Origin of the sequence: Clostridium beijerinckii, assembly GCF_018223745.1 — a bacterium.
GTDB classification, from domain to species: Bacteria; Bacillota; Clostridia; order Clostridiales; family Clostridiaceae; genus Clostridium; species Clostridium beijerinckii.
The window spans coordinates 1117058-1174728 of the sequence record NZ_CP073653.1 but is presented as its reverse complement, the minus strand read 5'-3'; the positions used below and the strand labels follow the sequence as shown (position 1 = coordinate 1174728).

Below are 57671 nucleotides of genomic sequence, written 5' to 3'. Positions count from 1 at the left end.
CTTCTCCTTTGGTTATTATAATTCAACATAGTATCCATCAAATATTGGACCATCTTTACACGTTCTCTTATGTCCATCTTTTGTTTTACAAGTACATACTAAACATGCACCCACTCCACATGCCATATGCTTTTCCATAGATACATATACAGCAACATTCTTTTCTTTACACATATCTACAACTTTTTTCATCATAATTTCTGGTCCGCAGCATAACACTGTATCGTAATCTTCTGGTTTTAAAATTTCAGTAACAAATCCTTTATGACCATTCTTTCCAGTGTTTGTAGATATATAAACTTCATTTACATATTCTTTTAACTCATCTATTAAGTAAACATCATGTCTGAATCCTGCATAGAGATCTATCTTTTGATCTGGATTTTTCTTTCTTAATTTCTTTGCTAGTTCAAGCATTGGTGCTGTTCCAATTCCCCCTGAAACTAGTGCTACCTTGTTATATTCTTTCTCTAAATCAAACCCATTTCCAAGAGGCCCTGTTAAGCTTATTTCATCATCTTCTTTAAGCTTAGTAAATTCTTTAGTTCCGTTTCCTACTACAGCATATAAAAATGTTAGTTTATTCTTAGATTTTTCGCATATACTTATTGGCCTTGGCAGAAATGTTGCACCATTTAGCTTTAACATATAAAATTGTCCTGCCTTTATTTCTGCATCATCTTCAACTACTAATTTATATATATCTTTTGAGATCTCTTTATTTGAAACTACTTTTGCATTTCTGTAAGTTATAGCCATAACCCTGCCTCCTTAAGTTATCTTTAATGTAAAATTTATATGTTCTTCACTGCTTCTCTTATTGCATCTCTCATCTTTATGGCTTCTTCTCTAGCACATAAAGCAAACTCTTTTTCTCTATTTTCTTTTTTGTAAGCAAGGAGTATTCCTCTTGAAGAATTTACAACCCCACCATTTCCATTGTTTAAATATAGTGCAACATCTTCAGCTTTCCCGCCTTGTGCACCATATCCAGGTATTAAGAAAAACATATTGCTATAGTTTGATCTTATTTTCTTTCCTTCTTCAACATGAGTACATCCTATAACACCGCCAATTGCTGTATATCCACAACTTCCAGTATAATTTTTTCCCATTTCAGTAATTTTATCTGCTACAACTTCGTAAACTTTCTTATCTCCAGTAGTATCTAGATACTCAATATCTTCTGCACCTGGATTTGAAGTTCTAACTAAGCTAAACACACCTTTACTTCCCTTTTCTAAATAAGGTAGATATGGTTCAATACTATCCATTCCCATATATGGACTAAGTGTTATAAAATCAGCTTCAAAATCCCCATCAAAATGAGCCTTTGCATACATGGTTGCTGTAGCTGCTATATCTCCTCTTTTAATATCCGCTATGATAATTTCACCTTTATCTCTTAAATAGTCTAGAGTTTTCTTGTAAGCAATTAATCCTTCAAGTCCTAAAGCTTCATAGTAAGCAATCTGCACCTTAAAGCATGCTGATACATCCCAAGTCGCATCTATTATTTGTTTATTGAATTCAAAGATAGCTTCACTGTCAGTTCTACCTTCTTTTATATGATCTGGAATATAGCTTAATGCAGTATCCAACCCTACACAAACTACTCCTCTTTCTTCAACCCTATTGTATAATTTATCAATTATGTAATTTGTCATTTCAGATCTCCCTCCAACCCTATTTAGTCCACAGTCAGAATTCACAATTAATTCCTTTAGGAACTCATATCTTATAATTTTCTTAATTATGTTCTCCATTTTCTACTTATGATATTATTTAAGCCACTCTTATTTTACACTTGTCCGCTTCCTAATTTATAATCATAGTTGCGCCTAAAAATTCTCTATCTAGCTATACGCTTTTTTGATATGAAATGTTCTTAATTCACCCAAAAATTCTTTATTACGATTCTCTCATATTTCATATGTGTGTGCTTTTTTAATACGAAATGTTCTCTTTTGTGCTGCACTCTTTTTCTAATGTGAACTGTTCTTAATTGCGCTTCGCGCTTTTTCTAACGTGAAATGTTTTTTGTCGCGCTTCGCGCCTTTTTCTAATGTGAAATGTTCCCTATTGCGCTTCGCGCACATTTCATATGTGTATACTTAATTTCTCCACCCTTTATTGTCATAAGAATTTCACCGTAGAATTCCATACCTGTAAATGGCGTATTCCGTCCCTTTGATGCAAATTCTTCTGGATTCACTTTTAGGCATTTATTAATATCAACTAAAACTAAATCCCCTTCGACTCCGATGCTAATTTTTCCTTTATTCATTCCTAGGAGCTTTGCAGGATTATATGACATAAGCTCACTTAATTTATTTAGTGAAACATTGTTCTCTTTCACTAATTTCGTATAACATATTGAAAATGCGGTCTCTATTCCAACCATTCCAGGCGAACCTTTCATCTTCTCATCCGCTGTATGTGGAGCATGATCCGTTCCTATTGTATCAACCATACCCAATTTTATGGCATTTATTATTGCCTCTACATCCTCTTTTTCTCTAATTGGAGGATTTACTCTATAATCATTTATATCTCTTGTTAGACCAATATGATGAGGAGTAACCTCTAGTGTTATATTTGCGCCACTCACTTTTCCATCAATTATACATTTTATAGCTTCCTTTGTGCTGACATGGCACATGTGTAATCTAGCTTTACTTAGTTTAGCTAATTCTACATCTCTTATTGTCATCATATTCTCAGCTATCCTCATATCTACTTTGGAGAATTCAGGACTTTCAGCATGAGACATTATAACCCAGTTATTCTTCTTCGCAATTTCCATGGCTTCAAGCATTGTATTGGAGTTTGATATCCCAACTCCATCATCTGAAATTGCTTTAATTTCCTTATCACCTAAAAGCTCTTCTAAATGAGTTAATGTCACTCCATCAAAATCCTTTGTTACTGATAAACATTGATGAATATCTATTAAATTAATTTCTTTAGATTTATTTCTTACGTATTCTAGAACCTTTTTTGATGAACATATAGGGTTTGTATTTGCCATAAGACAAACTCCTGTGTAACCACCTTTTAGCGCTGCTCTAGATCCTGTTTCAATATCTTCTTTCCATGTAAGACCTGGATCTCTAAAATGTGCATGTGTATCTATAAATGATGGCATTAAAATCTTTCCTTCACACTCAATAGTTTCTACATCTATCTTAAAGATCTTTTGCCCTATTTCTTCAATTATTCCGTCCTTAATATAGATGTCGCCTATAAAATCTTGGGTTACATCTACTATCCTCGCGTTTTTAATTAACAGTTCCATATAACACCTCTTAATTCTTCTAAATTTCTGAAAGCTTTGTTATCTCATCGCAATATTCACATCTATATCTTCCATTCTCTTTATCTACTAAAATAAAAGAATGAGGTACATATTCTTCCTGGCTAGTTATGCAGCTTGGATTCTTACACTTAATTATATTTTCCACTTTATCAGGTAGCGTTGGCGTAACTTTATTTATTATCATTTCATCTTTCACTTCACAAATTGTTATTGTAGGTGAGAGTAATCCTAAAACAGTATAGTCAAGTTCAAAGCAGTTTTCTATCTTAATTATATCTTTCTTTCCAAGCTTCTTACTATCCGCATTAATTATCAAAGCAACACTGCAATCATTAGTGTCTAGTTTTAAGTACTTAAATATCTTAACTCCCACTCCTGCTTGGATATGGTCAATTACTATTCCATTCTTAATACTTGTTATTTCAAGCATCTTACATCACCCCCAAAAGCTTAATCATTAACGCCATTCTTACATACATTCCGTATTCAGCTTGCTTAAAGTATGAAGCTCTTCTATCTTCATCTACCTCATAAGCAATTTCATTTACTCTTGGCAGCGGGTGCATTACTATCATATCGTCTTTAGCCAGATCCATTTTCGCTCTGTCTAATATATAACTATCTCTTAATCTTAAATACTCTTCTTCATTAAAGAATCTTTCCTTTTGAACTCTTGTCATATATAAGATATCAAGACTTTCAATTACATCTTCTAATTTTTCTACCTCTATATATTCAATGTGATTTTTCGCTAAAACTTCTTCTCTTATATATTGTGGTATAGCAAGTTCTTTTGGAGATATTAATACAAACTTATTATTTTGGTATCTGGACATTGCTTTTATTAACGAATGTACAGTTCTTCCAAATTTTAAATCACCACAAATTCCGATTCTATGATTGTTTAACCCATTTTTTAAGCTTGTAATCGTAAGTAAATCTGCTAGGGTTTGAGTTGGATGTTGATGTCCACCATCACCAGCATTAATTATTGGAACGTTAGAATAGATACTTGCAACTTTTGCTGCACCTTCTTTTGGATGTCTCATTGTTATTATATCTGAATATATTGATACCATTTTAATTGTATCAGCTAAAGTTTCTCCTTTAGAAATTGATGTTGAATTCGGCTCTGAAAATCCGAGAATTTTACCACCAAGTCTCATCATTGCAGCTTCAAAGCTCAATCTTGTTCTCGTACTTGGTTCATAAAATAATGTAGCTAAAATTTTCCCGTCACAAATATGAGAAAATTCCTTTGGATGTGCGATTATTTGATGTGCTAAATTGAATATTTCATCTAATTCCTCTACCGTAAAATCCATAGGCTCTATTAGATGTTTAATATCTTTTATCATTTTATTATCACTCCTTCTTAACCTCTCTGTGTTAATTTAAAGGGAAAAATTATATAATACTATATAATAAAAAACCTTCCTTAAAATAAAGGAAGGCATAATAATCCTAGATCATTGGTATTATATAACTTCCTTATTGATCTCTCTGAATCAAATTAAAGGTTATTCTTTGTGTAAGAATACCATTTCTTTGAGGTTGTGTCAATAAAAATTATTTTATATAAATTTCAGATAAATTAGTTTAAATTTTAATTAGGTTATAAAAATAACTCCTAGTTTTCTAGGAGTTATTAATTATGTCTCTAAAAGTTGTTCATTATGTTATCCCACATCATTTTTCCACATTTAGCAAGGGTAACTGTTCCGTAAACACTATTAGGAATTCCCATTGAAAGAACAGTAAATGTAAAAGATCCTTTTGGTGAGTGGATCAAAGCTGTATCGTTTTCAACGCTAGCCTTATCGCCTGTCTTGCTTGATATTTCATATTTTAAATCATCAGGTATATAAAGTGCTAATTTGTTTTTCATTTGTTGTCTTTGTAATATATCCATAAGCATTTTGCTATTTTTCTCATCTAAAAAGCTTGAATTATATAAGTGTTTCCATATCTTTGATAGATCTAAAGCGCTTGTTATATTTTCAATTCCATTACTTACAGCTCTTTCATCTGAAGTTTTTCTATTTAATTTAGTATTTTTCAATCCTTGTGCTTCTATATCGTCATTTATCTTATCTATACCAACTATATCTATGAGCTTATTTGCTGCCGTATTATCACTTTGTATAAGCATTGCAACTAACAATTCAAATATAGTATATTCTCTATTATCAAATTCATGGAGTATTCCTGTTCCATAAACTTTATCTTCTTCTTCAATTTTTATTTTATCTAAAAATGTACTGTTCCCTTCTTGAACATGCTTTATTATAGATACTGCTATCGGCAATTTCATACACCCTGCACTTGTCATTTGAACATTTTCATTGTATCCATAACTAAAACCACTTTCTAAATCCTCAAAGAAAAATGAATATGTTCCTATTCTAGACTCTAAATATCTTTTTATTTCTTTCATAATACCCACCGCTTTCTAAAAATACTACTAAATGTCATTAGGTATCTTATGAGTACTAAATCACTAGTATAATTTGGTACTCATATTAAGTTAACTAATCGGCAAATGATATCCCTATTCTCTTAGCTACAGCTACTAACTCTCCATCTTGATCTACTTTCTTGTTATTACCAATGACATTTTCTAAACTATCATAAGTAATTTCATTACCTTTTAAGCATACCATGCTTCCGAACTTACCTTTATTGATAAGCTCTATTGCTTCAACACCATATCTTGTTGATAATATTCTATCATATGTTGATGTAGTTCCACCTCTTTGAATATGACCAAGAACTGTACATCTAACTTCTCTATCCTTAACTAACTTTTCCAAATCTTCAGCTATCTTATTTCCAATACCACCAAGTCTAATTGGATCTGGACTATCTTCAACTATCTTAGATACTATAACATCGCCGTTCTTAGGTTTTGCACCTTCTGCTACAACAATTATAGTGAATAACTTTCCATGTTTTTTTCTATCTTCAATTTTTTCTACAACTTTATTTATATCATATGGAATTTCAGGTAGTAGTATAACATCTGCTGAACCAGCTATTCCTGATTCCAATGCTATAAAACCTGCATTCCTTCCCATAACTTCTAGAATCATAATTCTATGATGAGATTCTGCAGTTGTATGCAGTCTATCTAATGCTTCCGTTGCTATACCTATAGCTGTATTAAAGCCAAACGTTACATCAGTTGACCCTAAATCATTATCTATAGTCTTTGGAACGCCAATAACATTTACTCCTTTTCTTGAAAAATCTCTAGCTGATGTTAATGTTCCATCTCCACCAATTACAACTAAAACGTCTACACCCTCTTTTTTTAAATTCTCAACTGCTACATCGGATACATCTTTTTTTACTATTTGACCATTTTCTTCTACTGAGTAATCAAACAAATTATCTTTATTTGAACTATAAAGAATTGTTCCTCCTCTTGATATAAGGCCTGATACAGCTCCTAAATCTAATGAAATAAAATCATTGTTATATAATCCTCTGTAACCGAATTTATATCCAATAACTTCATATCCATAATTTAAAATTGCTGATTTCGTTACTGCACTTATTACTGCATTTAAGCCTGGGCAATCTCCTCCTCCAGTTAATAGAGCTATCTTTTTAATATCTTTGGACATCTTCTAATCCCCCTATACCATAATCTTCATTGGAAATTATTGTTCCGATTAAATTATCATTATTTTCTGACTATTTACTTAATAATATCACAAACTTTAATTTATGAAAAGTATTAATTTACAATATATTCATTCTTTAAATAAGAATTGAAATTTTTAATTTTAATATTTAGTCGTTTCTCTTAAATTTTCATTATTATTCCTAGGAATTTTGATCCTAAATTATTATAAAGAAAGACTATTTTGAATTTTACCTACATTAATTACTATACCCAAACTTACATTAAGTATTATATTTTATAAATTAATATTTAGAAGTGTTATTTCTATTTTTATTAATAAATTCCGTAGATTATTAACTATTAGGTTATAATTAACTTCTTATAATAATTAATCTTAAGTGCTATCATTATTTAAGTTTCTTTTTAACATATATGCTTAATTGCGTTTCTGAATTTTATTCCCCATCAAACTCTTAACGTATTCAAATAATAAATATAAATTTACTATTTGAATACACTTATTTGTTTTAATTCTTTTTTATAAAAAAATCGCAGACTACTGTGGATACAGAGATTCTTTTCACGCATCTGCCTTTTCGAATGCATGTGAGAAAAATTTAGCGGTCGAATAAAAAAAGTTGAATTAGCGTGTAGCTAATCCAACTCTTTCTTTTTATAATGTGAAATTTAAAAAACCAAAGAACATAAGTATTCCAAATACTATACCTGCACCTATTCTATAAACTGCAAATACACGCATTGGTCTTTTCTTCAAATAAGAAACAAATTTATCCATAACAACGACTGATACTACAAATGCCACAATAAAACCTACTACTAATGAAATCCATGAAGTCAAATTCATTCCTGAATAGTCAAATTCCATAAGATCTTTTGCAGATGCTCCTATCATAGCTGGAATAGCTAAAAAGAATGAAAATTCAGCAGCTATTGGTGTTGAAAGGCCTGCAATCCATCCTCCCATAATAGTCGATGCACTCCTTGACATTCCTGGCCATACTGAAAGTACTTGGAATACTCCTACCTTTAGAGCTTGCATTGGAGTTATACTGTCTAAACTCTTTGTTGCATGTTTGTTACTTTTTCTAAACATGTTTTCAATTATTATTAATAGAATACCTCCAACTATAAATCCTATAACAACAGCTTCAGGATTAAATAAACTTTTTATCTTTTTATAAAATAATAATCCTATTATCAGCATTGGTATGCATCCTACTATTACATTTATACCAAAGTTAAAACCTGTTTTACCTTCTTTTCCTTTTGTAAATATATATCTGAAAAATTCAATTACGCTGTTTTTTATCTTCTTCCAATATAAAACAACAACGGCCAATATTGCACCTAATTGAATTACAACCTCATACATTTTAACAAAGTCACCCTTAAAATTAATGATGCTTGACGCCAGTATCATATGTCCAGTTGATGACACCGGAATAAATTCTGTTAATCCTTCAACTATTGCTATTATTATAGCTTTGATTATAAATAAAATATCCAATCCCACTTAATTTTCACTCTCTTTCTTTTTTGTTTACTTATTTACTTTTTTAACCATATTAATATATTTTAAACCTATTAGGTCTTATTTCATATTAAAAAATTATTAATTTTTTAATAAATTCACTATATTTCTCTTTACTCTCACCAAAATTCACTTTGCTCTGTATTTCTAAGATAAATAATACTTTGTCCAATTTTAATGCTTATAAGATTCTAAACATAATTTATTATTTCAATATATAAATATAATGACTATTCCTTAATCAAATTCTTATTTTACAAGTTAGTCAAACAATTAAGGAGCAACTTAATAGTTCCCCCTTAATCTTTATTATTATTTCTCTATTACACTCATTATGCTTTTTTCTTCATTTTCTATGTTTGGTACATAGCTCTTTAATACTGTAAAATTACCAACTAATTCGTAATCTCCAAGAGTTGCTGGGATGAAGATACTATCTCCCATAAGCATTTTTTCTTCTCCACCACTATATTTAATTACACCATTACCTTCAACACATGTAAATAAATAAAATCTTCCCTCATCACTCGTTTCTTTTACAGATGTAGTAATTTTATATTTTTGTATTGTAAAATATTCATCTAAACAAAGATATGATTTATCATATCCATCTCTTTCAATTAGAATCCCTTTTGAATTCTCCCCTTTAAGAGAAAAATCTATTACATCTAATGCCTTTTCTACATGAATTTCACGACCTCTATTATAATCGTAAACTCTATATGTAGTATCACTATTTTGTTGAATTTCAGCAATTAATACCCCTTCACATATAGCATGAACTAATCCACTTTGCACAAAGAAAAAGTCGCCCTTTTTAACTGGAATCTTATTTAAGTACTTATCTAATTCCCCTTCTTCTATTGCTTTCTTAAATTTTTCCTTATCGCAATCTTTTGTTCCCACTATTAATGAAGCATTCTCTTCTGCATCAACTACATACCAAGCTTCTGTTTTTCCAGAATCTTTTTCAACCTTATTTGCATACTCATCATCAGGATGGACTTGGACCGAAAGTTTATCTTCTGCTGTTATTAGTTTAATTAAAAGTGGAAATTCTTTAGTACTTATTTCAGTACCTAAAAGTTTTTCTCCATATAGATTTATTATTTCATCAAACGTTTTACCTTTTAATTCTCCATTTTCTACTTTACCAGTCCCATTTTTATGACAAGCTATATCCCAACTTTCTCCTATTACACCTTCTGGAACATTATTTCTAAATTTCTCTAGGTGCTTTCCACCCCATATTCTCTCGTAATATAGGTTTTCAAACTTAATTGGATACATACTACTCTCCCCCTATCAAATGACTATTTTATACTTGTTTCCAAGTTTATATTATATAAATAATTATCTTAATAAAATAATTTTAAATCTGGTATTTTTAATGTTGCCCCGTTTCTTTTATTATATGCATCAGATAAATTCCTTACTCTATTATAATTTTCGCTTATTGTATCTTTATCCTCTTCACTTGTTTTATCATTTATGCCATCATATGCTGCCTTAAAATTAACTAGCCCTCTGCTTAAATCTCCTTCTATAGCTACATAATAACATCCAGCATTATTTAGCGTTAGTATATCATTTTTATCAATAGCATATGCCGCTCTTATTTCCTTAAGAGCATCCTCACCTTTTTCTTTATTTAAATACACAGTTCCTAGCGCTCTATGATATTTAATTTCTTTTGAATTTATTGCTATACTCTTTTTCAATAAATCTATAGCTTCGTCTTGTCTTTGATTTGCTACTTTAATTAATGCCATATTATAATATACTTCTGCATCATTAGGATTCATTTTAGATGCTAAGGTATAATAATATAATCCTCTAGAACTATCCTTAACTGTATTTCCATAATACTCTGCTAATTTAATTAATATATTATAATTAAAAGGTTCCTTATATAAAGCAGTTCTAAAATACGGCTCTGCATTTTCACTCTTATCTTGTTTTTCCATTATCTCTGGCATCAAGAATCCATAGTTATCTGCATAGTCTTTGTTTAGAGATATACTCTTTTCGCAATTCTTAAGTGCATCATCATAATTTTCATCACTATAATCTTCCAATGACATTGCGTGATATCCTATAAATGAGTTTGGATCACTCTTTATCATTTCATTTATAACATCTCTTGCTTTTTCTGATTCACCCAAATTCTGATATGTGTTAGATTTAATAAGTGCCAAATTTATACTTCCAACATCTTTACCTTCTAACTCACTAATTAAATTATTAGCCTTTTCAGCAGAATCTTTATCTTTAGAGTAAATCTCTGCCTGCCACATCTTATATGCAAGTTCACCTGAATCTTTTTTCTCAAGTGCTGAAATCTTATTTAAAATGTCAGTCTTATTATATTCTGCAATTTGCGTTATTACATCAAAAACTTTGACTTCATTTTTATCTTTATGCCATGCATCTTTTAATAATAACAGCCCTTGATCTAAATTATTCATCATCATATTCATTCTAGCTAAATCTGCCAGATCCGATGCATTTCCATCATCTCTTGGATAATTATCAATTATTTCTTTCATTTTATCTTTCTTGTCATTTGCCATATAAATAGTAAACATTGTTTTTAACAAATTCTTATCTGTTGGATAATCCATCAAAAACAATTCACCATATTGCAAAGCCTTATCATAATCTCCGTTCATAAAAGACGTAAACACTATATAATTTGTAAGTTCTCTATCTTTAGACTCAAAATTATCTATATTTTTTTGCTTCTTACCATCAACTATTTTATTTCTAGCTAAATAAACTTTTGTAAGAAGTTCATTCGAATCTGCAAAATCTCCTTTTACAGAATAAATTTCTGCAATTTTTAAATTCCATATTGGCCATTCATCTTTTTCTTGTTCTTGATACTTATTATATTCTTCAATTGCAGCATCATACTTATCATTATAAAAATCCTCTTCAGCACTATTAGCTGCAATAGTAAGCTTATCTTTTGATGACTCAATTCTAGATTTAGAGATTACATTCGTTATCATAACCGCGCTCAGGCAAATTACTATAATTACAGGCGGAGTAAAATATCTGTCTTTCTTGAAGTCGCTTATGTATTTAAAATACTTACTTTTTTTCAAATCATTTATGTACGTAAAATATTTGCTATTTTTAAAATCGCTTATATACTCTATAACTGATTTCTTCACGAATAAATCACACCTTACTTTTATAATCAATTCATACTTGTCCTCTATTTTAACAAACTTTGATATAAAAATCTACTTTTTGACTAACATTCATTAAATTGTAACTATATATTCATAAATATATTAAAACTTTTACATTTTAAATCAGTAAATTTCTAGATTAAACTTCTCAATATAAATAGAATTAAATTTTCTGCCTTTAAATATTCCCATATCCTTATTTTGAATATTAAACAATTTTAATTCAAATTCTATCTAGTTTAAGCCCTTCGTACCTTAAAATCCTTCTTATAAAAAAGCACATTAGTGGCATTTAGATGCACTCATACTACTTAAAGCACTGAAACAATTGTATTTGCAGCCCAAATCTTTTTATACTTTCCTTATTGCTAAAAAAGAGCAAGATCTTAATCCTGCTCTTTTTTAGCACTGTAAACATTATTTTTTAGATAATTATACATTAAATCTAAAATTAACAACATCTCCATCTTGCATTATATAGTCTTTTCCTTCTAGTCTAAACTTACCTTTTTCCTTAGCTGCAGCTTCTGAACCACATTCAACTAAATCATTATAAGAAACCACTTCTGCTCTTATGAATCCTCTTTCGATATCAGAGTGAATCTTACCTGCCGCTGCTGGTGCTTTAGTTCCTCTTTTGATTGTCCAAGCTCTTACTTCTTGTACTCCGGCTGTTAAGAAACTCATAAGGCCAAGTAATTTGTAGCTAGCTTCAATTAATTTATCTAATCCTGATTCATCCAAACCATATTCACCTAACATTTCAGCTTTTTCTTCATCATCAAGACCTGATAATTCTTCTTCAATTTTAGCACTTACAACCATAACTTCCGAATTTTCACTAACTGCATATTCCTTAACTCTTTTAACATAATCATTATCAAAATTACCTTCCATAACATCATCCTCAGAGATGTTACAAGCATATAGAACTGGCTTTGAAGTAATTAAGAATAAGCTCTTTATAAAAGCTTCTTCTTCATCAGTAACTTCTAAAGTTCTAACTGGTTTGTTTGCTTCTAAATGTTCTTTAATTCTTTCCATTACTCCATATTCAAATTTAGCAGTCTTATCACCAGATCTTGCAAGCTTTATAGATTTTTCCATTCTTCTCTCTAAAACTTCTAAGTCTGAAAAAATTAATTCTAAATTTATAGTTTCTATATCTCTTATAGGATCAACAGAACCTTCAACATGAACAACATTTCCATCATCAAAACATCTTACAACATGAACAATTGCTGCAACTTCTCTGATATGAGATAAAAACTTATTTCCTAAACCTTCACCCTTTGAAGCTCCTTTAACTAATCCTGCTATATCATAAAATTCTATTGCTGTATATACCTTTTTCTTTGTATTATACATTTTTTCTAAAACATCTAATCTTTTATCCGGAACACTTACTACACCAACATTTGGCTCAATTGTACAGAATGGATAATTAGCTGATTCAGCTCCAGCTTTTGTTATCGCATTAAACAACGTACTTTTACCTACGTTCGGTAAACCTACCATACCTAATTTCATCTATGTACATTCCTTTCTTATATCGAACTTTTACTTAAAGATATTCAAAATATACCTTAACTTTTAATATACCTTTAAAAATTATACTCTAGAACCTTTTTTATTTCAACTTTATATTATCACAAAAGGCATATTCAGGCATCTGTAATAATCAATTACTATTGAAAAATTATATACTAAGATACTGCACTTAATAGTAATTCAAAAAAACTAATTAGATCTATATTATAAATGTTTAATCCCTCATAAACTTAAGTTTAAATAATTATATGATTTACCTAATAAGCGACATATGTGCAAGTATTCCTTTGGGACTAAAATTATATATAATTTACCACGGTTATTCCTACCCAATATTCAAATACTATACTTGGTTAAGCATTTATTCAATGTCTTCAATTGAATTTTATCTTATCTATAGCTACTGTAATATCACCATTTCTTCAAGTGGAAGATAACGATAGCATGACTCTAGATAAAGTTCAACTAATATTCACTTTATATTTTTCTTGGATAAATCTGAATTAAATATGTAAATTTTTAAGATTGAAGGTGAGAAAATGAATAAGTCTATAAAATCTTTAATTGCTCTTTCTTTAGCAATGAATCTAATTACTCTTGTTCCTCAAAAACCTGCACTTGCTGCAAGTGATAATGATACCGATTCAAATGAATGTTTTCAAGAAGATGGTGTCTTTGGAGATATTTTAGATGTTGATAACATAAGAGATATTTTTTCTTCTTTTAGTGATGAAGATGAACTTAACTGGTATTACGTTGGTAAAGGAAAAGATCAAATTGCAGAAGGTCCAAAGGAATCCGTTAGCTTCTTAAAAGAAAATTCTGCTTATTACCTAGGTGATACATCAAAAAAAGTTCTATATCTTACTTTTGATGAAGGATATGAAAATGGTAATACCGGAAAGATTTTAGATATATTAAAAGAATGCCAAGTACCTGCAGCCTTTTTTGTTGTCAAACCATACATAGACACTCAGCCAGAACTAATAAAACGTATGGTTGATGAAGGACATGTAGTTGGTAATCACACAGTTCATCATCCTTCTATAGCTCAAATACGTGATAAAGAAAAATTTGAAGCAGAATTTACTGGAGTAGAGAATGCTTTTAAAGAACTTACTGGTCAGGATATGCCTAAGTTTTTTAGACCACCTATGGGTAAGTATTCAAAAAAATCATTAGCAATGACAAAGGATTTAGGGTATAAAACTATATTCTGGAGTTTCGCTTATAAAGATTGGTTAGTAAATAATCAGCCTTCAGAAAGTTATGCTGTAGAGAAGATATGCAAGGGTGCCCATCCAGGTTCCATAATGCTTCTGCATGCTGTCTCAAACACAAATACAAAGGTATTATCATCAGTTATTAAAACACTTCAAAAGGAAGGTTACGAATTCAAATCACTTAATGATTTACCTACGGAATAGTAAATCCAGCCATAGAGTATATTAACAATTCCAGTACTATATACAATGGTTAGATTCACTTAAATACTTTCAAAACAAGAATAACTATAGATATTCAATTATAAAAGTTATATCATTTTAGTGTGTTTTAAATTTATCTTAGTTACATACTAAAATGTTTTAACTTTTATTTTTTTAATCTATAGTCATCTACTTATCATTACTAGTTAGAGAACTTTTAAAAAGTATCTCCTAAACCAGTATTTTATATAATTATTATTTTATAAATTTACTTACATCTTCGCTTACTTTAACAGAAGAATTTTTTGATACAATAATATTTTTTATTATTTTAAAATCCTCTGCACTATACGACATAGGATTAATTAAGTACGTGTCCTCTGCAGAATTTTTATTCTTCTTCTTATCATTTTTATAAAAGCTAATTATAAAAAAATCTTTTCTCTTATTTTTAGGCTCATTTCCTTTACCTATAAGAATAGCTTTTATATTACTATACTTAATCGATTTTATTAAATCATTATTTCTATAGAACTCTATTGCATCCTCTTTAATTAATATGTCTTGACTATACTCCACAAAAACTGAAAGTGCGGTAACTATTCCTGCAAAAAAAAGCACCCACATAGGAGCACTTTTTAATCCTCCTTGTAAAGCTCCAAAGATTATTCCTATAATTATCTCTATTATTGCAACTCCTATCATTACACCATTTTTTTTCTTTAAAACAATAGGAAATTTTGCGTTTTCCAATGCTAATTCCTCCTTAAAATTACTATAATATATAGACAGACTAAGTGAAACCTGAACTTATGCATATTTTTTATATTCAAAATATATATCTTATGTTAATAAATATTATACAGTACATATGCAATCTTTTTCAATACTTGTTAATATTATTCCTTAGTCATTTATTAATCCATTAATCACCAAAAAATTAAACGTATCAAAACCTCATATGAGCACAAAATATAAAAAAGGAGGTGTATCATATGCCACGTAAAGATGGACCACACAAACCAGGATCAAGCAATCCAATGCAAAAAGGTGTAAGAAGAAGAAGACTTCATGCTAACCAAGATAATGTGGGCGATCCAAAAAATAGGCCCGAATACGAAAATTTTGATGGAGAACCAGTAGAATAAAAGTACATAAGAGATACTTACTTTAATTGAATTCTTAGTAAGTATCTCTTATTATAATTAATCATTTTTGCATTGCTACATCTTGGGATAAATTATTTTATTTACTGTTTCTGTAATCAATTCTTTTTCTTTAGCTGATTTTTCTATGATACTATCTAATTCACTATCAAGTTTCTCAAAAAATTCTTCATTTCTAAGCCCATTTAAATTTACTTTAACATTTATTATGGAACTTTCTATAGCACAATGTAGTAAAATTGCTGAAATTGCTAAATCTGATAGCAACATCTTATTTCCATACTTCGCCATAACATTAAGGTTCTTATAAAATTCCAAGCTTTCTCTAGCTAAAATTAAAGGCGCTTCCATAGACTTTATAGTATTCTCTTTTATAGCCAATTTTCTCTTTTCTTTTTCTTTTTCAGTATCTTTAGGCAACTTATAAGAATCCATTAACTTCAAAAAGTTCTCTCTATCTTCTTCCATAAGTTCTAAACTCCTTACAGTGAACTCTTTAGATTCCTTTTGAAATTTTATTATACTTTCTTTTTCATCCTCTTGAAGACTCATATATGCTTTTTTGTCTACTGTCAGAGAATAAACCATAGAATTCAATGCACCAGATAATGCTGCAATAAGACCCGCCACACTTCCGCCACCTGGAGCTGGCAAATCTGATTCTAATTCACCTAAAAATTGTTTTATAGTTTCGTCACAAAATTTCATATAATATTATTCCCCTATCTATAGTCGTATTTTTTTATATTACTTATTGCTGATACCTAATCTATATTTTTATTATCTAGAATCGATACTAGATACCCTAAGTATATCCAAAATATCATTGAAATAAAACTTATTGTATATACTAATACACTTTCAAATAAGTTTACTGCAAGAATACCCGCTATAATTGATGTTATTACTGTCATCTGGTTTTTTTCTCTTCTGTTTAACTTATCTAGATGTTGTATTATAAACACCAAGATCATTGCTATGAACATAAGAAATAGTAGTAACGAAATAAGTCCATTTACCGCGGCTATTTGCACATATATATTATGCATCCCTCCAAGTTCAATTCCAGGTAAATAACTTCCTATTCTTGCATTTCTAACCGCTTCTATAAGATTACTATTTCCTACACCAGTCAAAGGATTTTTTTCTATTACTACAGATGCTGAAGTCCAAATAATATTCCTCTCTGTTGTAAAAGCCTCCAAATGACTTTTAACCATTTCAAAAAATACTCCGCAAAAAAGTATTGGTACTAAAACAAGTGCCACTCTAATATATTTATTTTTACTGTATATAAATATAGATAGATATATTACAGCTATTATCACCAAATATGCACTTCTTCCATGTGAACCAATCATAGTTACTGCCTGTAATATTATATTTCCCATCCACAACATCTTAAGCTTGTGACTTCTTGATATATAATTGAGATATACACACATAACTATAGATAATGAAGTTGCTATAGAAAGAGCATTTTCATTTTCAAAGACTCCCTTTGTGCTTCCAAATACCACTTGTCCGATTTCTATATTTATTCCCGAATATCTCATTGCCAGTGATATAATAGAAGCAACCATCATAAAGATTACATAAGAATAGGTAATTATGTTCATCTCTTTAATAAGCTTCTTTTTTGCTCTAAATACATCAACTGTAAATATTACCACAAATATAATCAAATTAACAATCCAATCTTTAATGTTATTAACACTTCTATAGATAAAAATGTTAAATATTAAAGTCACTATCATAAATAATGCCAATGGAATATCAAATTTATAAATTTTTCTTCTCTTATATCCTTCGATAACCATGAATAAAATTAAAAGCATCCCCCAAGCTATTGTTATATTGCTTAGAATTTTTATTCCTGGCACATCTTTGAGCATAGTTACAAATGTTAGGCTTACAAATAAGTACAATAACTTAAAATAAAATTTATTATCTAAGAAATCATATATATTTTTAATTGCTTCTCTCATATACTTTTTTATACACTCCTTTTAGCTTTTCAACTAATACTTTTTCTGAATAGCTAAAAATTGTTTGTTCTCTAATTTTATATTTATCATACATTTTATGATTTTCTTTTATTTTTCTTAACGCTTCGGCTAAATCCTCCACATCATTCTTTTTAGCTATTATTCCATTATCTTCTTTTATAATATCTTCTGCGCCACCATTATCAGCTCCAATTACCGGCTTCCCACATGCAAGCGCTTCAATGTATACAACTCCAAATGTCTCATGTTCAGATGGTAATGCAAATGCATCACATTCCTTCATTTCCTTCGAAACTTCTTCCCTCGATAAAGCTCCTAGAAGTATTACCTGCTTTTCAATATTCAATTCTTTAATAAGTGATTCCAATGATGGTTTAAGGGTTCCGTCTCCACCAATTCTTAATCCTACATTTTCATTTTTGAAAACTCTAGAAAAAGCTTTAATTAAACATTCAATTCCCTTTCCTTCTTCAAGAAAAGCACATGAAAAAAATTTAAAATCTTCATCCATATTGGTACTCTTTTTAATATTTTCATCCACAGAAAATAGATTCAAATCTACCATGTTGTGAATAACTTCGATAGGTTTATTTACATATTCTTGAATTTCTCTTTTTAATCCAGACCCAACTGCAATCAAATAATCCGAATTTTCATAAGCATTGTAAATATATTTTTTATAACTTTCTCTAGTATACTTTGCATACTTAAGAGATGAATGTTCTGTTAATACTAATGGAACATTATATTTCTTACTTATATATGAAGCAGCTATTCCCCCCCAAAAAGCTGAATGAGCATGGATAATATCAACCTTTCCTTCATTTTTAACAATTTCTTGATACATCTTATCCATTCTTTTATTGAAACTCTTAAACATTAATGGACTTTTAGGTAAATAATTATAATCTTTATATCTATAAGTTCTAAGGTTATCTTCTACATTAAAGTTTATGCCTCTCTTTTCATGAATTTTTCCAAACATAGTAATAGGCCAAATTTCATTGTATGCGACAGTAATCTTCTCTCCACTATTTGAAAGAGCTTTAAATTGTTCCTTAAAAAAACTTCCATGAACTTTGTTTCTTGGAGATGAATACCAAGATGGAATAACCATTATGTGCATTTATTCACTTCCTTCTAATATATTGTTCAACCTTTCCACAATTGAATTCCATTCGTAATTGATATCTGGCTCACAATATATCTTATTATTTTTATGCATTTCTATTAATTTATAGATATGATTTTTTATTTCTTTACTATTATTCTCAGTTACAACACATTTTCTATGATTTTCTACCACTCTTTTAATTGGATCATCTTTATCCCCATAAATAACAAATATCCTACCTTGTGCCCCAAAATAGTCATAAATTTTAGCTGGTATTTGCTTTGAATTTTTATTACCAAATAAAAGCAAAACCTCTCCATTTAACATGTATTTAAGCGCCTCATCGAATGGTATTCTAGGGGATACATTCGCTATTTCTAAATTTTGCAGTTTCTTCCTAGCCTCTATATCATCTATATTTCCAAAAAACAACACATTTAACTGATTATATATTTCTAAGTTCTCTGTTTTTATTTCTTCAAGCGCTTTTACAAAAGGTCCTATATCTCTAAGCTTAGAAAATATTTCTCCTGTATATATTATGTTAAGTTTATCTTTCTTTATAAGCTTAGGCGCTTTCTCATGTAATAATTTATCGTATAATTTCGCATCAAAACCTCTATTTAATATAAAAGTCTTACTATTATCTAAAATATTATAATCTTTTAAATATTCATCTCTATTGGCATCAGTCACAAATATAAATTTATCTGCCAGATTAACAATATCTCTTTCCATATTCTTTTCTAAAACCTTTTTTACAATAAAAGATTTTTCTCTTGTTGAATCTTTAAGCCATGGATCACTCCAGTAAGTAATCCATGGTACGCTTGGATACTGCTTTTTTATATAATAAGCACATAAATGTGAAGATGGCGGCTCATGCATAGAAAATATAACATCAAATTTTTCTTTCTCCATTAACTCTATTCCATATTTTCCTGCTTTTCTTGCCCATGAATAATACATATCTGGTATTGCTAATGCATTTTTTATTTTCCGTAATACTTTTCTTCTATTAGTATTTCCTATTTTTGAAGGCGAATTATTGTAGCTTTCACTATTTCTTGGCATAAACTTTTTAAAGATAAGTCCACCATCAATAATATGCGTTTTGATTTTATCATTCATCATAGAGCGTAATACTTCATCATAATATATTGAATCTTTAGGAAAATTAACAGTTAGAAGATGCACTTCATTATCATTAATCTCACTTAACTTATTTAGATATTGTAAAGTTTCAATAGCTGCTGAATTATTTATCAATGGTGAATAGCAGGCAATAAATAATATCTTCATATACCATCCTCCTATCTTTTTATCTTTTTTAAAATTAATTCTTTTATTTCCACTAGTTCTTCAACCTTGAATAAATAACATAAACCAAGATATATAGCTGCTCCAATACTCACTCCAAGTAATAGGATTGTAATTGAATTAAATTTATTTTCGAAGTAAATTAATAACGTTAAAAGTACCGCTCCCATGATTATTGAATTCATTATTATTATACTTACTTTTTTTAATATCTCTGTTATGTTAAAGTTTTTTTCTAATTTAATTATATTTATAAATAAGAGTACCGATGTTACTATCATAGCTATAACTGAAGCTAATGCTATTCCCATAATACCTATATACTTAGATAAAGTTATGCTAAATATTATGTTAATCACAACACCAATTATACCATTTATTGCTGTCACTTTTGTCTTTCCACTGGAGAATAAAGTTGAATTCAAAATATCTCTTACTCCTGTAAAAAATATTCCCGCTCCGTATCCTAACAATGCAAGTGTTGTAATATTTATCGCATAACCAGTAAACTCGCCCCTAGCATATACAATTGTTATTATGTCTCTACTAAATATCATAACTCCAACACTAATTGGAATTAATAATATAGATAAATATATAATTGATTTTTTTAAAATCTCTAAAAACCCAGACACATCTCCTCTATTTCTCATATTAGCCATAAGAGGATATGCTACGCTGGTAACTGATGTTGTTATAATTGCATTTATAAAAACAATTAACTTCTGCGCATAATTTAAAGCTGAGACTGAACCATCTGGCAGCTTCAACGCAATATACTGATCAACAGCCATATTTAACGAGTTCGCTCCTGCTCCTATAATTACTGGAAGAATCAATACCATAATTGCCTTTAATCTATCATCTTTAAAGTTTATAAAAAGTTTATATTTATACTCATGTGTAATCAACGATGGTACCTGAACTGCTACTCTAAAAAAATTCCCTATTACATTGGCAATGGTCAATCCTAAAATATCATAATTCCTAAACAACAATAAATATAATATCATAGGCAAATTAAAAAACAATCCTAAAATTGACGGAATTACAAAATCTTCATTTACTTGTAATAATGCGGTAAAACATGCATTAACCGATAAAAATAATATATTCACAAGTGTAATCCTTAATAACTTTATTGCAATTAGTCCTGTTTCCTCAGCTGGCCCCAGTATATGGACTATTTCTTTCGAAAAAAGGCTTGTTATAACAAAAAGAAAGAATGATATAATAAAAAGTATGTTTATTATATTGTTTGCAAAATCATTCATCTCTTTTTGTCCCTTTTCAGCTCGAACTTTGCTGAGCATTGGCAAAAATGCAGTTGAAATTGCAAGTCCAACTAAAGTAAATATTGTTTCTGGTATAGACACTGCAATATTATAAGCATCAGTATATATTCCAGCACCAAAATTTTTAGCAATAAGCATGTCTCTGGCAAAACCTAAAAATCTACTAATCAATGATACTATCATTATTACAAATGTAGATTTTATTAAGCTACTTTTTTGTTTCATTTAATCACCTATTTATTTCTGTGTTATAATGTTCAGCTTTTCTATTAAACACTAATCTGCTTATTCCTATATTTTAATACTAACAATAAAAACTTAGGAATAGCCATTAATCTCTTTATTCTAAAAGGTTCTTTCGCAACTCTGTATAACCATTCTAAGCCTAGAGATATCATCCATTTGGGTGCCCTTTTGAGCTCACCTGCAAATATATCAAAAACACCACCAACCCCCATAAAGATATGCACATTTGAATTTCCAATAATTTTTTCAATAAATATCTCTTGCCTTGGGGAACCCATTGCAACAAAAACAGCCCATGGATTCCCACTTTTTACATCTTCAATTATATCACTACAATTATTTAAATCAAAAAAACCATTATGAAAACCAGATATCTTTAGTTTAGGAAACTCATTCTTTATATTTTCAACACATTTTTTAATAGTTTCCTCTTTCGAGCCCAATAAATATATAGATCTTTCTTCTAAATTTGCTTTAATTAATATCTCTCTAAATATATCAATTCCTGCTATCTTTTCTTTAACAGGTTTTCTTAATATCTTTGAGGCAATAACAGTTCCAACTCCATCTGGTATAATAATTGAACTCTCGCTTTTAAAATTCTTTTTAAGCTCAAGATTATTTAATCCATTAAAGAGAACTTCTGGATTTCCAGATATTATATTTACCTTTTCAAAATTTTCAATATAGTTCATTAACGCATTTTTATCCCTATTAAAAATATTAAAATCAAGTATTTTTGTAAACATATTTATCTCCTAAATCTTAGGCAATATATCGTATAGAATTTACAATTATTAATTAAAGTCTGATAACAAATAAAAAACTATGTTAACCAAAATTCAAAATTGAAAAATATACATTGCCATGTTTATTTTATAGTTCTATTTAACATTTGATCTATCTCTATTACGATATCATCTTCCGGAGCTATTTTTTTTGCAAGTTCCAAATGAATTTTTGCTTGCTCTTTGTCTCCTAAGTTTATATAGCACATTACTATATTAGTACAGATTTCAACTTCCTTAGAAGCTTCAAAGGCTTTTCTAAAATATTTTATAGCTTCTTCATATTCACCAATACATGCATAATTCATTCCAAGTTCATTAACTGTTTCAAGACTTCCTGATTCTATAGTAAGACTTTTATTCAAGTAATGAATAGCTTTATTATAGTTTTCAATTCTTCTATACCCAACACCTAGATAGTAATAAACTAAAGGATTTTCATTAAATTCTTCACTTAGTGGTAATAACAATTCTATTGCTTTCTTAGGTTCATCTTTTAAATATTCAACCGCTTTCTCAAAGTGACTTATATTAGTAATATCCCCTATTATCTTATCAATTTCATCCGTTTTTTTACCACCCTTATTTATATACTCATTTATTTCCACTTCTGCACCTTTATAATCACCATCATCTTTAAGTATTAATGCATTATACAGATGTGGTTCTGGCGATTTTTCAAACTTTTCCTTAAATTCTTCAATATCTTCTAATAAAATTTCCGAAAATCCAGAATCTTTTTCTCTTATTGTCTCTCCTATCGCTAGAAGTTTAGTTAAAATTTCTTCTTCTCTTGTATACCTATAAAGACCTTTTAGCAGAAGATAAGCATCTTCTAATCTATCTTTTTTTATTCTATCTGCAATAAGACTCTTCACACATTCTTCTGCATCTGGTATATAAGATAGAATTGTTCCATAATCATCATTATATTTAACATTTTTATCTGCTCCAAAAGTAATAAATATACCCTCCACAAAGTAATATATAGGCAGGTTACTTAACTTAACTTCATCATTTACATTTGATACAACATAATCCGAGCTTATAGGCAAATACAGATCATCATTCTTAAAGTTAACGCCTTCTGGTATATTAAGACTTCTTTTGAACCCTTCTTTATTCATTTCTAAAAATAATAATTTACTTAATTTATCTTTATACATTGTCTTGTAATTACTCATTTTACACCTCTTGTTTAAATCTCACTTTATAGATATCCAACTCTAGAACTAAATTTATATGGTAACTTACCGAAATCATAAATATTTTGATTCCGAAAAGCTATGAAAATATTGCTGAAGATCTAGTAAATATGTTTATCTAATAAGTCAAATATTTAATTATCATTATCAATACTTAACCAATTTATAATTCTAAAATTTAGAATGCACAATTATTGAGCAGATTTCCCAGGAAATTTGTAATAATACAATTCTATAAATTTCTTAAAAGAATTTATTTCTTAATTGTGCAGTGTACATTAAATTTATCAATTGTTTAAGTATTCATTAATAATAATTGGTGGACATTCACTTTTTGATTTCATAATTAAAGAAATTGCTATCACCAAAAGATGATAGCAATTTATAAGGAAACTCGACTCACATTCGTTCGCTGAGTACTCACAGAGTAAGCGACCATCATCAAATCACAGATTTGGCTGTCTGCTTAACTGATTCACACAAAATCTCAGATTTTAGCTCTCTACTTATGGAAACTTAGCTTAATTGTGAATTAATTATTTCCATTACTTTTTCTTTAAATGTAGCAATATCTTTCTCAGCATTGTCTAAGCTGTTGCTCTTAACTGCTAAATAAACTTTCATCTTTGGCTCTGTTCCTGATGGTCTTACTACAAAATATGAACCATCCTCTAAAATGTACTTTAATACATTTGACTTAGGTAAGTCAATAGGAGCCTTAGTGTTATTTACAGTGTTTTCCTCAACACTTAATTTGTAATCTAATCTTGTAACGATTTTCACACCATTAACTTCACTTGCTGGATTATTTCTTAGTGCTTCAATGCAGTTTGCTATCTTCTCTTGACCTTCTTTTCCTTTTAGTTCTAATGATACAAGAGTTTCTTTAAAATATCCATACTTTTCATATAAATCTATTAATGCATCATAAAGACTCTTGCCTTGTTCTTTATAATATAAGCACATTTCACATACTAACATTGCTGCAATAACAGCATCTTTATCTCGTACAAAGTTTCCAGCAAGATATCCATAGCTTTCTTCAAATCCGAAAATATAATTTCTATCTCCTGCATCTTCAAATTCTCTTATTTTTTCTCCAATGTATTTAAATCCTGTTAATACATCCATAAGCTCAATATCAAAATCTTCAGCAATACTTCTAGCACCTTCTGTTGTTACTATTGTTTTAATTACAACACCATTTTGTGGCAATTTATTAGTTTCTTTCATTGAACTTAATATATAATTAGTTAATAATAATCCTGTTTGGTTACCAGTTAATACCTTGTATTCTCCAGTGCTATCTTTAACTACAAGACCTATTCTATCGCAATCTGGATCAGTTCCAAAAATTATATCTGGATTTTCTGTTTTAGCCATCTTTAATGCTAATTCAAATACATCCGGATTTTCTGGATTAGGATACGATGCTGTTGGGAAATTTCCATCTGGAGCTTCTTGTTCCTTAACAACTTTAACATTACTATAGCCTAATTCTTTTAATACGGTTCTTACTGGAACATTACCAGAACCATGAATTGGAGTATATATTACATTTAAATTACTAGCTTTTTCCTTAACTAAATCTGTCCTTATAGTTAATCCCTTAACTTTTTCATAGTAGACCTTATCTACATCTTCTCCAATATATTTTAATAGCCCTTTCTCTAAGGCAACATTTTCATCTATGCTTTCAATCTTTGAGAAATCATCTACCGCTTTAACAGAGTTAATTATCATTTTTGCTTTTTCATCTGTTACTTGGCCGCCAAATTCATCATAAACTTTATATCCATTATAAATTTTCGGATTATGTGATGCAGTAATTACTATACCACCATTACATTTTAATTCTCTAACTGTAAAAGACAATACAGGAGTTGGTCTTAAACTTTCATATAAATATACTTTTATATTATTTGCACATAAGTTAAGTGCAGCTGCTTTTGCAAATTCCTTAGACATATTTCTTGAATCATATGCAATTGCAACTGAAGGATCTTTAAAATTATCATTTAAGTAATTAGCAAATCCCTGAGTAGATTGAGCAACAGTATATATATTCATTCTATTGCTTCCTGCACCTATTACCCCTCTTAATCCACCAGTCCCAAAATCTAAATCTTGGTAAAATCTATCTTCAATCTCCTTTTCGTCAGATATGCTCTTTAATTCATTCTTAGTTTCCTCATTAATAAAGTCAGAGTTAATCCACACGTTATACTTTTCCTTATAATTCATTTTCTGATCCCCTCTCTGTGTTTTTTCTCCTATACATTATACAATATTTATCCATAATATAAAAACACTTTTATATATTTTGCATCATATATAAAAACTTGGATGCATTGCCAAGCATTTTACCCTTCTAATCTATAATATTAACTCTAATAATTAAAATTATCCTAAAATATATCTTTGAAACACTGTCATTTTTCATAACAATCATAAATTCACTATACATACTCTAAAAAACAAAAAATCAACCATCTAATGCTCAATTAAAATGGTTGATTATAATATTTAAAATTTAACTCTGTTTATCTGTAATTCTATTCTGTTTCTTCTTCCTTAGCCTTTTCTTCTTCACTTATTGATCCTATAACCGTTGATAAATCATCTAAAACTTCAATTCCTTCAGCAAATTTTAGATTTTTAAAAGTATAAACTGTCCCAGCTTGTCCATTAGAAACATCTAATTCAACATCCTTTGGTAAATCTTTTGCTTTACAAGATACCTTTACTAAATCTCTTTGAGTTTGTAATATTAATCCTTTGCTTTCTAAAATGCCTTTACCAACAATCTTAATTAAGACTTCAGTATGCATTGTATCATTTGCTGCTACTTCTTCAAAATCAACATGAATTGCTTTATTTCCCAAAGCATTTCTTTGAATTTCCTTAATTACAGCGTTTCCTTTCCTTCCATCAAGATTAAATTTTACTATTCCATGCTCTCCACTAGCTGAGGTTTCTTTTAGTAATGCTGATTCATCTACAGTAAATATTTCATTTCCTATTTCTTTTCCATAAATTACACCTGGAATCTTGCCTTCTCTTCTTACCTTTCTAGCACCATGACTAGCTGTTTTTATTCTTTTAGTTAAATTTAATTCCTCCATTATAAGTACCTCCTAAAAATTTATTTTTCATTTTCTTGCAATGTATTTAATTCACATTTTAGGAATGTACATTCACGTTGGAATAAAATAAATAGGCCTATTACATTTACAAGGTCTAATAGTTTTTCTAATATTAATTTTATCTGAAGAATTATGAAAAGATAAAATCAAGTTAGACTTACAATTAAACATTTAAAATCGCCTCTAATATCTATTAAATTTTTATTTTCGTAATTTAATTACAATGTATATTATAGCACTTAATTACCAGTTTACACAAAAAATAACAAGTAATATATTAATATAAAACTTGTTATTTTTATAAATTTAGTTTCTTTCAATTCTAACTTTGCTTCCACCCATACCTGATTCTGCTGGAGTAATCATAAGTTTTACTGGTACTCTATTCTTTATTGCTTCAACATGGCTTATTATACCAACCTTCAATTTTTCATTATGAATCCTTTCTAATGAATTCATAACAACTTCAAGTAGATCATCATCTAAAGTACCAAATCCTTCATCAAGGAAAAATAATTCTAATGGTGCAGTTCCTTTAAGCTGAATCTGTGCTGATAATGCCAAAGCTAATGATAAAGATGCTAAAAATGTTTCTCCTCCTGATAAAGTAGTAGAATCTCTTTTGGCTCCACCATTTTTATAATCTCTAATTATAAATCTGCTATTGTCATCAACCTCTAGTCCATAATTTCCATGAGTTATTTCTTTCAATCTCTTAGATGCTTCAACTGAAACATACTTAAGCTTACTTACTGCTACAAACTCAACAAATTTCTTTCCCTTAAATAACTTTTCCAAATCACCAAGAAGAGCCAATTTATGTTCTAGTTTCATCTTCTTATCTAAGAGATCTTTCTGCTCTTCCAACTTATTTTTTATGTTTTTTAATTCTTCATCTACCTTAATTTTGTCTTCATTAATTTCATTAAACTCTTTTTCTTTAATATCTTTTAAGAGTTTTATTTCTGTATATTCTTTTTCACTTAACTCTTTACCATCTATTTTATTAAGTAAACTTTCAATTGCTCCATTTACTTTTGATACTTCACTTTTATAACTTTCTACTTTTAATTTATAATCATTAATTTCTTCTTTTCCAATTATATTTTTTTTGACATCGTCAAGGGAATTAAAACCTTCACTGTCTATTGCAACTTCTAACTGAGCTTCTTCATCTTTTTTTCGTTTACTTAATTCTTTATATTTACTGATTGCAGAAATTAATCGCTCATTGTTTTCATTAAATTCTTTCTCTATTTTATTTTTATTGTTTTCACTTTCCTTAAACTCACTATTAATATTTTCAATATTTTCCTGAATTTTATGTAGTAGTGAAACCAGATCATCTGTATTATCGACTTTGTTCTTTATCGCTTGTATTTTTTCTTCTTTACTTTTTTCATAATTACTTAATTCTGTATTATACCTAGTTAAATTTTCTTTTGCTAAAATAACTTCACTAGTTAAATTTTCTTTATTCTTTTCTAACTTTTCTATTAGCTCCCTGTTAACTTTAATAACCTCTGATAATCTTTCTCTCTCTTTTTCAACAGCTTTAATTTCTTCGCTTTTTTTATTAAAATCAGTTACTAATGTCTTTGCCCTTAGCGAATCCAATCTATTTTTTAAAATATTCAATTCTTCTGTATTTTCTGTAATACTCTTTTCCAAATCTTCAAGCTGTCTTTGGTTAGTTCTAACTACTGCTCGTAATTCATTTATTTCTCCGGTTTTAATATTAATTTCATTCCTCAGCTTATTAACACTTTTTTCAAGTTCTTCTTTAGCTTTAGAATAACTTTCTAAAGCTTTTTCTAAATTTATAAATTCCTGTTTTAACTCTTCCAAAGGTTTTTCATTAAACGCAGTTCCGAGCTTTTCAATTTCTTCAAGATTAACTTTAATTTTTTCGTTAAAACTATTTACCTTAGTTTCACCTTGAGTTATTTTGCTACTAATAATCTTTATTGAATTTTCTTTTAGTTTTATTTTTTCCTCTACATTCTTCACATCTTGAACTTCAAAAATCCTGATATTTTCTTTCATATGATGAGTTGATCCACATACAGGACATGTATCTCCATCTTTAAGTTCCTGTCTAAGAGTATGTGCTAAATTTTCTCTCATAATCTCCCTTTGAGTATTTTTTATTTCCTCTAGTTCTTTTTCAAGTTGCTTTTCTTCTTCTCTTCTACTTAATATATCTATTTGTAAGTTTTTTATCTCTTCTCTAGAGAAATCTATTTCTTTGTTCAGCTTTACATAACTGCTCCATTTTTGCTCATTTTCCACTATCAACTGTTTTAAATTAACTAAATCTTTTTGTTCACCTGGCGAATTTTTAAGTAAAAACTCATATTGTTTATCTTTATCTTCCAAACTCTTTTTTTCTTTATCTAAAACTTCCCTTAAAGCTTTTCCTTTAAGTATAGTTTCACTATTTTCTTTTTCAATAACTGCTTTCTTTTGCTTATCCTTAACTAGAATTCCATTTATTTTTTCTAACTTTTCTTCTACAATTATTCCTTCTTGAACTGCTTCCTTTAAACTTTCTTCAATTTTCAAATTATCATATGTTTTTTCGTCTTCTTTTATTAATTTATTTTTATTACTTATTTCTTCTTCTATTTTAATGAGCTCACTCTGTATATTATTATTTTTAGCATCACATTCTTTAATTTGTGCCTTTAATAAATCTATTTTATTTTCTATCTCACGTATCAAATTCTTTTCTTCAATAGCATCTTTAACTTTTTGTTCCTGCATCATTAATTGAGGAAGTTTATTCTCTTTTTTATCTTTTGCCATGCACCAAAGTTGTTCTATCTTTTCTTTTTCTTCTTTTATCTTACCTATCTTTGATTTTAATTCTTCTAACTCAATCTCATTTTTATCAAAGGCTTTTCTAGTGCTTTCAAATGCATTTAAATAAGGTAGTACCTTTGCTCCTGCCTCGCCTAGCTTTATCTTTTCTATATATGAATTTATGTTTTCCTCTTTTTCCTTTAATGTTTGCTCTTTATTTTTATAATATAGTAAATCAAGCTGTAGCTTCCATATTTCTTCATTTTCTTTATGCTTCTTTTCTATTATATCTAATTCCTTTTTCAAAGCTTCCAGATTATTTTTTAATTCCTCAAGAGCGTTTTCCTTTTCTTTTAATTTTTCTTGACTAACATCGCTGTATCCACTTAATTGTCCCGCTAAAATATTGCTATCAGTTCGCTCTTTGCTTATCTTTGCACTAAGTTTTCTGGATAAATTGTCTCCAAATTGTTGAAGGTTAAACAACCTTTCAAGCATATCACGTCTGTCCTTACCTTCAAGCTTTAAGAATTCACTAAACTTCCCTTGAGGTAAAACAACAGTTCTTGAGAAATCTTCTAAATTAAGACCTACTATCTCCTCAACTTTCTTATTTATAGTTTTAACTCCATCTGCTAAAATTTCTTCTTCTGAACTTGTTACTTCAACGATTTTACACTTTCCAGAGCTTATTCCACCATCTTTTTTTCTTTTAAACTCCCTGTCAATGATATATTTTCTTATTTCACTACCTGATATTTGAAACTCAAAATTTACATTTAATCTGTCACAATTAGTATTTATAAAATTGGAGCTTTTTCTTGATACATTTCCATATAATGCTAGAGTTATTCCATCTAATATGGTTGATTTCCCACTTCCAGTTGGTCCAAAGATTCCAAAAAATCCTCTATCTGTTAATTTATCAAAATCTATAATTTGTTCATCCATGAAGCTATTTAAGCCCTTAATCCTCAATTTGATTGGTCTCATCTGTTCCACCCTCTTCGTTTATAATTGATAAAAGCAATTCCATAACTTCACCTTCTGGAGGAGTGCCCCTTTCTTTAAGATAAAACTCCTTAAATATTTCCTCAAACGATTTTTCACTTAAGTTTAATTCACTCTCTTCTTCCAATCCTTTAACCTTAGGCATTATTTCTAATATATCTGCTTTTAATTCTTTCATTTGTTTTATTTCATCTTCTCTTATGTATCTATCTGTACTTATTTCTAAATACACCCAGCAATCTTTATCTTTATTTTCAGCACATCGTAATATTGCATCTTCAATACTTGAGCATTTCCAAATTTCTATTGGTTTATATACCCTTAAGTTTATTTCTTGTATGTCACATTCTTCATTAGCTTTTGCCTCAACTATATAACATTTCTTTTCAAAGCTAACCTCTTTTTTGTTATAGTGAATTGGTGACCCACAATACCTTGCTCTTTTATCCGTTCCCGGAACTATTTGTGGTTTATGCACATGCCCTAATGCTATATACTGTGCTTCCTTAGGAAAACAACTTCCATCTACTATATAAGCACCTCCTAATTGAATGCTTCTTTCAGAGCCACCTTCCTCACTTCCCATTGCAAATAGATGCGATATTATAAGATTAATTGTATCTTCTCTAAAATGATTTTTTAATGAATTGAATAAAGAAAATATCTTATCACTATAGGATTTAGCTTTTTCATCTTCAGCTTCCATATAGTTATAGATAACTTCATTCAGTCTTTTCTCGCTCGGATAAGGCACAGTTAAGATAACTGCTTTTTCACTATTAATTTCAACTTCCACATACCCTTCTCCTGATGACAAAACTTTATGTTTCCCATACTCACCACAAGGAACTATAGTTTTTGGTGTCCCAACCATAATGATTCCATGATCACGAGCAAGTGGACCTGCCGCAACCAATCTCTCTGGATTATCATGATTTCCTGATATAACCAAAGTAAGTCTCTCCCCATTTTTCGATAGTCTCTTTAAAGTATCATAAAACATTTTTTCTGCCCTTGCCGGAGGGTTTGGATTATCATAAACGTCTCCCGCAATCATGATTAAATCTATATTATTATCTTCTACAATCTTAACAAAATCATTTAAAAACTCTTCTTGCTCATCCATCCGGCTTTGTCCCTCTAAATTCTTACCTAAATGCCAATCAGCTGTATGCAATATTCTCAAATTATATCTCCTCCCATTAGGCCCAATTTATATTTACATTATAGCCTACTTAAATAGATTTTTTCCAATACTATTTTGTGGATATATATTTGATTTAATTATCCCAATCAAATGTATGTGTACCCATACATTTGATAAATTGTACATATATTAATATAATAATTTTATTATTTGTATTGAGTTTTATTATATAAAGCATGCTAGATATAATAAACAAAGACTATAAAAACCTGTATTCATATACAGCAAGTAATTTATAAAAAAGGTAGGTAATATTTATGGAAAGAAGTAAATCTTTAAATACTAGTGAACTAGTATTAATGGGGCTAATGATTGCTTTAACCTATATAGCAGGAAGCATAATTAAAATTCCATCAGTTGGAGGCTTTGTCCAAATAGGGGACTGCATGGTATTCTTATCAGTAATAGTTCTAGGTAAGAAAAAAGGAGCAATTTCAAGTGCTCTTGGTATGTTTCTTGTTGATGCATTAGGTGGATATTATTTTTGGGCACCCTTTACGCTAATTATTAAATGGGGAATGGCTTATATTGCAGGATCCATATTAGAAAAAATGTCAGAAAACAAAGTTACTGTAAGGTATACAATTGCATTTGTATCCAGTGGTATATTTATGGTGATTGCATATTTTTTTGCTGGAATAATAATATCAGGCTTTTTAACAGAGAAAATTGGGCTAATACAAGGAATGGCATATTCAGCTAAAGATATAGTTGGAAATATAATTCAAGTATCTACTGGTATAATAATAGCATTACCATTAAGTGCAGTTGTATCAAAAGCAAAACAAGCTGTATTTGCTCATTAGATTTAGCTTCTAAAAATCATTCAAATTTTTATAACAGAAATTTTTAAAATTTTCTATCGCTAAAAGTCTCAGGTGATTCCGTATCCTGAGATTTTTTTATCTGCATTTTCAAATTCAACTAAGAAATATCTAGGGGATGAATATATTTTCCTTTTTGTTCTCTTTTAAAATGTCCCCTTCTGAATTAGCTTTATTAATAATTTATGCTTCAGAGTAGCCTAGATGTCACCTATTTCACTCCAATTCAAACTCTTATATAATAAAAAAGTGACTACATCATAATAATTAAAAAACTTAATATGATACAGTCACAGTAATTAATAAATTTTCAACCTCTATTTTATGCTCTGTTCTCCTCTGTCTTAGAACTTTCCATTATTTTAGGCATTATCATTGATGAAAGTAACGATATAACAGCTATTCCTATAAGTATTATAAATAAAAAGTGTAATGAACTGTTTAATGAGAGTCTTATCTGTTCATCAGTTACCGCTGAATTATACAAATTACTCGGATCAACTCCATTTATTCCCAACTGAGTAAAATACTTAATTATATATATATTAAATATACTACCAAATATACTTACTCCTATAGTTTGACCTATTGTTTTAAGCAATGAATTAGCCGCAGTCGCAGCACCTCTCTTGTTATATTCTACTGACTCTTGAATTATTATTGTTAAAGTTGTAAATGCTCCACCAAATCCAAATCCCATTATGAAAGCATATATTATTACTAATAATATAGAAGATTCTGCATTCAATGTAGGCAATAACGCTGTACTAATTAGTAAGATAACATTAGATATAAGTATTACTATTTTCCCACCAAACTTTACTATACACTTTCCTAAAATTACTGCAGCTATAAGCCAAGCAAATGACATGGGAGCTAGTGACAAGCCTGATATCTTAGCACTGTATCCAAGTACATTTTGTATGTATATTGGGAGATAAACATTCGAACCCATTAATATAGCTGAAGCCAAGAAGCTTATTAAATTCACAATTGAAGTTGTCTTTGTAAATATATCAAAAGGAATAATTGGCTCTTTCGCTTTTCTTTCAATTATACAGAATGCAACTAGTAATATAACAGTTGCAATAACGGATAATAAAATAAATATGTTATTGCTAGAACTCATATCTTCATTTGATAAGAAGATATTCAAAAATATAACCATCGCCAGTGATAAAGTTATAATTCCAGCAAAATCTATACTATGTTTTTTCTTTTCGAAAACTTCATCCAAATTTCTTTGAATAAGCACAACTGATATTATTCCAAAGGGAAGGTTTATAAAAAATATCCAATGCCAAGATAATAAATCTATTAAAATTCCTCCCAAAAATGGCCCTACTAAACTTGCAATTCCCCACACAGAACTTATTATTCCTTGGATCTTTGGTCTTTCCTCTAATGTAAATACATCTCCAATAATTGTATATGTAACTGTAAATATTGCTCCAGCCCCTATTCCTTGTATAGCTCTAGCTCCTATCAGCATGTACATAGTTTGCGATAATCCACATAAAAAGCTTCCAATTAAAAATATTACTATTCCAATTGAAAGCATATTCTTCCTTCCATATAGATCTGATAGTTTCCCATATATAGGAGTAGTAATAGCGGAAGTTAGTAAATATACTGAAAAAACTGAACTAATAATTTCAAATCCTTGTAAATCCTTCACTATTGTTGGTATCGCTGTCGTTACAACAGTTCCTTCCACTGCTCCTAAAAACATTGCTACCATTAATGCTGCTGCAATGCTTCTTTTTCTTGAATTCATCTTTAAATCACTTCCTTATAAATTTCCTTTGTTTATTTTAAGGTCAACTTTATAATTATATTTTAACTTAGCTATTTATACAACATTATAATTATATTTTAACTTGATGTGCTACTGATTTATGATATAGTATATAATAAAATATTCAATAATTTAAGAGGGGTAATTATATGACAAAATCGACAATGTCAATGTCTTCATTTTTTCGCAATAGATTTGTTCGAGTAATTATAGCTTCTTCTATTTTTCTACAAATAGGAATATGGGTTCGTAATTTTGCCATATTGTTATTTGTAATGGAGAAGACTAATAACAATCCAATTGCTGTTTCTTTAATTTCAGTTGCAGAATTTGCTCCAATATTTATATTCTCATTTATTGGTGGAACCTTTGCAGATAGATGGCGACCGAAGCGTACTATGGTTTGGTGTGATTTACTAAGTGCTATTTCTGTTTTTGCCGTTCTGCTTACAATAATCTTTGCAACTTGGGAAGCTGTATTTTTTGTAACATTTATTTCATCTATTTTGTCTCAGTTCTCTCAGCCCTCTGCAATGAAATTATTTAAAGTCCATGTTCCTGAAGAGTTTATGCAAACTGGAATGGCTATTTTCCAAACTCTTATGTCTATTTTTATGATTATAGGACCAGCATTAGGTACTATTGTTTTTCAAAAGTTTGGAATAGATATTTCTATATCAGTAATGGGTGTAGCTTTCTTACTATCAGCTTCAGTATTAACCCTATTACCCGCTGATGAGATAATTGAAAAGACAGAAACTACAAATCATTTCTTGGAAGAATTAAAAGAAGGTTTCGCCTATGTTTGGCAGCAAAGAGAGTTAACTATACTTGGATCTGTTTTTGCTGTATCAGGCCTTGCTGTTGGTATCATACAACCACTTGGGGTTTTCTTAATTGTTGAAAGACTTGGTCTTCCTAAAGAAAATCTTCAATTATTACTTATGGTAAATGGATCAGCAATGTTTATTGGTGGCGGATTAGTTATGACAATATCAAAGAAAGTTATGCCTCAAAAGCTTCTTGCAATAGGACTTATAGTTAACACAATTTCAATGGTTGGCATGGGATTATCTTCAAGCTGGATTATAATTCTATTGTTCCAATTCCTTAATGGATTTTTTATGCCTTGCATTCAAATTGGTATTAACACACTAATTCTTCAATTAACGAAATCTGAGTTTGTTGGAAGAGTAAACGGAGTATTAAATCCAATGTTTATGGGATTCATGGTTATTACTATGTCAATTACAGGGTGGCTTAAAAGCCAATTTTCCCTTACTATTCTCTACATCTCAGCAGGCATACTTTTTCTAATAGGTGCAATGCTTACTTCATTAATATTTAATACCTCAATTAGTAGTGAAATAGATTCAGCAGAATAGAAAAGTGAAAAAGCACCACTAGATGTTATAAATTATGATATCTGGTGGTGCTTTATCATTCTTAAAACACTTCTATTTATTTCAAGAATAGAAAAATCATTACTTTTCTATTGGATACTTAGGACCTGTTAGATCTAGTTGATAAAAAACTAAATCCAACCATTTACCAAATTTATAGCCTGCTTTAGTTACTGTGCCAGAGTATTTAAACCCGAATTTCTCATGAATTTTGATACTACCGTCATTTAAACTATCAATGCAAGCAACCATAGTTGCGTACTCATCTCTATTAGCAGCATCAATTAATTCCTTTAACAATATCTTCCCTATTCCTAAATTTCTATAGTTTTTATGAACATATACAGAATGTTCTATTGTGTACTTAAAAGCTGGATAAGTTCTAAATGATCCGTATGTAGCAAATCCTACAGCTTTGTCATCTTTTTCAAACACCAATAGTGGACATCCATCTTTTTTCTTTTCATCAAACCACTGTTTTCTTTCCTCAAGATTATGCGCAGTATAATCATAAATCGCTGTTGTATTTAATATAGCATCATTGTAGATCTCTAAAATATCTGCTAAATCTTTTTCCGTTGCTTCTCTTATCATTTTTCATATCCCTTTCAAAATAAACTAATCTTCCTATATTTTAACACCTATGTGCAATATGTAAAATTATTTTTTTAATAGCTCCATTTTATTAATTTTTATAGTGATAAAACAATCCTGAATTACAAATAATTAAATAATAATAAATTAAACTAAATAAAAAAACAGCATAAATGAACTTATTTGCCTATAGTCCATGTATGCTGAACTTTACTAATATTTTTAATTATTCATCTATTATCATAACCAATGAAAGATTGGCTCCATTTTCTTATATGTACAAAATTCTTTATATCCCAGTTCCTTAAGTTCATTTTTTACATAAGAAATCTTGCATCCTACATCATCTTCCTTATGCGAATCAGATCCTATTGTAATAATAGTTCCTCCTAATTCTCTGTATAACTTTAATATTTCTCTAGAAGGTGTCAAATCATCTAACCCATATCTAAAACAAGATGTATTAATTTCAATTCCTTTTCCATGAGAAATTACGTGAACTAAGATTTCTTTTACAATATCTCTTACCTTTTCAAAAGGATATTTTCCCATCTTATCATATCTATTAATCATATCTAAATGACCTAAAACACTATAATCATTATATTTTTTTATTACTTTTAATATTTCCTCATAATATTTCTCATTATATTCCTTTTGTGTCTTTCCTGTTTGAAAATCCTGTGTCCAAAATGCCTTATTATCTACCTGATGACAAGATAGTATAACAAAATCAAAGTCATATTCATTAAAATCCTTTTGAAATTCATGAATAGTATGTTCTTGCATCCCAAATTCGATTCCAAGTTTCATAGTAATTTTATCTATATATTTTTCTCTGCATCTATTAAATTCATTTATATAAGCTATATAATTGCAATTTATATCTACTTTCACTCCATAATCAACATGCTCTGTAAAGCATATTTCATCAATTCCTAAAGATATTGCCTTTTTGATCTCATCTTCCATAGGATAAGTGGAATCATCGCTAAAACTTGTATGCATATGATAATCAGCTAACATAATTAAATTTCCTCCTAAAATATTATTACAACTATTATTACTATTTCTTCAATATAAACTTCTCAATTAATTCAGCGACAACACCTTCGTTATTATCAGCTTCTGTTGTATAATCACAAGCTCTTTTTACATCTTCAACTGCATTTCCCGACGCTACTGATAGACCTGCTACTTTTAACATAGACATATCGTTGTAGTTATCACCTACAGCAATTGTGTCTTTAATATCTATATCTAAAATTTTTGCTAAATTAATTAGACCACTACCTTTATCTACCCCTAATGAATTAAATTCCATATATCGATTTGACGAATAACTTACAGCACAATGCCCCTCTGTAATACTTCTCATATCTGGCTCAATACCCATCAAATATGGAACATTTATATTTTGATATATAATCTTTGCAATTGGTTCCTCTTCAAGCAAATCCACTGTATTTTCTTTCATAATAGTACACTCTAATTTTTGATTTTTAATTCTTTCTTTTTCACTTTGTGATAAATTATAAATATATAATTTATCTTTTGTATAAACATGTATACAAACATCCTTATTTAATCCATACTCAAAAATTTCTTTCATCTTATCGAATCTTAATCCTTTAAATTGCAGTAGCTTGTTATCCTTATTTTCTGTTAAAGCGCCACCATTAAAAGAAATAATATATTCCCCAGCCTGATCATATAAGTCTAAAATTTTCAAGTCATTCTGAATAGAAGAATAACCTCTTCCTGTAGCTGGTACAAATTTTACTCCATACTCTTTCTTTGCTCTTTTTATTAAATCAATATTTCTTTGACAAATTATATGATTATCATTTAATAATGTCTCATCCATATCACAAGCTATTAGTTTATATGCCATAATTTTGCCTCCTCCTATATTGCGCATTTTTATATATACTTTTTTAAAATATTTAAAACAAAATCTGCTTCTAAGACTGTATATTTCTACTACTTTAAAAAGTCACTTTCAGATTTGATTTTATTGTAGCTCTCCAAAGAATTAAATAATGTATGAATCTTGTGCTGTGAATATATACTCTACTTAATAATTTTCTTCATAAAAAAATAAACTGCTTGTACTCTTTAAAAGTCATCTTTATAATAGATGCTCAAATCCAGTTATAATTTCTACAATATAATTTATATTCTAACTCAATTGATATTTTAAGTTTATAATTCTTCAGTTCAATTTGATGATAATAATTTTTATTAATGCTAAAATAAATATATATGTTGCAATTCTTAATGGATATTTCATAATTGCAGCTAAAATTCTTTAATTATTTTTAGAATTATGATGAGCAATTATTTTATCAACATACATAATACTTTTCCTTAAAAAGTATTAATGACAAATTTAATTGTTTATTCACGACATTCATTAATAAAATAATTCATCTAAAAATGTAAACTTCACCAAGGAGATAATCATCATGACAATTTATAATTTACTTTTATATGCTAATAATTTAACTGAAACAGAGAAATTACTTGCAAATTACATATTGGAAAATCAGGAGCAAGTTGCTGGTATGTCACTAGATGAATTAGCCAAAGTATCTTTTTCATCAATCTCAACTATACACAGACTATGTAAAAAAATCGGATTAACTGGTTTCAAAGAATTTAAAATCAAGTTTGTTGAAGAACTATACTCAAAAATGAATAAGCCAGAAAATATTGATATAAATTTTCCTTTCAAGAAAGACGATACACAGTTTCAAATCGCTAGTAACATTAAGCAGCTTTATATTGATACCTTAACCAACACTTTTTCCTTCTTTAATTCCGAACAGCTAGAAGATGCTGTTGATTTAATTTATAATGCCGAGATAGTCGATGTTTATGCCGTTACAAATAACATACAAACGGCATTGAACTTTCAAGATAAAATGCAAAGCATCGGTAGATACGTTAATGTTTCACTAATTCCAATGAACCAAGTATACCGTGCTGCCGCTTCTAATAATAAAAATAAGCAAGTCGCAATTATTCTTTCTTATTCTGGTAAGACACCTGAAATTAAGGAAATTGCTTTAGTTCTAAAACGTAAGGAAATAGAAACCTTAGTTATCTGTTCAGCTCAAGAAAACTATTTAACTAAGTTATTTAAATATCATATATTTGTTTCTAGCAAAGAAAATTTAAAAAAGAAAATTTCTCACTATTCATCTCATATTGCTACACAATATGTTTTAGATGTCATATTCTCTTGTATCTTTAACAAAGATTATGAAAAAAACATGGAGTATCGCCTAAACGAATTTAATAAGTTAGATCATCGCCAGGTAGAAGAATGACCTAATCTTTAGACGTTTATGCTTCGTACTTAGTATTACATTTTGTTCATTTACATTATAGTAGATAACTATTGATAATTATATACATGCAATCAAAACAGGTATTTATTTTCAAATATTCCTTTAAATAATAAAATTATCTGAAAATATTTTTCAGATAATTTTATACTCATAGAAATATATAATTTTTATAGATTTCAATTAACATTAAAAACCTAGCCAGCTTTTCTTCATTCAACATAATTATTTCTTACTAATATCTTTTTATATTTATACAACAATTATTTAATCTCTCTCAAACAATTGTTGTAAATCTTCTTTTGATAAACTTCCTAATAAGCCGCTATTTTTAAGTTCTCCCGTTAAAATACTGTCAATAAGTTGTTTTTTATCTTCTTGAAGCAAAATGATTTTCTCCTCTATAGTTCCTTTAGATACTAACTTAATCACCTCTACTACATCTCTTTGACCAATTCTATGAGCTCTATCCGTTGCCTGAGCCTCAACTGCTGGATTCCACCATGGATCAAAATGAATAACTAAATTAGCTGATGTTAAATTAAGTCCAGTTCCTCCAGCCTTTAATGAAATCAAAAAGACATTCACAAACTCATTAGTATTAAAATCTTTAACCATTTTTATTCTATTTTTAGGATTTGTTTTTCCGCTCAAATGGAAAAATTCTATTTTCTCCTTATTTAAGCGATCCCCAATCCTATCTAATGCAGAAGTAAATTGTGAAAATAGAAGTATCTTCCCACCAGAATCAATATGATTTTTAATGATTTCTACTACTTCTTCTATTTTCCCACTTCCTCCATTATAGTCTTCAAGTATAAGTGAAGGATCTAAACATATCTCCCTTAGCTTAGTTAAGTATGAGAATATCTCGATTCTACCATCTTTGTTATTTTTCATTGCAGCTTTTACTCTTTTTACATAATTACTATACACAGCTTTTTGAGAAGGTGTCATTTCAACTAATAAAGTTTTTTCTATTTTATCTGGTAATTCATTCATTACTTCTTTCTTAGTTCTCCTTAAAATAAAAGGCTTTATCATAGTCTTAAGATTCTCTAAATTCTCTTCCCTTCTTGAAATAAATTTTTCCTCAAACTTTTCTTTAGCGTAGAGGTAGCCTGGCATTATAAAGTCAAATATAGACCAAAGCTCTGTTAAATTATTTTCAATAGGTGTTCCAGTTAAAGCAAATCTAATTTTTGCCTGAATTTCTTTTACAGCTCTTGAATTCTGCGCTTCCGAATTCTTAATGCTCTGACCCTCATCAATTATGCAATAATCAAAAACAATATCTCTATAATTATCTATATCTAATCTCAATGTTCCATAGGTAGTTAGCACTACATCATATTCACATATATCTTCCATCACTTTATCTCTTTGACTTCCATGAATCATCACAACTCTTAAACTTGGCGCAAATCTTAAAAATTCATCTTTCCAATTATAAAGCAATGATGTCGGACAAATTATGCAAGTCTTTTTGTTCTTCTCTGATAATAATAATGCTATAACTTGTATTGTCTTACCTAATCCCATCTCATCTGCTAATATTCCTCCAAATCCCACTTCACTTAAGGTCTTGAGCCACTTAAATCCATTAATTTGATATTCTCTAAGGATTCCTTTAAAATCACTTGGGATTGATATATTTTTATTATTTATGTTGTCTAACTTATTTTCTATATCATCTAATTCATTCGAATTTTCTATACTCCCTAAACCTATATTCTTCATATTTTCATATAGACATAAGGCTTTATTCTTTTCGATTTTAACTTTTTCATTATTTGAATCCAGATTTATATTTAACACTTCAATTAGATTAAAAAAACTTCTCACACCATTATCTTCAAAATCTAAAAAGTTATTATTTCTTGTTTTGTAAAATTTATTTTTATCTTTATATGCCTCTAATGCACTATTTAATTCCTTTGTTCCTAACTCCCCTATACTATAAAAGAAATTATAACTTCCGTCCACTTCATCTAAATCAACTCTAATTGAATCCAGATTATATATTTTTTTATTGCTAAGGCCGTTTCCTAACATAACATTTCCCAAGGAGTGGATTGTCTCTCCTTTTTTGCTTAGTATATTAAACAACTCTTCATCTTTACCTATAAATACAAGTCTGTTATCCATTTTTACAAAACTTAGTTTTTCAACTTCCATAAGAAGCTTTTCTTCTTTTTTATCATCTCTTATGAACGTATGCGAAACATTTCTCTCATCTAATATATTGATTTTTGTATTACCATAGCTAAGAAATATATCACAATAAATTTTTCCGTTCCCTTCATATAAAAAGAATTCAGGTCTTGATAAATTAGATGCATAATTTCTTAAGTTTTCCGCAATATTTATGTTACTCGAAATTCTACTTAAAAGAGACATTAGTTTAGTGTAAGTATCTATATCTTTTTTATAGGTAATTCTGCCATGAACTAATAATCTTTCATGCAGACTAGCATAATTATCAATTTGATTTTTTGAAGGTAAATAGAGTTCATTCCTAAAATAATAAACATCATTGTTTGAATTTAGTGGAATGGGAAGCTGCTTATGAGTGGTCAAGACTATCATTCCGTTATCTTCCTTAACATTAAAGGTTATAGGTAGGTCTTTGTGTAATATTGGTGCTGTAATTTCAATATAATCAAACTTAAATTTTATTTTTCTATCCTCTATACCTTTTAAAAATTTTCTAAGTTCCTCTGGCTTAAGTATAAGCTTTCCACTTCTCGAAGGTGTTTGTACCTCATAATATAGAGAATCTTTTTCTATTTTACGAATAAGCCTTGTGCTATGATTATTTCCCCATATTTTATATTTTTCTGCAGCTTTCTTTTCAGAATTTTCTTCTCTATTGTTATCATTTTCAAGTAAGCTAATAAATTTATATTCAGTAGCAGTTATATGACTACACATTAATGTATATCCACTTGAAGTAAATTCTTTAAACTCATTACAAGAACAGTTAGCACTCTCTAGTTTTTTCTTCTGAAGATTAATTTTAATATGTGTACTAAATTCGTTAATTTTATTTTTATCCGTAACTTTTCCATAAATATGATATATGTTATCTATCTTTTTCCCCTTAAAATAAGTGACTAAACCATTATTAAATTTAACCTCTCCCTCTCTTTTCATAGTAGATGAAGCTGATTTAAATAATATTGACTTTAATTCTTCTAGTTTCAAGTAATCACCTCTTTCGTGACAAGCACAAATAAGATTCTAGCCATTTATTTAATCTATAAATTATAAATTAAATATCACTTTTACCTCTAATAGTTGCATTTCAATAATGCTATTTTTGCATAAAATATATTATAACATAGTAGTTTAGATTTTTTATCTTTGATCAAAAAGTTATACCCTCAAGGAGTATCTCCTCGTCCACAGATTTTACTGAATTATAATTTCCTAAATAGCCAAAAAATAGCTTAGTGCTGAAACACTAAGCTCTCCTAGAACTCTTTAGTTTTAATATAAAATTATATGCCGCCTCATCTTCCCACTGAGATAACTTAACATGACCTAAATTAACTCCATCAATTTTAAAATTTAAAATCTCTTTTAGGTTATTGTAATATAATTCTCTATTCAACTTGATTTTGCTAAATAAAATCTTTTGAACACATGGTTTACTATTCGCATCTGAGGGAAGCATCATCATAGCAACTCCACCAGTATACTTATTTTTATTTAGGTTTGGTTTAATCATATTTATATATGTAACCCCATCATTTGAGCTGCTTAAATTAAAAAATATCATTTTATCGGATACAATATACTTCCCCGTAAAATATTTAATTACCTTGTCATCTGAACAAATCTTAAAATTTACATTTTCATTCTTAATTTCTATGATTCCTTCATGCAAAGACCCTTCTTTAGCTATATTAGTAACAAAAAAATAAACATAGTATTTCTCTTCAAAAATATAGGATCCAATTTCATTATTATTTTCTAAGTTCTCAATATCTTCTGCTGTTAGCGGTATAGAAATAAGCTTTTCAATTGTTATATTATATACTTCAGAAATATATAGTAATGTTTCTATAGATGGGAAAGCATCTCCTGATTTGTATTTAGATAATAAATCCTCAGATATACCAATTTTACCAGCCAACTTTTTTTGTGTTGATTCCAGTTGAATTAATTTTCTTAGATTGTACGTAAAAACCTTAGATGTCTTTTCATATATATCATTTTTTAATGCTTTTACTTCATTAATATTGTTATACATAATATCTGAATCAGCTTTAATATAATTTAATTTCTTCCTTATCTTTTCATTTATTTCTTTAAATTCATATAAATCTTTATTCAAATTCCTCACTCCATATTGTTATCATATTATGATAATCAAGTAAGTTGAATCATATTCAACTGAATATTTTATATTTTTCAATTATCTTAGACATTTATATATAGTAATTGAAACAATTCACTTACTATATTACCATAATATTGCAAACTTCAAAATACAATATATTTTAAGGAGATACTTATGTCTAGATCAATATCTAAAAATGCTTTTTTTAAAGCAGTATTAAATGTTTCAAATATAATTTTACCTATAATAGTTATGCCAATAGTTCTTAGTGCAATTCAAGATAAATTAAATGGATATATGACCATGGGGGAAACCTGGACTGCAGTTTTTATGATTTTCGCAAGCTTTGGAGTTTATCAATATGGTTTAAGAGAAGTAAGCAAAGTAAGAGATGATAAGGATAAACTAACCAAAACAATTACTAGTCTATTTGTAATTACCACCACAACAACAGCTGTAACTTCTATTTTTTATGCTATCTTTTTAACTATATTCCATAGAAATGATGCATATTTTTATACTTGCATGGTTATGGGATTAAACATAGTCTTTAATATGTTCAATGTTGAATGGATCAATGAAGCTCTTGAAAATTATGATTTTATAGCATTAAAAACTATGATAATTAAAATAATATATAATTTATTAACAATATATTTTGTAAAGACTCAGGCTGATTTTTTATTTTACATATATCTTACTTGCGGTATAAATTTTATTAATAACATATCCAGTTTTATATATATAAAAAAGATGATACACTTTGACTTCTCAGATTTACAAATAAAAAAACATATAAAACCTATGTTTTCAGTTGTAATACTTGCTAACACATACATTTTATATACTTGGCTTGATAAAAACATGCTAAATAGCAATTTAGGATCAACAGAAGCAGGATATTATGGAGTCGCCCAAAAGATAATGTCAATGATAGATATCTTAATGTTTACAATAGTTCAAGTTTCCATGGCTAGACTTTCAAACTATTTAGAAAATCATTCAAAAGAAGTCTATTTAAATTTATTAAATAAGGTAATTAAAATATATTTCCTGTTCTTATTTCCAGCCTCAATAGGATTACTTGGAGTTTCTAAACAAGTTATCATAATTATGGGCAAAGGTACTGATATATATCTTCCAGCCGTACCAATACTAATGGTGTTTTCAGTATATATGCTGACTATTGGAATTGATAGAATTATTTCAGATCAGATAATTTATATTTTCGGGAGAGAAAAAACAGACGCTAAGTTAGTTTTCATTGGAGGGATATTAAATTTAATCTTGAATGCTCTTTTAATATTTACCAATATGTTCACACCAACAAAAGTAATCGCAACAACTTTAGTTTCAAATTTAGTAGTTATGGCTTTAGAATATAGATTAGTAAAAAATGAACTTAACATAAATATAAAATTATTTGCTTTTGAGAATTTTAAGTATTTATGTTACTCTTTAATATTCATCCCAATAACCTTTGTTATAAATAATTTTATATCTGGAACTATATTATCCTGTATCCTTGATATACTTGCTTGCTGCAGTATTTACTTTATAATTCTTATAGCAATAAGAGATAAGGTATTCCTTGGATTATTAAGCATAGTCTTTAAAAAATTAAAAGTGTTATATAATCACAGAATAATATAGATCTTTCTAGTTAATTAGAATGGATATAAAAAATGGTGTATTGTAGTCTCTTTTCAAATAGAAGAAACAGTAAATAGTTTATTTTTATTAAAAACTATTTACTGTTCTAAATTTTACAAAAAACTTAATATATTCAATTTCAATTAAACCTCAAAATAAATTATTAGCCTAATAACATTTTTTCATCAATACGTTTAAATAATTATTATAGAATTTTTACGCAACCAACTTATTAACAATTATTTTTATTACAGATTATTTATTAATTCTCTTGCTTCCAAGTTTCATATGAAATTGAGGATCTTTTGGTATACTCGGATTAACACCTCTTAAATTAGGTATCTCTCCACATATTAATTGCATTGGCACTATGAAATTAAATGTTTGATGATGTTCATCTTCACTCACATTTATTTGTAGATTTCTATCATCCGAAGCAACATTTCTTCCTATTACATAAATATTGCTTGTCCATTCAGATAAAACTTCAATCATTTTTGCTACTCTTGGTTCTTTTCCTGTATCTAATATAAATATTGTTGAATCACTATTTATTGCATTATATATACCATGTATAAATTCTTCAAATTCATATCCTGTAACAGGCACTCTCATAGTTTCTAATAACTTCAATGCACTTTCTAAAGTATCACCATATAATTCTGCTGGACCTATTATTCTTATTTCCTTAGCTTCTACTAATCTACTTTTATTTTTCTCAATCCATTGTTCTGACTTTTTATATACGTCTTCAAATCTATCGCTAGCATCTAATATTTTATCTATTTCTTCTTTGTATTTTTCTTCAGATATTTGTCCATTTTCTTTTCCTAATTTAAGTCCAAGAAGCATTAAGTTTAACTTTGTGCAATAAAAACCTTTAGTTTTAGCTCCAGCTTTTTCTTCTCCACAGTATACTGTTAAAATATAATCTGCAGCCTCATCTATTAAAGCATTTTCGCATCCAGCCATAGATGCAGTTATACAACCACATTCCTTTGCCAATTTCATTGCATTATAAGTCGAATAACTACTTCCGCCTTGTGATATCCCTATTATCAATGTCTTTTCGTTTTTACCTTTGAATGTATCTTTAGTTATCATAAATGGATACATTGCTATAACTTCAGCATCTAATATTCCTTGCAAATAAGTTTGTACTTGTACCCCTGAATGATAACTTGTTCCTGATCCTGTAATTATAATTTTATCTATATCTTCCTTTATTATTTCTTTAAATAATTCATCAGATTTTGAGACTATCTCCTTCATTTTAGTTGGAGTTTCTAACATATAATCTTGTATTCTCATTTTTATTACCTCTTTCTCTTATTTTTTATTATAATAGCCATATTGCATGCAATATTATTCCACCAACTATAACACCTATTGTTATTTTAGTGATGCTTACTTTCTTCTTTAATAGATAGTAAATAAAGAAGGCAAATAATAGTGGCAGCATGTTTGGCAATATTTTATCTAATATATCCTGAACTACTACTTTTGCACCGTTTAAATTAAATACCAACGGAGTTTTTATTTTTAACATAGTAGATACCATTCCACCAACAACAAATAATCCAACTGTTGTTGCTATAGACATTATTTTTTCCATTAATCCTTGCTTTTGTATCTTCTCTAATGAGTTAACTCCTAATTGGTACCCATATTTTAATCCCAATATTCTAATAGCAAAACCTGGTACATTATATAATAGTAAGAATAGTATTGGTCCAAATATATTCCCTTCACTGGCTAGAGAAACACCTATTCCTGCTGCTATAATTCTAAATGTCCCCCAAAAGAGCGAATCTCCTATTCCTGCTAAAGGCCCCATTAAAGCAGTCTTTATTGCACTAATCGCGCTTTCATCAAAATCGGAATTATTTGAATTTTGTTCTTCCATTGCAGCAGTAATTCCTAGTATTGTCGGAACAATTACTGGGGTTGTATTAAATATCTCAAGATGTCTTTCTAGAGCTTTAGCTTGATCTTCTTTCTTTGAATAAAGTTTTTTAATAACTGGTAACATTGCATAACAATAGCCTAAATTCTGCATTCTTTCATAGTTAAATGCTCCTTGAAGAGCGAATGAACGCCAAAATACACTTCTTAACTCTTTTTTACCTAGCTTATTCAAAGTCAATCTCCCCTTCCGTTAAATTACTTGCAACTGCCTGCTTAGCTGTGCTATTTTCTTTAGTGTTAATATAAATATTTAATATAAATGCAACACATGCTCCAAATAAAGCTATTGCTGTTATATCTAATTTAGCGTAGGCTGCTAATAAAAATCCTATGAAGAAAAATACAGCCATTTTCTTTGAAAGTAACATATCCATTAATAGTGCAAATCCTACAGCCGGTAATAATGATCCTGCTATTCCAAGCCCTTCTAAAATTATCTTTGGAATGGAATTTATCAATGCTGTAACAGCATTTGCCCCTAACATAATTGCTAAAAATGTTGGAATAAAAGTGCTTAGGAAAAATAACATAACCGGAATCCACATCATTATTGCAATACCCCTGAAGTCAGCCTTTTTAGCATATACACTTGCCCTTTGAGCAAAATAAGAATTTATTATTCTTACTAATACTCCTAATGATTGTGCTAAAACTGCAATTGGTACTGCTATAGCAAGAGCTACCTCAACACCATTTCCAGATAATATTGCAAAAGCTGTTCCTAATATACCACCTGTTACAACATCTGGTGGTGTTGCTGCGCCTATTCCTGCAATACCCATCCATATAAGTTCAAGTTGAGCTCCTATAATAATACCTGTTTTTAAATCGCCTAAAATTAGTCCTACTAAGGCACCTGTGATTATTGGTCTTTCAAGCATTATCTGCCCAAAAATACGTCCATCCAGTATACCTATTCCTGCAAGTAATCCCAGCATAATTGCTTGTGCTATCATAATTTTTTACCTCCTTACTTATTTTAGTAAATCTGATAAAGTCTTTTTCTTATCCCTTGGCAGCATTCTAAATTCAATTTCTATGCCTAAATCATTTATTTCTTTTAAATTAGATACATCATTTTCATCAACTGCTACTAAATCTGTTAGCTTCTGCTTTCCAGCTTCATATCTCAAGCCCCCTACATTTAACTCTTTTATAGCTCCGCCTGAATTTTTTACTAATTCCAATGCATCTTTTGTATTTTTCACTAAAACAAGTACATTATTCTTTTTAGATTGAGCAAATTTCTCTACTATCTCACCTGATTCCTGCACTCCCCTAATATACAAAGTTACATTGTTTGGTTTAGCTAAGTTTAATGCCATGGCCTTCATTTGATCATTTTTTGCTTCGTCATTAACTACTAATATTACATTTATTCCTAATGATGTTGACCATCCAAATGCAACCTGACCATGTATTAATCTGTCGTCAATTCTCATCAATGATATCATCTTCTTCATTCCTTTCATTATTGTTTTTTAGTAATTCATTTACATGAATAATTCCTTTTTTTGATTCTTCTATTCCGTTCTTTACCAATGTTTCTATATCCTCTTCATCTGATAATAGTATTGTTAAAATCATTGGCAAATTTATACCTGTTATTAATTCAAATTCATATCCATTTAGCAATAAATTGGTACATAAATTAGCTACACTTCCACCAAAAATGTCTGTTAAAACAATATACTTTTCTTCTTCGCTTTTATTAGATAAAATTCTTTTCATTTCCTTTTCTGCATCATCTCCCGATTTATCTTTAGTCATGCAGAAATATTCAACATTGCTTAATGATCCTACTATTAATTTACTAGTTTCTATAAATTCTTTTGATAGTTCTCCATGAGTTGCAATTAGAAATTTCTTCATTACCATCACCTCCTTTGTTTTTTTATTTATACCTTATTAATAAGCAAAAAGCATGCCAACTAGTGACATGCTTTTTATAAAACTTTATTGTATTCTCTTAATCGCTTGAAATCATTGAATTGGTCCATATATTATATTATAGATATATCCAATCTCTGCAATTGGTATTTGCACACTATAACTTTTTTCTATCACACTAAATGAATTTTTAATTAGCTTAATCTCACTCTGATGCTCTTCAATTAACAAATTTAAATCTGTATATTCTTCTATCTCAGCCTGTCTTACTAGTCTCTCTACCATACAACTTAAATGAACATATAAAGCAATTTTTTTGTCATTTGGTATTTTTCTTTTCTGATTATTTTCAAACTCATTAATACCGTCCTCTATTCTCTCTATAATCTTATTAGAATCTAAAATAGTCAGGCTATCTATAACTCTTGTCAAAGAGAAGTTTTTCACAATAGAATCATTTATTAATTTAATTTGGTCATGTCCTGCTACCTTACTGAAAATTCTGTACACCTCATCTTCTCTTTTTCCTGATATAATATCTTCTAAAGATATAAACTTAATTGTCTCAATTTCAGGATTATACGTACCAACAATAGCTAATACGTCATACATCTTGAATATAGAGTCATCTTTTCCTTTAGACACTAGATTATTATAACTATACGGAACCACCTTTACATCAACTATTCCTGCTAAACTTTCTGAAAGTAAATTCTGTATCTTAATTGCAGTACTTATTCCTGTAAAACAAGATGCTATTATTGCATATTCTTTATTCTTTTGAGGATAAAATAACTGTATGTTAGGTTTAATTTCTTCATTCATTACTTCAGAGATTTCTTCAATAGTTTTTCCTTGTATTAATAAATTTCCTACTTCTAAAGCTAACACAGTTGTAACTTGATCTATACAAAGCATTGGAATATTAATCTTATCTTTTAAATTTTCATAAATTAAGCTAAGAGAGCCCATATCAAATAAAACAATTAAGCCATTTTTTAATTTATCATCTTCAATATACCTGTTCAATTGCTTAAGTACATCTATTGCTGTTGCATCTATTGGCATATCAATAGATGCAAATACATTTACACCTATAATACGATTGCAGACATTAGCCATACTACTTGCAGTTGCATATCCATGAGCAACAATTATTGCATTCATTTTATTAAAATTTATACGTATTGCGGTAGTTTTAATGAATATAATCATAATAATTAAATCACTATCAGTTAAATAAATATCCAACCTATTTGCTATAAAACTTGCTATCTTATACACTATAGAGTATTCTTTATAGTTTTCTCTCTTTAAATAGCTCAATAAATTATTCTCTATTTTTAACGCCTCTTCATTTAAGCTATAAAAATCATTTTTTGAGTATAGGTATGATGAAAAAGCCAACACATTATTCCCATCGTATTTAATATTATAATTTATTTCTAGATTTCTAAATATATCTTGCATTGTTGATATTATAAATTCTATAATTACGTTTTTAGTTTCATCATTATTAGCAAATACTAGCCTATCCATCAAATTTACCATTATATTGGAACTCTTCTCATAAAATCCTTCTTTGCTGACTTCTCCATTTTCAACTAATTTATACAACTTAAAACACTCTAATATACTTTGCTTAATTATGCTTTGCTTACTCTCTTCATATGTTTGAACATGTATATTGCTATTGTCTGAAAATACAATACTTTTGCTTTTATTATTGTTTTGAAACTTAAAAATTTCTGCATTCTCAATGTATATATTTCTTGGTATATCCTGCAATGTTACAAATATATTCCCATTTCTTCTTTGGCCCTTTGAATATGCTCTTCCACACGCATATTTTATTACATTCTTACATTCTCCAATATTTCCTTTAAACTTTATTTTTAGAATTGTATTTAGTGTAAGCTGTGTAATTTCAATTGGTATTCCAAAAATCTTACTTTCTTCATATATAAACCTGAATTATTCATAAAATTATATGAAACATGCTTTGCATGGCTCGTTAAGCTGTTCTTAACAAATTCAAAACTTCACTTATTAAGTGAAAAAATATAGAAAAATAGACTCAAATTTGTTATGGTTAATTTGCGAAAAAAAACAATTAACAAAGGAGAGTCTATATGGGTAGTTTATTAGAAAAATCTTTGAATTTCAAGAGAAATGTAAAAATTAATTTTGATGGTGGAAATTTAACATCAGATTCTGGTCTTATTTTATATAGTGAATTTGATGAAAGAATAGGTTTTTCAAGAACTGTAAAAGATGTTTTTTATGTTAATGATGGAATTAATCATAGAGAACATACAAACGAAGAGATATTACTACAAAAAGTTTATCAAAGAATAGCTGGCTATACAACCGACGATAATTCAGATGAATTAAGATATGATCCAGCGCTTACTACAATTTTAGATAAAAATGCACTAGCTTCACAGCCTACAATTTCACGTTTTAATAACAATCTCGATAAAGAAAACTTAAGACAATTTAATAAAATAAATGAGTTGGTTTTGGATAAAGTATACTCAATTGATATGCCAAATCAAATAATTTTGGATATTGATTCTACTAATTTTGAAACTTATGGTAATCAATATGGTTCAGCATACAATTCACATTATTCAGCAAATGGATATCATCCACTATTAGTTTTTGATGGACTAACAGGTGATTTATTAAAGGCAGAGTTGCGTTCTGGAAATGTTTATACATCAAGAAAAACAGTGGCTTTTATTGGTCCATTATTAAAAAGGTATTCAAATAAATATATTTGTACAGACCTATACATTCGTGGCGATAGCGGTTTTGCTATACTTATGGACTTTATGAAATTGCAGAAGAACATGATGCTAAATATGCAATAAGATTAAAAGCAAATGCAACATTGTATAAGTATTCTGAAGAATTTACTACAAGAATGGAGATATTATGCAAAAGAAATATCTATGACCATTATACTATATATGGTGAATTTGTATATAAAGCAAAGAAATGGACTAAAGAACGTAGAGTTGTTGTGAAATTAGAAAAGAAAGAAGGTCAAATGTGTATAGATTATACTTTTGTTGTGACTAACATGACCAGCCATCCAGAAGCTGTAATAAAATTTTATTGTAATAGAGGAACAATGGAGAATTTTATTAAAGAAGGCAAAAACGGCTTCGCTTTCGATAAAATGAGTAGTTCATCTTTTATCGCAAATGCTAATAAGCTTCAAGAGATGGTTTTAGCATACAATTTAAACAATTGGATTAGAAGATTATGTTTTACAAATTCAATGAAATCTCTAAGAATAGAAACAATACGAATGAAAATAATTAAAGTAGCTGGTAAACTTGTAAAGAGTAGTAGATACTTAAAATTCAAACTCTGTAGTTCATGTGCTTATCAAAATGAGTTTTGGCATATTTTAAAAAATATCAATTCACTGCCGTTATTAAATTGATTCAGATTACAATTTAATATGTAAGATATGGTTAAAACCTAAAGTCCGTAGCGAAGCTGTACGTATATTTAGAAAAATAATTAAAAATTAAGAAAAGAAATAGCTAATAGCATGAAAAACTAACTTTCTTATGTTATTAACTATATCTATGAATAATTCAGGATAAAATGTTCTATTATTCTCCTTTTCTCGATAGGTCCCCTTTCCTCTACATTAGGGATATATATATTAATAGGTATTCTTCTTAAAAAAGTTGGCAAAAATTCAGATAGATTTTCTGTTGTTGCAAAAACTAATCGTACATCTGCTTTTCTCTTTACGCCATTCTCACCAATTCTTGAAAATACTCCTGTATCCATAAATGTGAACAATTTTTCTTGTCCTTCGCTATTAAGTCTATGTACTTCATCTAGAAATAAGATTCCGCCATCTGATTGTTCAATTAACCCTGCTTTTGATTCTGTAGCCCCCGTATATGCCCCTTTAGCATGCCCAAATAATATACCAGATAATAATTCAGGATTATTATAATACTGAGCACAATTCAAAACATTATATGGTCCATCTTTTTCTAAAACATTACAGCTTACACTGTACTTGTAGATTATCTCTGCTAAAAAGCTTTTACCAACTCCACTTTCACCTGTAAGCATAACAGTTAATCCCCCTTTGGGATATAAAACTGCCGTTTTGATTTGCTCAATGACTTCCTTCAGACTGTTATCATAGCCAATTATATTTTCAAAAATAATCTCCTGTTTTAATGACTTACATTCCTGTTCTAGCTCGTATATATCTTTATATATACTCTTCTTTGTTGGCCCAATAATATCATTAATTTTTTTTCTAGGAAGAAATTTAACTGGACGATTATTTATCTTAATTAAATCGTTAGATTTCACCAATTCATTTAGTAATCTACTTGCTTGAGTTCTGCTCATCTTAAAAGTGCTAGCTATATATTCAGTCTCAATTCCTCCATACTTTTCTAATTCCTTAAAGCTCTCAAATACAGCTTCAGAGCTAATAAATTCTAAAACTTTAGTAATCATAAATTCCCTCCCGTACATATAAAAATTTATTTTAAACTAGTATACTAAGAAACATTTCCCTCTAAAATTTTTATCTCATCTCAGCAAATTATTTATATAATTTTATCACATTGTTAGTAAAACTCAATCATATTTAACATATTTTATTTTTTGCGCACCTTTATTTTTCCTTTATCAAAACTCACCCTTTATTTTTATATATTTAATATATTTAATATATTACAAATATCATACTAAGTTTTATAAATAAAACAACTATCTGTACTATAACTAATTCAAAAAATGACAATGCACATTAACTATTTGTCTAAAAAAATATTTAATGATATGATAACTTTAAAATTACTTACCTAGTTTCCTTAAAATAAATAACTCTAAAATTGTTTATAATTCTTTATGATTTAAAATGAAGGAGAAATGCCTAATGATAGACTTACACATTCATACAAATAATTCTGATGGAGATTTTGATGTAATAGACATCTTAAAAATGTCGGAAGAAAAGAATTTAGAATTTATTTCATTTACAGACCATCAATCTGTTGATGCATATAAAAAAATTAGCAACTTAAATATAAAGGATTTATACGGTGGTAACATAATTAATGGAATTGAAATCGCTTTTTCATTTGGCGGAATCAGCATGGATATGCTAGGATATAATATTGATATTGATTCTATAGAAAAATCAAGAATATTACAAGTTAATAAAAATATTAATGTTATTGAAAAAGAAAATTCTAAATTAAATTATTTAATAAATGTTTGTAATGAACTAAAAATTCTACATTCCTCTAATTTAAATATAAATGGCAGAAATACTCCTGCTAACGATGTTATTTGCGATGATATTTTAAGCTATGATGAAAATTTGCATATTCTAAAAAAATTAGAAATTACTGATAGAACTACTTTTTATAGAAAACACTATTTAAACCCTAATAGTCAATTTTATATAAAGCCAACAGAAGATCTTCCAAATATCTATGAAGCTGCAGAAACCATTCATAGTTCAGGCGGTAAATGTTTTTTAGCTCATCCTTATGTATATGACGTAGATAACATATATAATTATATCGACAGTATTGTCAAATTAAACTTAATAGATGGTATTGAATGCATACATCGTAAGCATTCTCACTCACAAATAAATGAAATAATTAATTATTGTGACAGCCATGACCTGTTAAAAAGCGGAGGCAGTGATTTTCATACTTCAGCTCATACATTAGGATTTGGAAATGAAGGTAAAATACCAATTAATTATCCCATAGCTAAAAACTGGCTACAATAATTCATTCATATTTATTTAGCTTTAATAATATATTGTGAACTCCCTTTTATTATATACCTTGAGTTTCGCTTAATAAGAATGCAGATAAAGTGAACCCTTTTAAGTAAATCCTCTTCTAGCATTTTCAGCTTTCTCTACTTAATTGGGTTCACTTCATAATAATAGTTCTTATAATTTTCATATAAATATATTTTTTTATTTTATAATTATCTCTTTTCCTTTATAGGCTTTCCATATCCATATGCACCTTCAATCATGCAAATATCTGCCGAATAATTACTTGCCTTTTCAAATGCACTAAGTATTTCATTTTCAGTTAATTTATTATTATCTTTCCACCCAAATCTTAACAAAGTGACAATAAATGCCGCGATGAACGAATCTCCTGCTCCCATTGTATCCACTGGATTAACTAACTTTACCTTTCCATTATAGTATTTATCGCCATCAAAAAATACTTGTCCATTTTTTCCCATAGTTACTAAGACATACTTACATCCAAAATCATGAATCTTCTTTTGAAATATTTTTATCTCATTTATATTCATATTCTCACATGAAAATAAAGCTAAATCTATATATGGACATGTCTTCTGCAAATAGTCATCTGTTCTATACTTATCTTTGGTAGAAAAATCAAAAGTTATTATTGAATCTATCGCTTTTAACTTATATACTTGATCTTCTAACTTTGCATTACAACTACTATGTATGAGATCAAATTCAGCTAAATACTCTAACTCATCCTTTTCAATTCTTATAGGCTTAGGCCAATTTGCTCCTATATCAACATTTAATAGATCTCTCTCCCCATCGATTATATTTATATCACACCTTTTTGTGGTTCCATTTTCCAACTTTCTACATTTTGATATATCAACCCCTAAATCTTCTAAGGAATATTTTATTAACTCTGCTTCCTCATCATCCCCAAATACTCCTAGATACGCAGAATCAACTTCACATTTTTTCGCATTTACTGCAAAATTTATTGCATTTCCTCCTGGATACATCATGTTCTTATTCATATATCTATCTATTACGTTGTCTCCCAGTCCAATAACTTTCATAATATTATTTCCTCACTTTCAAAAAGAGGTTATCCTAAAAGTTAATTTTAGGATAACCATTATTATTATTTTTAATATTCAACCTTTCTGTAGTAACGTCTTATTTCTAATGAGTGATTACGTATTACTTCTAGGTGCGCACTTATCCTTCCTAGTATTGCCCACATTACTACTGGAGATAATAATTTCCTATATTCTTCACTTATTCCTGGTAGTTCATAATCCTTTGTATCAAATACTGTAAATTTATCAGTATAATCAACTAAGAACTTTTCTACTCTGTCATCTAATGGTCTAGTTTCTGCCTCTGTTTTTAATAAAGTTGCACACACATCTTTTTCAATTAGTTCTATAGTTCCATGAAAAAATTCTGGTGAACTTACAGATTTAGTTCTCAACCATTGGGATTCTTCTAATACACACATTGAGTATGAATAAGTAGTTCCCCAAAGGTTTCCAGACCCAATCCAAATTTGATATGGATCATTTTTATATTTTTCTGCATATTCTCTTGCTTTTTCATCGCTTGCTTTTCTAACATGGTTCAATGCAGCTGGTAAGCTTTGTAGCTCTTCTGCAAACTTATTATAATCCGTAAATTCGTGATTGTTATTTAATAACTTACCAATTAATATATATAGAATTAATTCTTGTGGTCTACCATCCTTGTATACTACTGAATATGTTGATAGTTCTTCTAGGATAGAATTCTCTTTCCCAATTATAGAAATAGTAGTAACTCCCTTTTCCTTTAAATACTTTGCTGCTTCAACAGTCTCTTTTGTATCCCCTGACTTGGATGCTAAAAAAGCTATTGATTTATCAGTTATTTGAGAATTTCCTGTTAATAATAATTCTGCTGATATTTCTGAGTATACAGGAATCTTAGATTTTGTTTTAATCATATATTCAAATGGTTGCATCATTGCTATAGATCCACCAGATGATGTAAATAATATATTTTCAAATCCTTTT

The 57671-nt window shown here is 28.7% G+C and carries 45 protein-coding genes and 1 pseudogene (1 of these 46 cut by a window edge); 8 read left to right on the top strand and 38 right to left on the bottom strand.

All coding sequences use genetic code 11. The features are described from left to right. Positions 1 to 15: 15 nt before the first annotated feature. The 11 genes from KEC93_RS05400 to ychF all read right to left on the bottom strand — a co-directional run bounded on the left by KEC93_RS05400 (position 16) and on the right by ychF (position 13232). Positions 16 to 759, bottom strand: coding sequence for a dihydroorotate dehydrogenase electron transfer subunit (locus tag KEC93_RS05400; RefSeq protein WP_011968347.1), 744 nt, complete (start codon positions 757 to 759; stop codon positions 16 to 18). Between the two features lie 35 nt (positions 760 to 794). Next, on the bottom strand, positions 795 to 1667 hold the full coding sequence (gene pyrF, locus KEC93_RS05395; RefSeq protein ID WP_011968346.1) for an orotidine-5'-phosphate decarboxylase: 873 nt from the start codon (positions 1665 to 1667) through the stop codon (positions 795 to 797). A 395-nt stretch (positions 1668 to 2062) separates the two neighbouring features. Continuing rightward, a complete protein-coding gene (locus KEC93_RS05390) occupies positions 2063 to 3298 on the bottom strand; it encodes a dihydroorotase (protein WP_077868074.1) in 1236 nt (411 codons plus the stop codon). 19 nt (positions 3299 to 3317) lie between these two features. After that, positions 3318 to 3749 (bottom strand): aspartate carbamoyltransferase regulatory subunit, encoded by a 432-nt coding sequence (locus KEC93_RS05385; protein ID WP_011968344.1) that lies wholly within the window; start codon positions 3747 to 3749, stop codon positions 3318 to 3320. A 1-nt stretch (position 3750) separates the two neighbouring features. After that, positions 3751 to 4677: an aspartate carbamoyltransferase gene (gene pyrB, locus KEC93_RS05380; protein WP_011968343.1), complete on the bottom strand. Its 927-nt coding sequence runs from the start codon at positions 4675 to 4677 to the stop codon at positions 3751 to 3753. Positions 4678 to 4979: 302 nt separating this feature from the next. Beyond that, complete coding sequence (locus KEC93_RS05375) at positions 4980 to 5756, bottom strand: serine hydrolase (protein ID WP_011968342.1); 777 nt, start codon at positions 5754 to 5756, stop codon at positions 4980 to 4982. A 94-nt stretch (positions 5757 to 5850) separates the two neighbouring features. Next, the gene (locus KEC93_RS05370; RefSeq protein ID WP_011968341.1) at positions 5851 to 6948 is read right to left on the bottom strand and encodes a 6-phosphofructokinase; all 1098 of its coding nucleotides are present in this window, start codon (positions 6946 to 6948) and stop codon (positions 5851 to 5853) included. A gap of 675 nt (positions 6949 to 7623) precedes the next feature. After that, the gene (locus tag KEC93_RS05365; RefSeq protein WP_011968340.1) at positions 7624 to 8484 is read right to left on the bottom strand and encodes an undecaprenyl-diphosphate phosphatase; all 861 of its coding nucleotides are present in this window, start codon (positions 8482 to 8484) and stop codon (positions 7624 to 7626) included. A gap of 330 nt (positions 8485 to 8814) precedes the next feature. Next, positions 8815 to 9792, bottom strand: coding sequence for a type I phosphomannose isomerase catalytic subunit (locus KEC93_RS05360; RefSeq protein WP_011968339.1), 978 nt, complete (start codon positions 9790 to 9792; stop codon positions 8815 to 8817). A gap of 68 nt (positions 9793 to 9860) precedes the next feature. Further along, the gene (locus KEC93_RS05355; protein WP_011968338.1) at positions 9861 to 11681 is read right to left on the bottom strand and encodes a tetratricopeptide repeat protein; all 1821 of its coding nucleotides are present in this window, start codon (positions 11679 to 11681) and stop codon (positions 9861 to 9863) included. Positions 11682 to 12134: 453 nt separating this feature from the next. Continuing rightward, entirely contained in the window at positions 12135 to 13232 is a 1098-nt protein-coding gene (gene ychF / locus KEC93_RS05350; RefSeq protein WP_011968337.1) for a redox-regulated ATPase YchF, read from the bottom strand. A gap of 560 nt (positions 13233 to 13792) precedes the next feature. On the opposite strand from ychF, the gene pdaA reads away from it, so the two are divergent. Next, complete coding sequence (gene pdaA / locus KEC93_RS05345; RefSeq protein WP_011968336.1) at positions 13793 to 14680, top strand: delta-lactam-biosynthetic de-N-acetylase; 888 nt, start codon at positions 13793 to 13795, stop codon at positions 14678 to 14680. A 255-nt stretch (positions 14681 to 14935) separates the two neighbouring features. On the opposite strand, the gene KEC93_RS05340 is transcribed toward pdaA, so the two are convergent. After that, complete coding sequence (locus tag KEC93_RS05340; protein ID WP_011968335.1) at positions 14936 to 15433, bottom strand: hypothetical protein; 498 nt, start codon at positions 15431 to 15433, stop codon at positions 14936 to 14938. 242 nt (positions 15434 to 15675) lie between these two features. Here KEC93_RS05340 and KEC93_RS05335 point away from each other — a divergent pair, with 242 nt between their 5' ends. After that, positions 15676 to 15828 (top strand): clostri-philic family protein, encoded by a 153-nt coding sequence (locus KEC93_RS05335; RefSeq protein WP_011968334.1) that lies wholly within the window; start codon positions 15676 to 15678, stop codon positions 15826 to 15828. 75 nt (positions 15829 to 15903) lie between these two features. Here the strand turns inward: KEC93_RS05335 and KEC93_RS05330 are convergent, their stop codons facing one another. The 11 genes from KEC93_RS05330 to KEC93_RS05280 all read right to left on the bottom strand — a co-directional run bounded on the left by KEC93_RS05330 (position 15904) and on the right by KEC93_RS05280 (position 31971). Continuing rightward, a complete protein-coding gene (locus tag KEC93_RS05330; RefSeq protein WP_011968333.1) occupies positions 15904 to 16554 on the bottom strand; it encodes a cyclodeaminase/cyclohydrolase family protein in 651 nt (216 codons plus the stop codon). Between the two features lie 56 nt (positions 16555 to 16610). Further along, positions 16611 to 17834, bottom strand: coding sequence for an O-antigen ligase family protein (locus KEC93_RS05325; protein WP_011968332.1), 1224 nt, complete (start codon positions 17832 to 17834; stop codon positions 16611 to 16613). After that, positions 17818 to 18981, bottom strand: a complete 1164-nt coding sequence (locus KEC93_RS05320) for a glycosyltransferase (protein ID WP_011968331.1) — start codon at positions 18979 to 18981, stop codon at positions 17818 to 17820. Before KEC93_RS05320 ends, KEC93_RS05325 begins: the two co-directional genes overlap by 17 nt. Beyond that, a complete protein-coding gene (locus tag KEC93_RS05315) occupies positions 18982 to 20271 on the bottom strand; it encodes a glycosyltransferase family protein (protein ID WP_011968330.1) in 1290 nt (429 codons plus the stop codon). An 11-nt stretch (positions 20272 to 20282) separates the two neighbouring features. Next, positions 20283 to 21809 carry a murein biosynthesis integral membrane protein MurJ gene (gene murJ, locus KEC93_RS05310; protein ID WP_011968329.1) on the bottom strand — a complete coding sequence of 509 codons (1527 nt, stop codon included), beginning with the start codon at positions 21807 to 21809 and terminating at the stop codon, positions 20283 to 20285. A gap of 44 nt (positions 21810 to 21853) precedes the next feature. Then, a complete protein-coding gene (locus tag KEC93_RS05305) occupies positions 21854 to 22579 on the bottom strand; it encodes a WecB/TagA/CpsF family glycosyltransferase (RefSeq protein ID WP_011968328.1) in 726 nt (241 codons plus the stop codon). Between the two features lie 122 nt (positions 22580 to 22701). Further along, positions 22702 to 23802, bottom strand: a complete 1101-nt coding sequence (locus tag KEC93_RS05300; RefSeq protein WP_077855664.1) for a tetratricopeptide repeat protein — start codon at positions 23800 to 23802, stop codon at positions 22702 to 22704. A 537-nt stretch (positions 23803 to 24339) separates the two neighbouring features. Continuing rightward, positions 24340 to 26067, bottom strand: a complete 1728-nt coding sequence (locus KEC93_RS05295) for a phospho-sugar mutase (RefSeq protein ID WP_077869257.1) — start codon at positions 26065 to 26067, stop codon at positions 24340 to 24342. Positions 26068 to 26378: 311 nt separating this feature from the next. Then, positions 26379 to 26948: a 50S ribosomal protein L25 gene (locus KEC93_RS05290; protein ID WP_011968325.1), complete on the bottom strand. Its 570-nt coding sequence runs from the start codon at positions 26946 to 26948 to the stop codon at positions 26379 to 26381. Between the two features lie 327 nt (positions 26949 to 27275). Further along, positions 27276 to 30767, bottom strand: coding sequence for an AAA family ATPase (locus KEC93_RS05285; protein ID WP_077869258.1), 3492 nt, complete (start codon positions 30765 to 30767; stop codon positions 27276 to 27278). Further along, entirely contained in the window at positions 30742 to 31971 is a 1230-nt protein-coding gene (locus KEC93_RS05280; protein WP_011968323.1) for an exonuclease SbcCD subunit D, read from the bottom strand. The genes KEC93_RS05285 and KEC93_RS05280 overlap by 26 nt, the downstream gene beginning before the upstream one ends. A 278-nt stretch (positions 31972 to 32249) precedes the next feature. Between KEC93_RS05280 and KEC93_RS05275 the strand changes: the two genes are divergently transcribed. Further along, complete coding sequence (locus KEC93_RS05275; protein WP_011968322.1) at positions 32250 to 32798, top strand: ECF transporter S component; 549 nt, start codon at positions 32250 to 32252, stop codon at positions 32796 to 32798. 340 nt (positions 32799 to 33138) lie between these two features. Here the strand turns inward: KEC93_RS05275 and KEC93_RS05270 are convergent, their stop codons facing one another. Next, positions 33139 to 34593 carry an MDR family MFS transporter gene (locus tag KEC93_RS05270; protein ID WP_011968321.1) on the bottom strand — a complete coding sequence of 485 codons (1455 nt, stop codon included), beginning with the start codon at positions 34591 to 34593 and terminating at the stop codon, positions 33139 to 33141. A gap of 170 nt (positions 34594 to 34763) precedes the next feature. On the opposite strand from KEC93_RS05270, the gene KEC93_RS05265 reads away from it, so the two are divergent. Then, positions 34764 to 35999, top strand: a complete 1236-nt coding sequence (locus KEC93_RS05265) for an MFS transporter (protein WP_077869259.1) — start codon at positions 34764 to 34766, stop codon at positions 35997 to 35999. 99 nt (positions 36000 to 36098) lie between these two features. Here KEC93_RS05265 and KEC93_RS05260 read toward each other — a convergent pair whose 3' ends face one another. The 3 genes from KEC93_RS05260 to KEC93_RS05250 form a co-directional block, all read right to left on the bottom strand. Next, the gene (locus KEC93_RS05260) at positions 36099 to 36611 is read right to left on the bottom strand and encodes a GNAT family N-acetyltransferase (protein ID WP_011968319.1); all 513 of its coding nucleotides are present in this window, start codon (positions 36609 to 36611) and stop codon (positions 36099 to 36101) included. A gap of 240 nt (positions 36612 to 36851) precedes the next feature. After that, on the bottom strand, positions 36852 to 37637 hold the full coding sequence (locus KEC93_RS05255; protein WP_011968318.1) for a histidinol-phosphatase HisJ family protein: 786 nt from the start codon (positions 37635 to 37637) through the stop codon (positions 36852 to 36854). A 40-nt stretch (positions 37638 to 37677) separates the two neighbouring features. Then, on the bottom strand, positions 37678 to 38505 hold the full coding sequence (locus KEC93_RS05250; RefSeq protein WP_011968317.1) for a Cof-type HAD-IIB family hydrolase: 828 nt from the start codon (positions 38503 to 38505) through the stop codon (positions 37678 to 37680). 574 nt (positions 38506 to 39079) lie between these two features. On the opposite strand from KEC93_RS05250, the gene KEC93_RS05245 reads away from it, so the two are divergent. Then, the gene (locus KEC93_RS05245; protein ID WP_011968316.1) at positions 39080 to 39946 is read left to right on the top strand and encodes a MurR/RpiR family transcriptional regulator; all 867 of its coding nucleotides are present in this window, start codon (positions 39080 to 39082) and stop codon (positions 39944 to 39946) included. 285 nt (positions 39947 to 40231) lie between these two features. Here KEC93_RS05245 and KEC93_RS05240 read toward each other — a convergent pair whose 3' ends face one another. Continuing rightward, the gene (locus KEC93_RS05240) at positions 40232 to 43171 is read right to left on the bottom strand and encodes a DEAD/DEAH box helicase (protein WP_077869859.1); all 2940 of its coding nucleotides are present in this window, start codon (positions 43169 to 43171) and stop codon (positions 40232 to 40234) included. 259 nt (positions 43172 to 43430) lie between these two features. Beyond that, the gene (locus tag KEC93_RS05235) at positions 43431 to 44306 is read right to left on the bottom strand and encodes a helix-turn-helix domain-containing protein (protein WP_077869858.1); all 876 of its coding nucleotides are present in this window, start codon (positions 44304 to 44306) and stop codon (positions 43431 to 43433) included. Positions 44307 to 44486: 180 nt separating this feature from the next. Here KEC93_RS05235 and KEC93_RS05230 point away from each other — a divergent pair, with 180 nt between their 5' ends. Beyond that, on the top strand, positions 44487 to 45965 hold the full coding sequence (locus KEC93_RS05230; protein ID WP_011968311.1) for an oligosaccharide flippase family protein: 1479 nt from the start codon (positions 44487 to 44489) through the stop codon (positions 45963 to 45965). A gap of 255 nt (positions 45966 to 46220) precedes the next feature. On the opposite strand, the gene KEC93_RS05225 is transcribed toward KEC93_RS05230, so the two are convergent. The 6 genes from KEC93_RS05225 to KEC93_RS05200 form a co-directional block, all read right to left on the bottom strand. Then, positions 46221 to 47276: an SIS domain-containing protein gene (locus KEC93_RS05225; RefSeq protein WP_011968310.1), complete on the bottom strand. Its 1056-nt coding sequence runs from the start codon at positions 47274 to 47276 to the stop codon at positions 46221 to 46223. Positions 47277 to 47304: 28 nt separating this feature from the next. After that, positions 47305 to 48105 carry a PTS system mannose/fructose/sorbose family transporter subunit IID gene (locus KEC93_RS05220; protein WP_011968309.1) on the bottom strand — a complete coding sequence of 267 codons (801 nt, stop codon included), beginning with the start codon at positions 48103 to 48105 and terminating at the stop codon, positions 47305 to 47307. Further along, positions 48098 to 48889, bottom strand: coding sequence for a PTS mannose/fructose/sorbose/N-acetylgalactosamine transporter subunit IIC (locus KEC93_RS05215; RefSeq protein ID WP_011968308.1), 792 nt, complete (start codon positions 48887 to 48889; stop codon positions 48098 to 48100). Before KEC93_RS05215 ends, KEC93_RS05220 begins: the two co-directional genes overlap by 8 nt. An 18-nt stretch (positions 48890 to 48907) precedes the next feature. Next, entirely contained in the window at positions 48908 to 49396 is a 489-nt protein-coding gene (locus tag KEC93_RS05210) for a PTS sugar transporter subunit IIB (RefSeq protein WP_236886724.1), read from the bottom strand. Beyond that, positions 49365 to 49805: a PTS sugar transporter subunit IIA gene (locus KEC93_RS05205; protein WP_077828863.1), complete on the bottom strand. Its 441-nt coding sequence runs from the start codon at positions 49803 to 49805 to the stop codon at positions 49365 to 49367. The genes KEC93_RS05210 and KEC93_RS05205 overlap by 32 nt, the downstream gene beginning before the upstream one ends. Positions 49806 to 49916: 111 nt before the next feature. Beyond that, positions 49917 to 51611, bottom strand: coding sequence for a PRD domain-containing protein (locus KEC93_RS05200; RefSeq protein ID WP_241394815.1), 1695 nt, complete (start codon positions 51609 to 51611; stop codon positions 49917 to 49919). Between the two features lie 344 nt (positions 51612 to 51955). Between KEC93_RS05200 and KEC93_RS05195 the strand changes: the two are divergent. Beyond that, positions 51956 to 53280: pseudogene (locus tag KEC93_RS05195) on the top strand (IS1380 family transposase). Between the two features lie 146 nt (positions 53281 to 53426). On the opposite strand, the gene KEC93_RS05190 reads toward KEC93_RS05195, so the two are convergent. Next, on the bottom strand, positions 53427 to 54332 hold the full coding sequence (locus KEC93_RS05190; protein ID WP_238892891.1) for a sigma 54-interacting transcriptional regulator: 906 nt from the start codon (positions 54330 to 54332) through the stop codon (positions 53427 to 53429). Positions 54333 to 54756: 424 nt separating this feature from the next. Here KEC93_RS05190 and KEC93_RS05185 point away from each other — a divergent pair, with 424 nt between their 5' ends. Next, positions 54757 to 55626 carry a PHP domain-containing protein gene (locus KEC93_RS05185; RefSeq protein WP_011968304.1) on the top strand — a complete coding sequence of 290 codons (870 nt, stop codon included), beginning with the start codon at positions 54757 to 54759 and terminating at the stop codon, positions 55624 to 55626. 206 nt (positions 55627 to 55832) lie between these two features. Here KEC93_RS05185 and KEC93_RS05180 read toward each other — a convergent pair whose 3' ends face one another. Both KEC93_RS05180 and KEC93_RS05175 read right to left on the bottom strand, forming a co-directional pair. Continuing rightward, positions 55833 to 56696, bottom strand: a complete 864-nt coding sequence (locus KEC93_RS05180) for a PfkB family carbohydrate kinase (RefSeq protein ID WP_011968303.1) — start codon at positions 56694 to 56696, stop codon at positions 55833 to 55835. Between the two features lie 71 nt (positions 56697 to 56767). Further along, a protein-coding gene (locus KEC93_RS05175; RefSeq protein WP_011968302.1) for an SIS domain-containing protein crosses the window boundary here: on the bottom strand, positions 56768 to 57671 show its 3' portion. 95 nt of this gene lie beyond the right edge of the window; 904 of the gene's 999 nt are visible here — the last part of the coding sequence; its start codon lies off the right edge, out of view; the stop codon is at positions 56768 to 56770.

Excerpts from the sequence above, each read along its gene's own strand:
- KEC93_RS05400 (WP_011968347.1), bottom strand. The coding sequence starts at position 759 with ATGGCTATAACTTACAGAAATGCAAAAGTAGTTTCAAATAAAGAGATC.
- pyrF (WP_011968346.1), bottom strand. The coding sequence starts at position 1,667 with ATGACAAATTACATAATTGATAAATTATACAATAGGGTTGAAGAAAGA.
- KEC93_RS05390 (WP_077868074.1), bottom strand. The coding sequence starts at position 3,298 with ATGGAACTGTTAATTAAAAACGCGAGGATAGTAGATGTAACCCAAGAT.
- KEC93_RS05385 (WP_011968344.1), bottom strand. The coding sequence starts at position 3,749 with ATGCTTGAAATAACAAGTATTAAGAATGGAATAGTAATTGACCATATC.
- pyrB (WP_011968343.1), bottom strand. The coding sequence starts at position 4,677 with ATGATAAAAGATATTAAACATCTAATAGAGCCTATGGATTTTACGGTA.
- KEC93_RS05375 (WP_011968342.1), bottom strand. The coding sequence starts at position 5,756 with ATGAAAGAAATAAAAAGATATTTAGAGTCTAGAATAGGAACATATTCA.
- KEC93_RS05370 (WP_011968341.1), bottom strand. The coding sequence starts at position 6,948 with ATGTCCAAAGATATTAAAAAGATAGCTCTATTAACTGGAGGAGGAGAT.
- KEC93_RS05360 (WP_011968339.1), bottom strand. The coding sequence starts at position 9,792 with ATGTATCCAATTAAGTTTGAAAACCTATATTACGAGAGAATATGGGGT.
- ychF (WP_011968337.1), bottom strand. The coding sequence starts at position 13,232 with ATGAAATTAGGTATGGTAGGTTTACCGAACGTAGGTAAAAGTACGTTG.
- pdaA (WP_011968336.1), top strand. The coding sequence starts at position 13,793 with ATGAATAAGTCTATAAAATCTTTAATTGCTCTTTCTTTAGCAATGAAT.
- KEC93_RS05335 (WP_011968334.1), top strand. The coding sequence starts at position 15,676 with ATGCCACGTAAAGATGGACCACACAAACCAGGATCAAGCAATCCAATG.
- KEC93_RS05330 (WP_011968333.1), bottom strand. The coding sequence starts at position 16,554 with ATGAAATTTTGTGACGAAACTATAAAACAATTTTTAGGTGAATTAGAA.
- KEC93_RS05325 (WP_011968332.1), bottom strand. The coding sequence starts at position 17,834 with ATGAGAGAAGCAATTAAAAATATATATGATTTCTTAGATAATAAATTT.
- KEC93_RS05320 (WP_011968331.1), bottom strand. The coding sequence starts at position 18,981 with ATGCACATAATGGTTATTCCATCTTGGTATTCATCTCCAAGAAACAAA.
- KEC93_RS05315 (WP_011968330.1), bottom strand. The coding sequence starts at position 20,271 with ATGAAGATATTATTTATTGCCTGCTATTCACCATTGATAAATAATTCA.
- murJ (WP_011968329.1), bottom strand. The coding sequence starts at position 21,809 with ATGAAACAAAAAAGTAGCTTAATAAAATCTACATTTGTAATAATGATA.
- KEC93_RS05305 (WP_011968328.1), bottom strand. The coding sequence starts at position 22,579 with ATGTTTACAAAAATACTTGATTTTAATATTTTTAATAGGGATAAAAAT.
- KEC93_RS05300 (WP_077855664.1), bottom strand. The coding sequence starts at position 23,802 with ATGAGTAATTACAAGACAATGTATAAAGATAAATTAAGTAAATTATTA.
- KEC93_RS05295 (WP_077869257.1), bottom strand. The coding sequence starts at position 26,067 with ATGAATTATAAGGAAAAGTATAACGTGTGGATTAACTCTGACTTTATT.
- KEC93_RS05290 (WP_011968325.1), bottom strand. The coding sequence starts at position 26,948 with ATGGAGGAATTAAATTTAACTAAAAGAATAAAAACAGCTAGTCATGGT.
- KEC93_RS05285 (WP_077869258.1), bottom strand. The coding sequence starts at position 30,767 with ATGAGACCAATCAAATTGAGGATTAAGGGCTTAAATAGCTTCATGGAT.
- KEC93_RS05275 (WP_011968322.1), top strand. The coding sequence starts at position 32,250 with ATGGAAAGAAGTAAATCTTTAAATACTAGTGAACTAGTATTAATGGGG.
- KEC93_RS05270 (WP_011968321.1), bottom strand. The coding sequence starts at position 34,593 with ATGAATTCAAGAAAAAGAAGCATTGCAGCAGCATTAATGGTAGCAATG.
- KEC93_RS05265 (WP_077869259.1), top strand. The coding sequence starts at position 34,764 with ATGACAAAATCGACAATGTCAATGTCTTCATTTTTTCGCAATAGATTT.
- KEC93_RS05260 (WP_011968319.1), bottom strand. The coding sequence starts at position 36,611 with ATGATAAGAGAAGCAACGGAAAAAGATTTAGCAGATATTTTAGAGATC.
- KEC93_RS05255 (WP_011968318.1), bottom strand. The coding sequence starts at position 37,637 with ATGTTAGCTGATTATCATATGCATACAAGTTTTAGCGATGATTCCACT.
- KEC93_RS05250 (WP_011968317.1), bottom strand. The coding sequence starts at position 38,505 with ATGGCATATAAACTAATAGCTTGTGATATGGATGAGACATTATTAAAT.
- KEC93_RS05245 (WP_011968316.1), top strand. The coding sequence starts at position 39,080 with ATGACAATTTATAATTTACTTTTATATGCTAATAATTTAACTGAAACA.
- KEC93_RS05230 (WP_011968311.1), top strand. The coding sequence starts at position 44,487 with ATGTCTAGATCAATATCTAAAAATGCTTTTTTTAAAGCAGTATTAAAT.
- KEC93_RS05225 (WP_011968310.1), bottom strand. The coding sequence starts at position 47,276 with ATGAGAATACAAGATTATATGTTAGAAACTCCAACTAAAATGAAGGAG.
- KEC93_RS05215 (WP_011968308.1), bottom strand. The coding sequence starts at position 48,889 with ATGATAGCACAAGCAATTATGCTGGGATTACTTGCAGGAATAGGTATA.
- KEC93_RS05210 (WP_236886724.1), bottom strand. The coding sequence starts at position 49,396 with ATGAAGAAGATGATATCATTGATGAGAATTGACGACAGATTAATACAT.
- KEC93_RS05205 (WP_077828863.1), bottom strand. The coding sequence starts at position 49,805 with ATGAAGAAATTTCTAATTGCAACTCATGGAGAACTATCAAAAGAATTT.
- KEC93_RS05190 (WP_238892891.1), bottom strand. The coding sequence starts at position 54,332 with ATGATTACTAAAGTTTTAGAATTTATTAGCTCTGAAGCTGTATTTGAG.
- KEC93_RS05185 (WP_011968304.1), top strand. The coding sequence starts at position 54,757 with ATGATAGACTTACACATTCATACAAATAATTCTGATGGAGATTTTGAT.
- KEC93_RS05180 (WP_011968303.1), bottom strand. The coding sequence starts at position 56,696 with ATGAAAGTTATTGGACTGGGAGACAACGTAATAGATAGATATATGAAT.